Source organism: Agarivorans sp. OAG1 (assembly GCF_037076485.1).
Taxonomy (GTDB): Bacteria; Pseudomonadota; Gammaproteobacteria; order Enterobacterales; family Celerinatantimonadaceae; genus Agarivorans; species Agarivorans albus.
This window is the reverse complement of record NZ_AP028990.1, coordinates 4,344,714-4,402,384: the sequence shown is the minus strand read 5'-3', so window position 1 is coordinate 4,402,384 and position 57,671 is coordinate 4,344,714. Positions and strand designations below refer to the sequence as shown.

49 protein-coding genes (1 of these 49 only partly in view) are annotated in these 57,671 nt (G+C 45.5%); 20 read left to right on the top strand and 29 right to left on the bottom strand.

Annotation, left to right across the window (positions count from 1 at the left end; translation table 11 throughout):
* Positions 1-130: 130 nt before the first annotated feature.
* On the top strand, positions 131-493 hold the full coding sequence (locus tag OAG1_RS19970; protein ID WP_338622474.1) for a GFA family protein: 363 nt from the start codon (positions 131-133) through the stop codon (positions 491-493).
* Between the two features lie 57 nt (positions 494-550).
* Here the strand turns inward: OAG1_RS19970 and xylA are convergent, their stop codons facing one another.
* The 6 genes from xylA to xylB all read right to left on the bottom strand — a co-directional run bounded on the left by xylA (position 551) and on the right by xylB (position 9,455).
* A complete protein-coding gene (xylA, locus tag OAG1_RS19965) occupies positions 551-1,873 on the bottom strand; it encodes a xylose isomerase (RefSeq protein WP_016401994.1) in 1,323 nt (440 codons plus the stop codon).
* A gap of 373 nt (positions 1,874-2,246) precedes the next feature.
* Positions 2,247-2,996, bottom strand: coding sequence for a hypothetical protein (locus OAG1_RS19960; RefSeq protein WP_338622473.1), 750 nt, complete (start codon positions 2,994-2,996; stop codon positions 2,247-2,249).
* Between the two features lie 198 nt (positions 2,997-3,194).
* The gene (tkt, locus tag OAG1_RS19955; RefSeq protein ID WP_016401991.1) at positions 3,195-5,198 is read right to left on the bottom strand and encodes a transketolase; all 2,004 of its coding nucleotides are present in this window, start codon (positions 5,196-5,198) and stop codon (positions 3,195-3,197) included.
* 27 nt (positions 5,199-5,225) lie between these two features.
* On the bottom strand, positions 5,226-6,185 hold the full coding sequence (gene tal / locus OAG1_RS19950) for a transaldolase (protein WP_016401990.1): 960 nt from the start codon (positions 6,183-6,185) through the stop codon (positions 5,226-5,228).
* Positions 6,186-6,654: 469 nt separating this feature from the next.
* Positions 6,655-7,869 (bottom strand): XylR family transcriptional regulator, encoded by a 1,215-nt coding sequence (locus tag OAG1_RS19945; protein WP_016401989.1) that lies wholly within the window; start codon positions 7,867-7,869, stop codon positions 6,655-6,657.
* A 134-nt stretch (positions 7,870-8,003) separates the two neighbouring features.
* The gene (gene xylB / locus OAG1_RS19940) at positions 8,004-9,455 is read right to left on the bottom strand and encodes a xylulokinase (protein ID WP_338622472.1); all 1,452 of its coding nucleotides are present in this window, start codon (positions 9,453-9,455) and stop codon (positions 8,004-8,006) included.
* Between the two features lie 284 nt (positions 9,456-9,739).
* Here xylB and OAG1_RS19935 point away from each other — a divergent pair, with 284 nt between their 5' ends.
* Complete coding sequence (locus OAG1_RS19935; protein WP_016401987.1) at positions 9,740-10,918, top strand: DNA-binding transcriptional regulator; 1,179 nt, start codon at positions 9,740-9,742, stop codon at positions 10,916-10,918.
* A gap of 90 nt (positions 10,919-11,008) precedes the next feature.
* Positions 11,009-11,899 (top strand): aspartoacylase, encoded by an 891-nt coding sequence (locus OAG1_RS19930; protein WP_338622471.1) that lies wholly within the window; start codon positions 11,009-11,011, stop codon positions 11,897-11,899.
* Positions 11,900-11,934: 35 nt separating this feature from the next.
* On the opposite strand, the gene OAG1_RS19925 is transcribed toward OAG1_RS19930, so the two are convergent.
* Positions 11,935-12,483, bottom strand: a complete 549-nt coding sequence (locus tag OAG1_RS19925; protein WP_338622470.1) for a TetR/AcrR family transcriptional regulator — start codon at positions 12,481-12,483, stop codon at positions 11,935-11,937.
* Between the two features lie 139 nt (positions 12,484-12,622).
* Here OAG1_RS19925 and OAG1_RS19920 point away from each other — a divergent pair, with 139 nt between their 5' ends.
* From OAG1_RS19920 to OAG1_RS19905, 4 genes are all read left to right on the top strand, one after another.
* Positions 12,623-13,237, top strand: coding sequence for a hypothetical protein (locus OAG1_RS19920; protein ID WP_338622469.1), 615 nt, complete (start codon positions 12,623-12,625; stop codon positions 13,235-13,237).
* A 4-nt stretch (positions 13,238-13,241) separates the two neighbouring features.
* Entirely contained in the window at positions 13,242-14,123 is an 882-nt protein-coding gene (locus OAG1_RS19915) for an SDR family oxidoreductase (protein WP_338622468.1), read from the top strand.
* A 101-nt stretch (positions 14,124-14,224) separates the two neighbouring features.
* Positions 14,225-14,539 (top strand): DUF1840 domain-containing protein, encoded by a 315-nt coding sequence (locus tag OAG1_RS19910; protein WP_338622467.1) that lies wholly within the window; start codon positions 14,225-14,227, stop codon positions 14,537-14,539.
* A 340-nt stretch (positions 14,540-14,879) separates the two neighbouring features.
* The gene (locus tag OAG1_RS19905) at positions 14,880-15,824 is read left to right on the top strand and encodes a TerC/Alx family metal homeostasis membrane protein (protein WP_338622466.1); all 945 of its coding nucleotides are present in this window, start codon (positions 14,880-14,882) and stop codon (positions 15,822-15,824) included.
* 54 nt (positions 15,825-15,878) lie between these two features.
* Here the strand turns inward: OAG1_RS19905 and OAG1_RS19900 are convergent, their stop codons facing one another.
* The 8 genes from OAG1_RS19900 to maoP all read right to left on the bottom strand — a co-directional run bounded on the left by OAG1_RS19900 (position 15,879) and on the right by maoP (position 22,529).
* The gene (locus tag OAG1_RS19900; RefSeq protein WP_152783082.1) at positions 15,879-16,520 is read right to left on the bottom strand and encodes a PEP-CTERM sorting domain-containing protein; all 642 of its coding nucleotides are present in this window, start codon (positions 16,518-16,520) and stop codon (positions 15,879-15,881) included.
* Between the two features lie 215 nt (positions 16,521-16,735).
* The gene (locus OAG1_RS19895; protein WP_338622465.1) at positions 16,736-17,707 is read right to left on the bottom strand and encodes a magnesium transporter CorA family protein; all 972 of its coding nucleotides are present in this window, start codon (positions 17,705-17,707) and stop codon (positions 16,736-16,738) included.
* 42 nt (positions 17,708-17,749) lie between these two features.
* Positions 17,750-19,120: a magnesium transporter gene (locus tag OAG1_RS19890; RefSeq protein WP_338622464.1), complete on the bottom strand. Its 1,371-nt coding sequence runs from the start codon at positions 19,118-19,120 to the stop codon at positions 17,750-17,752.
* 69 nt (positions 19,121-19,189) lie between these two features.
* A complete protein-coding gene (locus OAG1_RS19885) occupies positions 19,190-19,615 on the bottom strand; it encodes a RimK/LysX family protein (protein ID WP_016401976.1) in 426 nt (141 codons plus the stop codon).
* Positions 19,608-20,162 (bottom strand): mechanosensitive ion channel domain-containing protein, encoded by a 555-nt coding sequence (locus tag OAG1_RS19880; protein WP_338622463.1) that lies wholly within the window; start codon positions 20,160-20,162, stop codon positions 19,608-19,610. Before OAG1_RS19880 ends, OAG1_RS19885 begins: the two co-directional genes overlap by 8 nt.
* 13 nt (positions 20,163-20,175) lie before the next feature.
* Positions 20,176-21,198: a succinylglutamate desuccinylase/aspartoacylase family protein gene (locus OAG1_RS19875; RefSeq protein ID WP_221075133.1), complete on the bottom strand. Its 1,023-nt coding sequence runs from the start codon at positions 21,196-21,198 to the stop codon at positions 20,176-20,178.
* Between the two features lie 32 nt (positions 21,199-21,230).
* Positions 21,231-22,136 (bottom strand): 30S ribosomal protein S6--L-glutamate ligase, encoded by a 906-nt coding sequence (rimK, locus tag OAG1_RS19870; RefSeq protein ID WP_016401972.1) that lies wholly within the window; start codon positions 22,134-22,136, stop codon positions 21,231-21,233.
* A gap of 36 nt (positions 22,137-22,172) precedes the next feature.
* Positions 22,173-22,529: a DUF413 domain-containing protein gene (gene maoP, locus OAG1_RS19865; protein WP_338622462.1), complete on the bottom strand. Its 357-nt coding sequence runs from the start codon at positions 22,527-22,529 to the stop codon at positions 22,173-22,175.
* A gap of 153 nt (positions 22,530-22,682) precedes the next feature.
* Here maoP and OAG1_RS19860 point away from each other — a divergent pair, with 153 nt between their 5' ends.
* Positions 22,683-23,576 (top strand): LysR family transcriptional regulator, encoded by an 894-nt coding sequence (locus OAG1_RS19860; protein WP_338622461.1) that lies wholly within the window; start codon positions 22,683-22,685, stop codon positions 23,574-23,576.
* A gap of 1 nt (position 23,577) precedes the next feature.
* Here the strand turns inward: OAG1_RS19860 and OAG1_RS19855 are convergent, their stop codons facing one another.
* Together OAG1_RS19855 and OAG1_RS19850 are read right to left on the bottom strand one after the other, a co-directional pair.
* Entirely contained in the window at positions 23,578-24,345 is a 768-nt protein-coding gene (locus tag OAG1_RS19855; protein WP_338622460.1) for a hypothetical protein, read from the bottom strand.
* A gap of 102 nt (positions 24,346-24,447) precedes the next feature.
* Entirely contained in the window at positions 24,448-25,341 is an 894-nt protein-coding gene (locus OAG1_RS19850; protein ID WP_338622459.1) for a LysR family transcriptional regulator, read from the bottom strand.
* A gap of 233 nt (positions 25,342-25,574) precedes the next feature.
* On the opposite strand from OAG1_RS19850, the gene OAG1_RS19845 reads away from it, so the two are divergent.
* On the top strand, positions 25,575-27,401 hold the full coding sequence (locus OAG1_RS19845) for an ABC transporter ATP-binding protein (protein WP_016401967.1): 1,827 nt from the start codon (positions 25,575-25,577) through the stop codon (positions 27,399-27,401).
* A 57-nt stretch (positions 27,402-27,458) separates the two neighbouring features.
* On the opposite strand, the gene OAG1_RS19840 is transcribed toward OAG1_RS19845, so the two are convergent.
* A complete protein-coding gene (locus tag OAG1_RS19840) occupies positions 27,459-28,097 on the bottom strand; it encodes a hypothetical protein (protein WP_338622458.1) in 639 nt (212 codons plus the stop codon).
* 137 nt (positions 28,098-28,234) lie between these two features.
* On the opposite strand from OAG1_RS19840, the gene OAG1_RS19835 reads away from it, so the two are divergent.
* Positions 28,235-29,491, top strand: a complete 1,257-nt coding sequence (locus OAG1_RS19835; protein WP_338622457.1) for a sensor domain-containing diguanylate cyclase — start codon at positions 28,235-28,237, stop codon at positions 29,489-29,491.
* A gap of 4 nt (positions 29,492-29,495) precedes the next feature.
* On the opposite strand, the gene yegD is transcribed toward OAG1_RS19835, so the two are convergent.
* The 4 genes from yegD to OAG1_RS19815 all read right to left on the bottom strand — a co-directional run bounded on the left by yegD (position 29,496) and on the right by OAG1_RS19815 (position 33,242).
* Complete coding sequence (gene yegD, locus OAG1_RS19830; RefSeq protein ID WP_338622456.1) at positions 29,496-30,863, bottom strand: molecular chaperone; 1,368 nt, start codon at positions 30,861-30,863, stop codon at positions 29,496-29,498.
* A 91-nt stretch (positions 30,864-30,954) separates the two neighbouring features.
* Positions 30,955-31,380, bottom strand: a complete 426-nt coding sequence (locus OAG1_RS19825; RefSeq protein WP_338622455.1) for a hypothetical protein — start codon at positions 31,378-31,380, stop codon at positions 30,955-30,957.
* A gap of 70 nt (positions 31,381-31,450) precedes the next feature.
* Entirely contained in the window at positions 31,451-32,350 is a 900-nt protein-coding gene (locus OAG1_RS19820; protein WP_338622454.1) for a transglutaminase-like domain-containing protein, read from the bottom strand.
* A gap of 16 nt (positions 32,351-32,366) precedes the next feature.
* Positions 32,367-33,242 carry an AraC family transcriptional regulator gene (locus OAG1_RS19815; RefSeq protein WP_338622453.1) on the bottom strand — a complete coding sequence of 292 codons (876 nt, stop codon included), beginning with the start codon at positions 33,240-33,242 and terminating at the stop codon, positions 32,367-32,369.
* Positions 33,243-33,429: 187 nt separating this feature from the next.
* On the opposite strand from OAG1_RS19815, the gene OAG1_RS19810 reads away from it, so the two are divergent.
* Together OAG1_RS19810 and OAG1_RS19805 are read left to right on the top strand one after the other, a co-directional pair.
* Positions 33,430-34,320 carry a DMT family transporter gene (locus OAG1_RS19810; RefSeq protein ID WP_338622452.1) on the top strand — a complete coding sequence of 297 codons (891 nt, stop codon included), beginning with the start codon at positions 33,430-33,432 and terminating at the stop codon, positions 34,318-34,320.
* Between the two features lie 91 nt (positions 34,321-34,411).
* Positions 34,412-34,699, top strand: a complete 288-nt coding sequence (locus tag OAG1_RS19805; RefSeq protein ID WP_016401959.1) for a DUF2498 family protein — start codon at positions 34,412-34,414, stop codon at positions 34,697-34,699.
* An 89-nt stretch (positions 34,700-34,788) separates the two neighbouring features.
* Here OAG1_RS19805 and OAG1_RS19800 read toward each other — a convergent pair whose 3' ends face one another.
* Positions 34,789-36,423, bottom strand: a complete 1,635-nt coding sequence (locus OAG1_RS19800; protein WP_338622451.1) for an alpha-glucosidase — start codon at positions 36,421-36,423, stop codon at positions 34,789-34,791.
* A 464-nt stretch (positions 36,424-36,887) separates the two neighbouring features.
* Between OAG1_RS19800 and OAG1_RS19795 the strand changes: the two genes are divergently transcribed.
* Positions 36,888-39,212 (top strand): starch-binding protein, encoded by a 2,325-nt coding sequence (locus OAG1_RS19795; protein ID WP_338622450.1) that lies wholly within the window; start codon positions 36,888-36,890, stop codon positions 39,210-39,212.
* A 68-nt stretch (positions 39,213-39,280) separates the two neighbouring features.
* Here OAG1_RS19795 and OAG1_RS19790 read toward each other — a convergent pair whose 3' ends face one another.
* Entirely contained in the window at positions 39,281-40,963 is a 1,683-nt protein-coding gene (locus tag OAG1_RS19790; protein ID WP_338622449.1) for an FAD-dependent oxidoreductase, read from the bottom strand.
* 232 nt (positions 40,964-41,195) lie between these two features.
* Here OAG1_RS19790 and OAG1_RS19785 point away from each other — a divergent pair, with 232 nt between their 5' ends.
* From OAG1_RS19785 to OAG1_RS19775, 3 genes are read left to right on the top strand one after another with little or no spacing between them, the layout of a single operon-like run.
* A complete protein-coding gene (locus OAG1_RS19785) occupies positions 41,196-41,492 on the top strand; it encodes a metalloregulator ArsR/SmtB family transcription factor (RefSeq protein WP_338622448.1) in 297 nt (98 codons plus the stop codon).
* Between the two features lie 19 nt (positions 41,493-41,511).
* The gene (locus tag OAG1_RS19780; protein WP_338622447.1) at positions 41,512-41,931 is read left to right on the top strand and encodes a YeeE/YedE family protein; all 420 of its coding nucleotides are present in this window, start codon (positions 41,512-41,514) and stop codon (positions 41,929-41,931) included.
* Entirely contained in the window at positions 41,924-42,343 is a 420-nt protein-coding gene (locus OAG1_RS19775) for a DUF6691 family protein (protein WP_338622446.1), read from the top strand. Before OAG1_RS19780 ends, OAG1_RS19775 begins: the two co-directional genes overlap by 8 nt.
* Positions 42,344-42,400: 57 nt before the next feature.
* On the opposite strand, the gene OAG1_RS19770 is transcribed toward OAG1_RS19775, so the two are convergent.
* Entirely contained in the window at positions 42,401-43,591 is a 1,191-nt protein-coding gene (locus tag OAG1_RS19770; RefSeq protein ID WP_338622445.1) for an ROK family transcriptional regulator, read from the bottom strand.
* A gap of 532 nt (positions 43,592-44,123) precedes the next feature.
* On the opposite strand from OAG1_RS19770, the gene OAG1_RS19765 reads away from it, so the two are divergent.
* Positions 44,124-44,810 (top strand): transporter substrate-binding domain-containing protein, encoded by a 687-nt coding sequence (locus OAG1_RS19765; RefSeq protein WP_338622444.1) that lies wholly within the window; start codon positions 44,124-44,126, stop codon positions 44,808-44,810.
* 85 nt (positions 44,811-44,895) lie between these two features.
* On the opposite strand, the gene OAG1_RS19760 is transcribed toward OAG1_RS19765, so the two are convergent.
* From OAG1_RS19760 to rep, 4 genes are all read right to left on the bottom strand, one after another.
* Positions 44,896-47,967 carry an alpha-amylase family glycosyl hydrolase gene (locus tag OAG1_RS19760; protein ID WP_338622443.1) on the bottom strand — a complete coding sequence of 1,024 codons (3,072 nt, stop codon included), beginning with the start codon at positions 47,965-47,967 and terminating at the stop codon, positions 44,896-44,898.
* 75 nt (positions 47,968-48,042) lie between these two features.
* The gene (locus OAG1_RS19755; protein WP_338622442.1) at positions 48,043-51,048 is read right to left on the bottom strand and encodes an alpha-amylase family glycosyl hydrolase; all 3,006 of its coding nucleotides are present in this window, start codon (positions 51,046-51,048) and stop codon (positions 48,043-48,045) included.
* Positions 51,049-51,323: 275 nt separating this feature from the next.
* Entirely contained in the window at positions 51,324-52,424 is a 1,101-nt protein-coding gene (locus OAG1_RS19750; RefSeq protein ID WP_016401948.1) for a hypothetical protein, read from the bottom strand.
* Between the two features lie 196 nt (positions 52,425-52,620).
* Positions 52,621-54,648, bottom strand: a complete 2,028-nt coding sequence (rep, locus tag OAG1_RS19745) for a DNA helicase Rep (protein ID WP_016401947.1) — start codon at positions 54,646-54,648, stop codon at positions 52,621-52,623.
* Between the two features lie 179 nt (positions 54,649-54,827).
* On the opposite strand from rep, the gene OAG1_RS19740 reads away from it, so the two are divergent.
* The 3 genes in view from OAG1_RS19740 to OAG1_RS19730 are tightly spaced (at most 15 nt apart) and all read left to right on the top strand, a layout consistent with a single transcriptional unit that may run on beyond the window.
* Positions 54,828-55,394 carry a TetR/AcrR family transcriptional regulator gene (locus OAG1_RS19740; protein ID WP_194164145.1) on the top strand — a complete coding sequence of 189 codons (567 nt, stop codon included), beginning with the start codon at positions 54,828-54,830 and terminating at the stop codon, positions 55,392-55,394.
* Positions 55,395-55,409: 15 nt separating this feature from the next.
* Positions 55,410-56,531: an efflux RND transporter periplasmic adaptor subunit gene (locus OAG1_RS19735; RefSeq protein ID WP_016401945.1), complete on the top strand. Its 1,122-nt coding sequence runs from the start codon at positions 55,410-55,412 to the stop codon at positions 56,529-56,531.
* An 11-nt stretch (positions 56,532-56,542) separates the two neighbouring features.
* Positions 56,543-57,671, top strand: partial view of an efflux RND transporter permease subunit gene (locus OAG1_RS19730; protein WP_016401944.1) — the start only. 1,943 nt of this gene lie beyond the right edge of the window; the window shows 1,129 of its 3,072 coding nt (coding positions 1-1,129); its start codon is at positions 56,543-56,545; its stop codon lies off the right edge, out of view.

Sequence of the window (57,671 nt, the reverse complement as noted above, 5' to 3'; positions counted from 1 at the left end):
TTATTAGCTAATTTGTTGCAACAATGAGCCATTGAGAAGTGTTTTGTAAAAAGCCTTCAGCTCAGGGCTCGATTGTGACTACGCCCAAACGCTTCGGTTTATGTTTGGCTTTAGTAGAAAGGAGAAGAAAATGGCTCAACATTATCAAGGCCAGTGCCACTGCGGTGCGGTTAAATTTAGCCTACGCACCAGTTTAGAGTCTGCACTGCGTTGTAATTGCAGTTTGTGTAAGCGTAAGGGAGCTGTGATGCTAACCGCGGAAGAAAACAGTTTTGAGCTGTTGCAAGGTGAGCAGGCCTTAAGCTTGTATCAGTGGAATACCCAAATAGCGAAGCATTACTTTTGTAAACACTGCGGCATTTATACTTTCCACAATCCTCGTTCTGCGCCAGAGCTTACTCGGGTAAATGCAGGTTGTTTGGAAGGTGTCGACCCATTGAGCTTAACGGTGAGTTTGGTAAAAGGTGCGGAGTTATCTACTGAGCCAAAATAAAAAAAGCCGACGCTAAGCGTCGGCTAACTTAATACAAATAAGGAATTGTACTAGGTGTTACTTGCTAAAAATGTGTTTGTTAACAATGTTTTCTAGCTCTTCTTGACGACCTGATACGTGTTTAGGATCAATGTTGTCGCCAATGGCTTGAGTTGCTAAAGACTCTAGGCTGTAATCGCCAGTCATAATGGCTTTACCTAGGTCACCGCTCCAACCAGCGTAGCGATCTGCAACGATGTTGCTGATTTCTTGGCTCTCAATTAGGCTAGCTGCTTTCTCAAGTGCTAATGCACAAGTGTCCATTCCGCCAATGTGGCCGTGGAAGAAGTCGGCTGGATCGATACTTTGACGACGTAGTTTAGTATCAAACATTAAACCACCATCTTTAAAGCCACCAGAGCGCAGAATGTCGTACATTACTGGCGTCCACTCTTCAACACTGTTAGGGAATTGGTCAGTATCCCAACCTAGTTGTGCATCACCGCGGTTAGCATCAATAGAACCAAATAGGCCTAGTGAAATAGCTGTCGCAATTTCGTGGTGGAAAGAGTGACCCGCTAGAGTTGCGTGGTTAACTTCGATGTTTACTTTCACTTCGTCTTCTAGACCGAACTGCTTCAAGAAGCCGTATACAGTAGCTGTGTCGTAGTCGTATTGGTGCTTAGTCGGCTCAGCTGGTTTTGGCTCAATTAAGATTGTGCCGGTAAAGCCAATTTTGTGTTTGTGCTCTACTACCATTTGGAACAAGCGGCCTAGCTGCTCGCGCTCTTGGCGTAGATCGGTATTTAGCAATGTTTCGTAACCTTCACGGCCGCCCCATAATACGTAGTTTTCACCACCTAGCATTTTGGTTGCGTTCATAGCAGTAAAGATTTGGCTCGCAGCGTAAGCAAATACTTCTGGGTTAGGGTTTGAGCCCGCGCCAGACATGTAACGTGCATTTGAGAATGCGTTTGCTGTACCCCAAAGAAGTTTCATGCCGGTTTCGTCTTGTTTCTGAGCAAGAACGTCCATCATTACTTTCATGTTTTCAGCGTACTCTTTAATAGAGTTACCTGCTGGAGCTACGTCTACGTCGTGGAACGAGTAGTAAGGCGTGCCTACTTTAGAGAAGAAGTCGAAGGCTACGTCAGCTTTCATCTTAGCCATTTCAAGCGCGTTGCCAGGCTTCTGCCAAGGACGGTCGAAAGTGCCAGTACCAAAGATATCAAAACCATCCCAGCAGAAGTTATGCCAGTAACAAGCACCAAAACGTAGGTGCTCTTCCATGGTTTTACCCATGATTACTTTTTTCGCGTCGTAGTGACGGAACGCTAGTGGGTTAGTGGACTCTGGTCCTTCGTATGCGATTTTTTCAAACTGGTCAAAATATTGAGCCATGGAACTACTCCTAAAAAAGAATGCGTTTTCATCGGAGAACCAATCTCCTTCTGTGAGCTTATTGTTAGCCTTGCTTAGCTTTCTCTCAATTATGAAAAATGCAGACTTTTTTCAGCTATTTACTTTTCGTGCGCTAACTCGCGTTTTAAACAGCGCTTTTTTAGGAATTTTCAAAAAATCTGCAATAACGTTGCGGGTGTGTGAAATTTCGTAATGCTATTTAGTGGTGTTTTAAGCGGTAAACACTGGATGAAAAGCTATTCATCTTATCTTGTATGGCATGAAACCCATGTTTGCCTAGCGGTAAATGCTGGTATGAGTTAATTGCAGCCATTCGTTGCGAGTGTTTGATTTATTGAGTGTATAGGGGCACTTAATCAGTGTTGCGCTTTAGTCCAGACAACGAGTAAGTATTGTCTAAGTATTTGTTTTGCACTTCGCTAATGGCTCGGTTGAGGTCTTGCATAAAGCCGGGATGTTGTTCCAAGTAAGCCTTAGAAATGTAGATACCAAAGGGGGCGGAACGCTGTACAACTTCAATATATTCACCACTTACTAGGTTGGGGTGAACATGGCTACTTTTAAATACATCGGCCGACAAAAATGCGGCGTCTATGCGTTTTAGGTCAAACAGCAGCTGCGCAAGTTTAGCGACATTTTTTTGCTTGCCAACCACTTTGAAGTGATGAGTATTAAGCCAGCGTAAGGTGTTGGTACCTTCAATTGAGGCTACTTTTACATCGGTTTTAAAGTTGTTGGCGTCTGGATCGAAATAGCTGTCATAGCGGAAAAACCAACTCCAATTGTTGTAAACAATGGGCTTAGAAAACTCGGCGATAGCATCGCGTTGGCTGTTCTGAGATGCAAAGAAAAAACCATCGGCTACGCCGTATTGCACATCGCTAAGCGCGCGTTTGTAGTTGGGTACCGGGGCCATTTTGTAGGGCTGTTCCAGCACTTGCATGATTTTGTCGACTAGAAAATTACCAGCAGCTGGTTGCTCGTCACTGGCATAAGTATAAGGAGGAAAATTTGGATAAACTAAACGTAAGGGATCCGCTTTTACTTGGCTAACAAGCAAGCTTACGATAAGCGCTATCATTACCCTTGAGAATAGCTGCAAAAACAGTCCTTTTTAGTTTTTTTCAAGCCCCAACAACAAGTATAGACAGCTGTTTAAGATCAGTGGTTTAGCTAGAGTAAATACTTTGGTTTGGTGAGTTGAGTCTTACTTTTTCGGCTTTGCTTGTCAATTAACATCATTTAAAGGTGAAAAAAAGGCGCTGAATCATCAGCGCCTTTAGCTCGATAGGTAAAAATCTTAGCTATTGAGCAAGCTTAAGCTTTGGTCTACTACGTTTTCTACAGTAAAGCCAAATAGTTTGAATAGCTCACCAGCAGGTGCCGATTCGCCAAAGCTTGTCATACCTACAGTTACGCCATCTAGGCCAACGTATTTGCCCCAGAAGTCGGCTTGTAGTGCTTCAACGGCTACACGAGCACGAACAGCTTTCGGCAGTACAGCTTCACGGTAAGCAGCATCTTGCTTGTCGAAACGCTCAGTACAAGGCATAGATACAACACGTACTTGCTTACCTTGCTCGCTTAACTTGGCTGCGGCTTCAACGGCCAGCTCTACTTCTGAGCCAGTGGCGATAAGAATAAGCTCTGGAGTGCCACTACAGTCTTTAAGAATGTAAGCACCGCGATTAATCAACTCTAGTTGCTCACCGCTACGTTTTTGTTGAGCAAGGTTTTGGCGAGAGAAGATTAACGAACTCGGGCCATCAATACGTTCTACTGCATTGATCCAAGCCGCTGCTGATTCAACTTGGTCACAAGGACGCCATGTTTCCATGTTTGGTGTTAAACGTAAGCTAGCCACTTGCTCAACCGGTTGGTGAGTAGGACCATCTTCGCCAAGACCAATAGAGTCGTGGGTGTAAACAAAAATAGAACGTTGCTTCATTAATGCTGCCATACGTACCGCGTTGCGGGCGTATTCCATAAACATTAAGAAGGTGGCTGAGTAAGGAACAAAACCGCCGTGCAAAGCAATACCATTTTGCATCGCCGACATACCAAATTCACGTACACCGTAGTGTAAGTAGTTACCTGAGGCATCTTCTGCGCTTACTGATTTAGAGCTAGCGTGGAAGGTTAGGTTTGATGGTGCAAGGTCGGCAGAACCACCTAGCAATTCAGGTAAGATTTTACCGATTACATCAAGGGTGTTTTTAGACGCCATGCGGCTAGCAATGTTTGCTGGTTCGTTTTGCAAGCGTTGCAATAAAGCTTGAGTTTCAGCTTTCCAGTTTTCTGGCAACTGGCCTTCTACGCGACGTGCGTATTCGGCAGCTAGCTCTGGGTAGGCTTTTTTGTAAGCGGCAAACTTGTCGTTCCAAGCGTTTTCTTGCTCGCTGCCTTTAGCTTTGTTATCCCAAGCTTGGTAAACATCTGCTGGGATTTCGAACGCGGCGTGTGGCCAGTTTAAGAATTCACGAGCCGCTTTAATTTCTTCATCACCTAGTGGTGCACCGTGACAATCATGCGAGCCAGACTTATTTGGTGAACCAAAACCAATAATGGTTTTAGTACAAATTAGCGTAGGTTTAGTAATGTCGGCTTTAGCGGCTGCGATTGCTGCGTTAATTTGTTCAGGATCGTGGCCATCAACATCGCGTACTACGTTCCAGCCGTAAGCTTCAAAACGTGCCGGAGTATCATCGCTAAACCAACCTTCAACGTGGCCGTCAATAGAAATGCCATTGTCATCCCAAAACGCAATTAGCTTACCTAAACCTAGGGTGCCGGCCAATGAACATACTTCGTGAGAAATACCTTCCATCAAACAACCGTCGCCCATAAAGGCATAAGTGAAGTGGTCAACAATGTCGTGACCGTCGCGGTTGAATTGCGCGGCTAACATTTTCTCTGCTAGTGCCATACCTACAGCATTAGCAATACCTTGGCCTAGTGGACCGGTAGTGGTTTCTACGCCCGGTGCGTAACCATATTCTGGGTGGCCCGGCGTTTTAGAGTGTAACTGACGGAAGTTTTTAAGCTCTTCAATTGGCAGTGCGTAACCGCTTAGGTGAAGTAGCGAGTACAACAACATAGAGCCATGGCCGTTAGACAAAATAAAGCGGTCGCGGTTGCTCCAGCTTGGGTTGCTAGGGTTATGCGCTAAATGGTCGCGCCATAGTACTTCGGCAATGTCTGCCATGCCCATAGGTGCGCCAGGGTGACCCGACTTAGCTTGTTGTACACCGTCCATGCTTAAAGCGCGGATTGCGTTAGCGTATTGTTGACGAGGGTGAGTCATCTTCTATTTCCTAATAATTAATAAATCTTAAGCTTCTAGCGCTTCAATTAGCATGTTGTCTAGCTTCACTTGGTCAACTGCAAAGGCACGAATACCTTCTGCCAGTTTTTCAGTTGCCATGGCATCTTCGTTATGCGCCCAGTAGAATTCTGCTTCGGTCATCGCGGCAGGACGGTTTTTGCTAACACCTTTATCTTGTAGGCGAACGTCTAGTTGTGCTTCGGTTTGGTCTAGCTCTTCAAGTAAGGCAGGGCCAATGGTTAGGCGGTCACAACCGGCAAGCTCTACGATTTCGCCAATGTTACGGAAGCTTGCGCCCATCACTACAGTGTTGTAGCCGTGGTCTTTGTAGTAGCTGTAGATTTCTGATACCGAGATAACACCCGGATCTTTAGCGCCAGCAAAGTCTGCGTTAGCGTCTTTAGCTTTGTACCAATCAAGAATACGGCCTACAAAAGGTGAGATAAGGAATACGCCAGCTTCGGCACAAGCGCGGGCTTGGGCAAATGAGAACAACAAAGTAAGGTTACAGTTAATGCCTTCCTTCTCTAGTTGCTCAGCGGCGCGAATACCTTGCCAAGTAGAGGCTAACTTAATCAATACACGTTCTTTGTTGATGCCGGCCGCTTCGTAAAGCTCAATTAAGCGGCGTGCTTTAGCAATGCTGGCTTCGGTGTCAAATGACAAACGTGCGTCTACTTCCGTAGAAATACGACCCGGTACTAACTCAAGTACCTTACAACCAATGGTTACTACCAGTTTGTCGGCAGCCATTTCGATTTGTTCGGCTTGGTCGTTTGATTGGGTTTTAGCCCAGTCGGCTACGTCTTTAAGTAGGCTTGAGTACTCAGGTAAACCTAAGGCCTTAACAATTAACGATGGGTTTGTGGTGGCATCTTCAGGTGAGAATTTGCGCATTGTGTCTAAGTCGCCGGTATCGGCAACAACCGTGGTGTATTGTTTTAGCTGTGTAAGTAGAGAACTCATAAGATGTATAGACCCTTGTAATGAAAACTAATTGTGCGGCTTGTTTGGCGAGCCTTCATTATTGGTTGAAGGTCATTGACCAAAGCTAAGCTTCATGTCCGTATTAAAGTGCCAGACTGGCAATTAAGCGCAATTACGCTTTTTTTAGCGCTAATGTTGAATTTTCGCAGCCCTGATCCAGATCACGCTTTATTAAGCGTTTTGTTGAATTGGGCCACGCAAGCTTCATGTTGCTGTCACACTCCCTTGCATGGTGCGCTGATTTGTTGAAAAAAGAAACGCATCACCACCGCAGAGTTTTAATAACAGTGATGATGTTTTTTTGATCTTCACCAGATCTGTTGGGTTGCGTTTTTACCAAACCCTCAGCTCTTGGTTGTGCTCTGGAATAGCGTAACTACTCAACAAGCTAGGCTATCACTGCGCTTACTCGCTTATAGTGGCAGCTAATTATGCCAGCTTGATGAAACTAGGCTTGCTCGATTAACTCTTCGGTATCTTCAATAAGTGGAGCTAGCTCTCGGTTTGTGACACCTTTTTGTTCGCGCAACATGCCTGGAGTCATGTTCCAGCGTTTCTTAATTGCACAAGACAAATATTGCGGGCTACTAAAGCCCACCACTTTAGCTATCTCACTTAAGGTTTGCTCGGTATCCACCAATAGCTCCAGCGCCAAATTAAGTTGGGTATCCAGCAAGTAGGCGTGCAGCGACATGCCTAGTTCTTCATGGAATTTGTTGTCGATTGCGCCACGAGAGCAGCCTAGTTCGGCCAGAATTTGTTTTACCTTAATATTGCCTTGGTTAATTCGAATAAGGCTTAACGCGCCCCGAACTAGGTTGTCTTTAAAATGGAAGAAGTCGGTAGAATCGCGGCCAATAACCCGTTCAGGTTGCACAAAGTGGTGGCGTTTAACTAAGTTTTTGCCATCCATTAGCGGCTGCAGTAGCGAGGCGGTTAAATACCCCATGGCACGGGTACCTTGGCGAACCGAAGTTAACGTAGGCAAGCTTAAGGTGCAGTTCAGTTCGTCATCGTCTATCCCCATGATAGAGACTTCTTCGGGGATGTTTATTTTAGCCTGCTGGCAGGCGTAGCTTAGTTGGCGAGCGCGAACATCGTTGGCAGCAATAATCCCTACTGGCTTAGGTAGGCGGCTAAGCCAATCAACTAAACACTGTAAGTCGCTGTCCCAGGTATCAATGTTGTCTTTAGCGCTAAACTGGCTATAGGCGCATTGGTTACGCTCACACCAATCGCGCAGCAGCTGCTCACGGTTGGCCGACCAGTCATTAAAGGGACGGTTGGGGTAACCACAAAATGCTAAATGGGTATAACGGCGCATTTTTAAGAAACGTGCCGCCATATTGATGATCTGTTTATTGTCAGACATCACCACCGGGTAATCTTGCATGGTATTCGCTACGGTTTCGCTACTGGCAATGCCCACTACTGGAATATTTCGAGACTTAATCGCATCGCGAATCTCTGGGTGGTCAAAGTCGGCAATTACGCCGTCACCTTGCCACTTACTAAAATCGTCTACCGAAAATAGATTTTGTTCTCCAATGAACAAACTCCAAGGAGCACCATTTTTCACAAATGATGATATGCCGGTAATGATGCCTCGGTCGTAAGCCATGTTAGCGTTCAAAAGAAGCGCTACGCGATAGTTCTTTGCCATAGTATTTGTCTTCCGTATTACTACGTTCAATGGGCCGGGGTGAGCACATGTGATAAATGCGGATTTATCAGATGTGTTCACTTAGCTGGCAGAACAGCCATAGCAAGGCTATGGCTGTTCGTTGGGTTTATTGCTTAAAAAAGTGGTGCTAGTTTTGGGTAAAGCGTTTGGTAAGTTTCGCGGCGTTTAGCGTAAACGGCATGGCGCTCGGCATTCACTTGGTGAACTTCAACTAACTCTGGCACTGGGCAAATGGCGGCTAGATCTGGGTTCTCGGTTACCCCAAGTTGGGCTAAACGTGCAGCACCTAGTGCTGGGCCTACTTCGCCGCCTAAGCGGTAACTGACTGGTTGGCCAAATACGTCGGCTAGCATTTGACGCCAAAACTGACTGCGCGCACCGCCACCAATTAAGGTGATTTCTTCTGGTTTTAAGCCCGTTGCATGCAATGCATCTAAGCCGTCGGCAAAGGCGTAAGCCACGCCTTCTAGGACCGCACGACATAAATCTAAGGGGCCAGTTGAATGGGTCATGCCAAAGAATACGCCCTTGGCTTCTGGGTTATTGTGCGGCGTACGCTCACCTGATAAGTAAGGTAAAAAGTACACTGGGTTATCACTTTCTGGTGCGGCTTCTACGGCGGCTAACATGCTTGGCACGTCTGCTTGGCCGGTTAAGTTAACTACCCAATCTAAACACGATGCGGCGCTAAGGATGACCGACATTTGATGCCAAGCACCAGGTAGTGCGTGACAGAAGCTATGTAAGGCTGATTCGGGGTTGCTTAGGTAACCATCACTTACTGCAAAGTAAACACCTGAGGTGCCTAAAGACAACATCGCCTGGCCAGGCTTAGTAATGCCTACACCTACAGCGCCAGCTGCGTTATCGCCACCACCTGCTACTAATGGCACGGCGGGCATGCCCCAGCGCTCGGCGAGTTCTGCTTTAAGGTTACCGGTAACCTCACTGCCTTCAAATAGTTCAGGCATGTGTTCACGGCTAAGGCCAGTGGCCGCTAGAATGTCATCACTCCAGTCGCGCTTGGCTACGTCTAACCACATGGTGCCGGCCGAATCTGACATATCAGAGGCAAAGTTGCCCGACAGCAAGTAACGCAAGTAATCTTTAGGCAGTAGTACTTTGTCGACCTTGGCAAAAATTTCCGGCTCGTTTTGCTTAACCCAAAGTAGTTTCGGCGCAGTAAAACCTGGCATCATCAGATTGCCAACAATATTGCGAGAATTAGGTACTACGCGCTCTATTTCTTCACACTGAGCCGCACTGCGGCCGTCGTTCCATAAAATGGCTGGGCGTAAAATTTCGCCTTGGGCATCCAGTAAGGTAGCGCCATGCATTTGGCCACTTAGGCCAATCGCTTTAACTTCTGCTAGCGAGTGCTGTTTGCTTAGCGCGCTAAGTGCATCTTGAGTGGCTTGCCACCAGTCTTGCGGAGCTTGCTCAGACCACAACGGTGCAGGGCGAGATACTGTTAAGCTTTCGGTGGCTTGGCTTAAAATGTCACCGTTTTCAGCCTGCAGCACAACTTTTACTCCAGAGGTGCCTAAATCAATACCGATATACATAGAAGTTCCTTATTGGACGCGAGCTGCTCGGCGAAACTACACTGTAATTAAGCGGCAGCAAAAGTGTTTTAAATATGAGCTCATCCTGCCGCGGATTGGAAACTTGGCTCAATTACGAAAATTACCAGAGGAATAGCGTTTTTCCATGGCGTGCCTGAGTTCACAGTTTCGTTTGAAATGTGCATGATCATAATCACATTACGATTTTTCACAGTAGCGTTCGGCCCCTTTTTTTTAGATATTAAATTAAATCTTGATTGGCACCGTGCTTTTAGGAGCCCCACATGTTTGATAAACGTTTCAAAATTACATTGTTATTTAATGCAAATAAGGTTTATGACCGTCAGATCATTAAAGGTATTGGCGATTACTTACAGGCATCACAATGTGATTGGGATATATTTCTAGAGGAAGATTTTCGCTGTCGGATCAGCAAACTACAACATTGGGTAGGCGATGGCATTATTGCCGACTTCGACGACCCAGAAATTGAAAAAGCCTTAACTGGGCTACGTGTGCCAGTAGTGGCTGTGGGCAGCTCTTACGAAAACCCAGAGCAATACCCGGATTTTCCTTACGTGGCCACCGATAACCGCGCCTTGGTTAATTCAGCCTATGAGCACTTAAAAGCCAAGGGTTTAGAGTACTTTGCTTACTACGGCATGCCGCCTAATGAGGGCAACCGCTGGGCGATGGAGCGTGAAGCTATTTTTCAGCAACTGGTAGCTGGTGATGGTTACGAGTGTGCGGTTTACCGCGGCATGGAAACTACGCCAGAGTCTTGGCAGTATGCGATGAACCGCCTAGCGGATTGGATTCAATCTATGCCTAAGCCGGTAGGCATTGTAGCGGTATCTGATGCGCGAGCGCGCCACTTACTGCAGGTGTGTGATCACTTGGGGATCATCGTGCCAGACAAAGTGTCAATTATTGGTATTGATGATGAAGACTTAACTCGCCATTTAAGCCGAGTATCTTTGAGTTCGGTGGCGCAAGGTTGTCGTAAAATGGGCTTCCAAGCGGCCAAGCTATTGCACCGCCAACTACAAGGGCAAGAGTTACGTAAAGTGCGTGAGCTGGTAGGCCCAGAGCAAGTGGTTGAGCGCCAATCTACCGATTACAAAGCGCTAAAAGACCCTTACGTTATTCAAGCGATGCACTTTATTCGCCATAACGCCTGTAAAGGCATTAAGGTTGAGCAAGTATTAGATTATGTAAAAGTATCGCGTTCAAACCTAGAAAAGCGCTTTAAAGATGATATTGGTCACTCGGTTCACCAAGAAATTCACTGCGCCAAGTTAGAACAAGCCATGAGTCTGTTGCGTAATACCGAGCTTTCCACCTCCGACATTGCGGAGCTATGTGGTTACCCTTCTTTGCAATACATGTATGCGGTATTTAAGAAAGACCTTGAGTTAACGCCTAAGGCTTACCGTATTAGTAAACAAGAGCAAGAAGAATAGTCAGCAGCAACGGCGCTTTGGCTTGAGTCAAAGCGCATTTCCTTTTAAGCTCAAGGCTGTTTGCTGGTTGGTATAAAAGGAGAGCTGCACTTGTCGAAGATTAATAATGTTGCCATTGTAGGTGGCACCCACGGTAATGAATTTAGTGGGGTGTACTTAATAAATAAATGGCAGCAGCATCCTCAGCTTATTGCCCGCCCTAGCCTCAAAATAGAAACTGTATTTGCCAACCCTAAAGCGCATGGTGAAAACAAACGCTACATTGATGCCGATTTAAATCGCCAATTTAGCGCCAGTAACTTGGCTGATTTTAGTTTGGCCAATTATGAGCAATCACGCGCTAAAGCGCTGCACCAGCAACTTGGCCCTAAATCAAAACCTAACATGGATTTGGTTATCGACTTGCACAATACCACCTCTAACATGGGACCTACCCTTATCTTGTTAGAGCAAACGCCTTTCTACAAACAACTTGCCGCTTACGTCACTATGCAGATGCCAGAAGCCGTAGTGTTTCTCGATGAACCAGAAGAGGATATGAGTAATCACCGCTTCCTCGCAAGCTGTGGTAAATATGGCGTTTTAATTGAAGTCGGGCCGCAGCCGCAATCGGTATTGCGCCAAGATGTGCTGGAGCAAATGGAGCAAATGACTGGGCATATTCTTGATTTTGTAGAGCTGCATAACCACCAAGATTTACCTGAGCTACCCAAACAAGTTGAGGCCTTTTTGTATCTCGATAGCATTAAACTACCGCTTAACGATAAGGGTGAACGACTAGCGATGGTGCACAGCAATGTGCAAGACAATGACTACCAGCCAATTAATACTGGTGACCCTATTTTTAGAACCTTTACGGGCGAAGACATTTGTTATCAAGGCGAGAAAACAGTATATCCAGCGTTTATTAACGAAGCGGCTTATTACGATAACGACTTAGCCATGTCCTTGCTGGATAAAGTGTATTTGGAGCTTGAGTAACACCACTTAACAAGAGCGCTAATTTGGCGCTCTTGTTAGTTGCTTAACTGCGCACTCACCATCTTTATTATGTAGCTGTTATCTAGTGGTTTTCCTGCCATTATTTGATGGTTTAGCAAACCCAGCATAAGCGTGTAAAGGCTATCTTTAGCTTCTTCTGATACATAGCTTGCCAGAAGCTCTAAGTAGTTTTGATTAGCCAGTTGCATGCATGGATCGCTGGCCACATTTTCCTCACCAATCACTTCAATATAGTCGGCAACAAGTTGCATTTCTTTGAAGAATCGCAGCGCCATTTGCCGAAAGATAATGACAAAGTTTTCTAAGCGCTGTTCAAGCTTGGCCTGGGGCGCTAGTGGGGCATCAATTAGCGCTGATGCATCAACACTTACAATGGCTTCGGTGGCTGCAATAAAAAGCTGATCTTTGCTTTTGTAGTAGTGATAGACAGCGCTTTTGCTCATGCCTAGCTGTTCACACAGTTGGCGCATTCCAATATTTTTGTAGCCATATTCGAGAAATATCTCTGTGGCTTTTAGCGCAATCTCCTTGCGCTTTTCATCGTGATTTATCAGCTTTGGCATTTGATTCTCTAGCTCTTTGTTACGTCTAGCACTATAACATGGGTTATTTTTTTAGACCACTCGGACAAAATAAAACTTTACCTTTGTGTGGATTGGTTTTATTTTAAAAAGACCGGTTGGTCTAAATAAGGTGAGAGTTATGAATATAGATTGGCAGCTGCCCGAATTGAGAGCAGGCGTGAAGGGGAAAGTTGATAGCTTTATTGGTCCCGGTGCTACTGATGCGGAGAAAGCTTTGCAACTGTATGTACCTTTTATATCGAGCGCAGCTCTGCTGTTGTGGGCATGGTACGGCGAGCTGGGATGGAGTGTATTTCAGTATGTTGTGGCGGGTATGCTTGCGGTTGATATTGTTGGCGGCATCATTACTAATGCTACTTCTAGTGCTAAACGCTGGTTTCATCGTGATGGACAAGGCTTTAAACAACATATGAGTTTTATAGCTTTGCATTTTGTGCAGTTAAGCCTATTCAGTTGGGCTTTTCTGCAGCTGGATGTGTGGTGGGTTTTGCTAACCGGTACTTATATGCTTTTCGCTTGTGCGTGGGTATTAAAAACGCCGCTGTATTTGCAGCGTCCGGTGGCCTTGATCTTGTATTCGTTTGCGCTAGTTCTTACCTTGGCTGTGTTTGATGCACCGCCGGGATTAGCGTGGTTTCTGCCTTTGTTTTATCTCAAACTACTCATTAGCCATATATTGCGAGAGGAGCCTTATCGCCCGGATTTAGAGACTAAACAAAAGGTGGAGAATTAAACCGATGGATAAGGAGCAAAAAGTATTGCTGGTTGGAGCCACTGGTTATTTAGGTCTGCACATTGTTGAGCAACTATTGGCCAACAACATAGATTTTAAAGCCGTTGCGAGAAACCGCACTAAGCTGCTGGATAAAGGTGTACCCGAGCAGCAAATTATTCAAACGCAAGTCACCGAGCCAAAAGCCATAAAAGGCATCTGCGACGATGTAGATGTGGTTATTTCCTGTTTGGGTATTACTCGACAACAAGATGGCCTGACTTATTTGGATGTGGATTACCAAGCCAACTTGAATCTTCTGTTAGAAGCAGAGCAAGCGGCGGTCAGTAAATTCATTTATGTCTCGGCTTTTAACGCTAAAAAATATCCGCAAGTGCGCTTGTTGGCGGCTAAAGAGAAGTTCGCCAAGCGCTTATTAAGCTCTTCATTGCTGCAAGGCTGTGTGCTTAGGCCAAATGGCTTTTTCTCCGATATGACAGAATTGTATCGTATGGCTGCAAGCGGAAAAGTGTACATGTTTGGCAATGGCGAGGTGAGAGCAAATCCAATTCATGGCAAAGATCTAGCAAGATTTTGCATCGATGCAATAGCTCGGAGTGAATCAGAATTAGACGTAGGCGGACCTGAAGTATTGTCGATGAACCAGATGACTCAATTGGCATTTCAAGCGCAAAACAAGCCGTCAAAATCGATTAAGCTTCCAGATTTCATCCGACGCGTTGCTCTAAGTATTGTTAAGCGACTCCCTGAGAAATGGGGCGGGCCAGCAGAGTTTTTTCTTACAGTGATGGGGCAAGATTCTATCGCACCCGCTTTTGGACAATATACTCTAGGTAATTATTATCGTGATGAGCTAAGTGCGAAAACAAAACCACAAAGGGTTTAATTTTAGTGCGTTAAGCAACAATGTCGTTTTGCTTAAAGAAAGCCTTGGCGATTCGTTTTATGCTGCTAGCCTTGTGTTGATTTATTAATAGGTAAATACCCATGTTAATTACATTCAGATGTAAAGCTTACGCAAATGTCACCATGTTTGGCGATATTGGTTTAGCGCTGTTAAAAATGATGGGACACAGTGGCAGTGTGCCGGGAGCGATACGGGCCGAAGATGTTGCCGAGGCATTAAGCCAGTTAAAAGCTGAGCTTGAGCTTGCTGCAAAAGCTCAGGCAGAACAACCTAACGCTGATGAGTCTGATGCTGAATTAGAACCTGTGATTAGCTTAAGTACTCGCGCTCAACCTTTAATTGAATTACTCAGCTCAGCGCTTAAAAAACAGTGCGACGTTATGTGGGATAGCTGATAGCTAAGTTTAGCGGCGCGAAAGCGCTCCTATTTAGTGATCTGATGTGCTGCAAGTTAATGAAAAATAAGTCTTAAATTGTAGTATTATTTTTGAGCAAAATAAGCCTAGCGCGAGGCAAATTTTAGGCGTAATATCGCGGCGTCTTGGGGAGTAGTTGATGAAAATTTGCATGTCGTCATCCCGTTAGGTGTCTTACCTATCCGGCATGCGAAGGTACCGAGAGGTATCTCGACGAGACCAACACAAAGGTGCTTAGCCAAAAGGTTAAGCGTGTTTGTTTGTGAAGGTCTAGGCATTATCCCATAAAGACTAGATCCTTTGCCCCTGAGGATCAGTAATGAACTCTATCACTTACTTTGTATTTGCACTCGCCACTTTGGTGTTGGTGCTAGTGGACGTTTGGCAAACTCGAAATGGCAATATCAGCTTTAAAAAAGCGGCTCTGTGGAGTGTGTTTTGGTTTGCGTTGGCTATGGCGTTTGCCCTTTCTATACTGTGGTGTTGGCAGTGGTATGCGCCAAACAGTGTATATCGTCCGCAACAGGCGGCAATTGCTTTTAGCACCGGTTACTTATTAGAAAAGTCGCTAAGCATAGATAATCTATTTGTATTCACTGTGATATTTTCCCAGTTCAAGGTACCCGCTGAGTTGCGCCCTCGTGCTTTGTTGTGGGGAGTGATTGGTGCACTGCTGTTACGCAGTGTGATGATTGCCGTTGGCAGCCAATTGTTAGCAAGCTTTCACTGGGTATTGTATGTATTTGCGGCCTTTTTAGTGTGGACAGGCATACAGCTAGCCCTGCCAGAAAAGCACTCCAATAACAAGGCTCAAACTAATAAGCTGCTGGCGAAGATATTGCCAGTGACCGACCAGTATCATGGCCATGCCTTGTGGGTGAAACGGGATAACAAACGCTGGTTTACTCCTATGGCCAGTGTGATTAGCGCCATTGCTATGATGGATGTGTTGTTTGCGCTGGACTCGATACCAGCCATTTTTGCGGTGACTCAAGAGCCATTTTTGGTATTAGCCGCTAACGTATTTGCCTTGTTGGGCCTGCGCTCCTTGTTTTTTGTATTGCAGGGTATGATAGATAAGTTTGTATATTTACGCCCAGCATTGGCAGTAATCATGGTGTTTATTGGGGTGAAAATGGCTTTAGTTGAAACGGTATGGGCGATCCCTACAGCAGTGTCTTTGGTCGTCGTTTTACTGGTGATGGCCAGTGCGGTATTGGCATCAATTCAGCGTAATAGGCGAGTAAGTGCTTCGTCAAACTAAATAACAAGAAACCCGCCTTGAAGCGGGTTTCTTGTTGGTGAATAGCGGTTATGTTTAGCGCTGTTTACGTCTAAACATTAGACCGGCAAAAGCTAAACCGAAAATAGCTAAAGTGCTAGGTTCTGGTACCGAAGTCACAGGAGAAAATGAGCTAACATCAAAGGCCACTTCGTTAATGTTACTTGAGTTACTGTGGATAGATAGATGTTCAATTCGGACGTAGCGGCCAATACCATCTAGCAAATCAAATACTTGACCAGTAGCTTGGTCAAAGTTGGCGGTGAAAGAGCCTAAATCAAGCGCGCTAGAAAACGCTGCGTTATCGTCAATTAACACTCTGAAATCTTTAACACCAAAGATGAAATTGGCATTCCATAGTGCAAAACGGTGAAGGTTATAAACTGCACCTAAGTCAAAATCGGTGTAGCCTAAGGTATCGGTTGCGCCCCACCACTGGTTCGGTGCGGTATTAATAACCGATTGGCTACTTGGATTGTAGGTATCAAAGTCAGTTACACCACTTACAAAGGTAGTATTAAGGCCCGATTGATCAATCGTATTGTTAATATCTCCAGCAAAGCGAGTGCCCATATTAGTACTAACATCTACTGCCGAAAGAATCACGCCAGCTTGCGCCGATAGGTTGGTAAGTAATCCAAATACTAAACTACATAGTATTAACTTAGCTTTTTTCAATTTCTTTATCCCTTGTTTGGCTAAAAATCACATCTTTAGATGTGATTTCGATAGCAATTTTTAAGCCAATAAAAAATCACTTTTATTTCATAATCTTATGCTATTTGACATATGATTGAGAAAAAAGATGTAAAGAAATCTGACGTGCTACTTTTGGGGTAAGTAGATGATTTGGATGCACATAAATAGATGGTAGCACTAAGGCTCACGGCAGCTTAAAACCAGCGCTTCCATTTAAATACGGCAATTAGTGATACTGCAATTAGCAGCATTGTGCCAAGCAAAATGAAGTAGCCATTTGGGTGATGAAGTTCGGGTATCACTTCAAAATTCATTCCGTAAATGCCGGCTAAAAAACTTAAAGGGACAAAGATGGCGGTAATTAAGGTTAATACTCGCATGGTGTTGTTAAGTTTGTGCGAACTTATCGATAAGTAACCATCCACTAAATCACCGCAAATGTCATAATACATGCTGCTAAGGCTATGCAAACGTTCGAAGCGCTCGTGTAAGTCTTGCAGCACCGGTTGGTCTATCGCTATGTTGTTTACACTTTGTTCTTGCTCGAGATGCAGTAGCTTTTTACTTAGGCTGAGGTGGTAACTAAAAATTCGGTTGAGTCGAAGAATGTCGGTTTTGTAGCGAGTAATTGTGCTGAGTAATTGGTCGTCTCCGTGACTACTTAATTGCTCTTCTAATTCACTTAGTTGGTCTTCAAACTCTAGCAACTGGTTTAAATACAAGGTTGAGGCACTGTGCATTATCCGGCTAGCTAAACTTAATGGGTGCTGTAAGTATTTATGAAAGGGCTGTTGTAATAGGTTTTCTATGCCCTGCGACTGACCATCGTGCAGAGTAATGAGATAGTTTTTGCCTACAAACATGGCCAGTTGCATATGCTCAAATTTTAAATCACCAATACAGTGCTGAATGCCTCGATAAAGCATGAATATTTGTTCGTCAAACAGCTCTATTTTCGGTGGGTGACGGGGGCGAAAAGTATCGATTATTGCTAAAGGGTGGCACGCAAAGCGCTTAAGTAATTGCTCGGCTTTGGCATGGCTAAAGCTGCGCAAGTCAATATCAATCCAGATAGTGCCTGCTTCTTGTTCTAACCATGGACCAATTTGCTGCTCGTCGCCCTGTAGCGGCGCTTCGCCTTTATGGCTTAACCAAGTTCTAATCATTGTGTGCCTTTTAGCTATTTAGTTGCATTTTTTGTGGGAGGTTTAGCCCATTAATAATAGTGAGGCTAGGCCAAGAAAAGCCACAAAACCTACGATGTCGGTCACGGTGGTTAAAATTACCGAGCCGGCAACGGCTGGGTCAATCTTCATTTTCTTAAGTATAAATGGAATCATTGTGGCAGATGCCGCTGCGGCCAGGCTATTGAGCACAATGGCCACAAAGATAACTGCACCTAAAGCGGCAGATTTAAACCACAGGCTAACCACTAGGGCGATAACCAGACCCAAGACTAAGCCGTTGAACGCGGCAATCTTTAACTCTTTGTTAAGTAGAAGCTTTAGGTTACTTTGCTGTAAGTGATTAAGCGCTATACCACGCAAGGCTACCGCCAAGGTTTGGCTGCCTGCAATACCGCCCATGCTGGCCACCACCGGCATTAATATCGCCAGTGCTACTAGCTGTTGGAGTGCTCCTTCAAACAAGCCAATTACCCATGAGGCTAAAAACGCTGTGGCTAAATTGGTGGTTAGCCAAATCGCCCGCATTTTGGCGGCGGTAGGCACTGGGGTAAACAGATCTTCTTCATCAGATGGTGTATCGATAATCGCAACATCTAAACTGCGCTCTTGTAGCCATTGCACTATGTTGGATAAGGCAATAGCCCCGACAATTTTTCCGTCTTTTTGTACTGGGTTCCAAGCATGGCCTGGCACCATATTCAATGATAAGGATACATCGGCCAGCATTTGCTGGTGGTCAAATACCTCAATGTTCTGGCTAAGTTCAGTAAGTTTAGTACTGTCGGCAGAGTTGGCGATGTCGGTCATGCTGCAAGCACCCTGAAACTGCCCTTGGGCATCCACCAAGTATACCGCCACATGCTTGTCGGTTTGGGCGCTCAATCGCTGCTTAATTCTGGCTACCGTTGAGTTGGGGCGTGCACGTAGAATGTGAGTATCAACATAACGGCCAATTTGTTCATCATCGTAACTTAGTGCATCTTGCAGCTGTGCCGCGCTAAGCTCGTCTTGTTGCTCAAGATAAGCCTCCACCATCGATTCGGGAAGAAAATCGGCAAACTCAACAATTTCGGTATCGCTTATGGTTTGCTGTAGCGCGTTTAGCTGTGATTGATTAAATAGCTCGAAGAAGTGTTTAACGGTTTCATATTGCATGAGATGCAATATGTCCCAGTAACGCTCGGTCGCTAGCTGAGGCCAGATATGTTGACGATAGTTATCGGGCAAAGACTCAAGTAAATTAGCCAATACCGCATTGTCGTATTGGCTTATAAAGCTGAGCTCGGCAGCGGGCTGCTCTTGTTCAAGAACGTCCAAAACGCGGCGAAGCGCCGCATCATGATGACCATCAAAGGTTTGTTGGTTGGAGCTTGCTAGGTTTTCGCTGGTCATTGGCTAAGTCCTTGTGTTTACGGCTTATTAAGTGCTGGTATTCCTTATTTTGGCGCTGGTTAGTTAATGTTAACTGTTTACCAGAAAGCTTTGAGCAGGGTCTACCAACACTTTATCGCCCATGCCTTGTCGACCTAACAACATTAAGTAGGTCATGTCTTGGCGGTTACTTAAGGTTATCTCAATGGGCCAAATATGTTCGCCCAGCTGAAAACGCGTTTGTATAACGTAACGTTGCTCCACGTCACCATTAGATGACTTGATTTTCCTAGTGTCGTAAATAGGTGCACTACAACGGCAAACTTGTTCCAGGTTATAGATGTCTGGGTGCAAATCAAAGCTAATGTGCGGTTTGCCGTTAACTTTAATTTGCTCCAGATTATCTACGTGTAAAGCCGAGGTTTTTGCGCCGGTATCAACTCTAACCGGTAAATCATTAATGCCTAAGTCTGGCAAGTTACAGGTTTCTAAGTTGCCAATTACCAGTTTATTCACCGCTTACTTCCTCTTCGTAACCTTGCGCTTTTGGTTTGGAATCTACAGCGCGAGTAGGTTGGTGCTCACCAATGACCACGGCTTTTTGAAAGACCATAGCATTTGGAAAGGTGAGCTTAGAGCCATTTTCAGCCAGCAAAATAACGTGGAACAAGGTGATTTCTTCTAAACGCCCTTCAACTGAGTTATCCCCATCTAGGATCTTAACTTGGTTACCAACCCGGTAAGGAAAAAAGAAAAACACAATAATGCTGGCGGTGACATTGCTTAAAATCGACCACTGAGCAAACAAGGCTACGCCAATAACGGCAAATACCGAGGACAAAAATACCCCAAAATCATTAAAGCCTAGATCGCTAATCAGGCTAACCACTAGTGCCAGTATTAATACTAGAGCACTACGCAGCACCCAACTAACATAGTGGATCCGTGTTTTATCAATATTGCGTGCTGCTCCGTAGTTAAGCACCAAAGTATTTACTTTGCTTTGCGCGACATAAAAAATCGCAAATGCTACAACGATTAGTAAAAAGGTATTAATACTCATTGTTTAGCTTCTCCTATTGAGGATGTTGAACAGCGTTGATAACAGGATTTATGGACTCTTGCCAGTTCTCGATCTGTTCGGCAACTTCATCTTGTTCTGCCCCAAAATAGGCAAGGTGATACATCGCATCGCCCTCTTGTACTAAGGGGATATTTTGCTTGCCGATCACAATGCCCGAGCGCTTTGCCTTCACTTTACTGATTAGCTCACCAAAGGGGCTATTTATTTCGGCCAAAATATCACCGGCTTCAACCAAATCGCCTAGCTGGGTCGTTTCACTGACTATGCCGCTGGCAGATGCGCGTAACCATGCACTGTTATAGGCTATGTACGGTGAGGTTTTTTTAGTGCTACGGCGTTTTTTTACCATGCCTAAATGTGACAGTACTTTTAATATGCCTTTCACGCCGCTTTGAATCGATAACTCATCAAAACGCAGTGCTTCACCAGCTTCGTAAAGCAGGATCTTGGTGTTGTTATCTACTGCCGCTTCACGCAATGAACCATCACGTAAATCGGCATTAAGTAATACCGGCACGCCAAAGGCCTCGGCCAATAACTTGGTTTCGGGGTCTTTCAGGTTGGCTCTAATTTGCGGCAAGTTAGAGCGATGAATCGCACCGGTGTGTAGATCTATCCCGTAGTCACAATGGGCAACAATTTCAGTTAAGAAAATATGCGCCAAACGCCCGGCCAACGAGCCCTTTTCTGAGCCAGGAAAGCAGCGATTTAAGTCGCGCCTGTCTGGCATATAACGGCTTTGATTAAGCACCCCATAAATATTCACCATTGGCACAGCAATTAAGCAGCCTTTGGTGATTTTAAAGCTTGGCGAGCGGGTTAAACGGCGAATTATCTCAATGCCATTTAGCTCATCACCATGCACTGCGGCGCTTACAAATACCGTTGGGCCTGGTCGTTTGGCACGGGTAATTAGCACTGGAATCGAAATATTCGTGTCGGTATATAACTTGGCCACTGGGATTTCGATATGTTTTTGCTCTCCCGGTTTTATTTCTGTTCCAGCGATAATCATGTTTTTTGCCTCATTGTTTGACGCTTGGCTTTTTAGCCTTTTCCACGAGTTTTAGTGGCGAAAGGTTTAGCGTTTTTTTCGATAAACTCAAATACCATACCGGCAACATCTTTGCCGGTGGCAGTTTCTATGCCTTCTAAGCCAGGGGAGGAGTTTACTTCCATCACCACTGGCCCGTTGTTTGACTGCAAAATGTCTACACCACATAAGTTTAAGCCCATAGCTTTAGCAGCATTTACCGCCGTGGCGCGTTCTTCTTTACTTAAACGCACTAGCTGAGCTGCGCCGCCTCGGTGTAAGTTTGAGCGAAACTCGCCTTCTGCAGCTTGGCGTTTCATTGCTGCGACTACCTTGCCGCCAACCACTAAACAACGAATGTCGGCACCGCCAGCTTCTTTAATAAACTCCTGAACCAAGATATTGGCTTTTAAACCCATAAACGCTTCGATCACGCTTTCGGCTGCCTTGTTGGTTTCGGCTAACACTACGCCGATACCTTGGGTGCCTTCTAGCAGTTTAATCACAAGCGGAGCACCGCCCACGTTTTTGATTAGATCCTGAATTTTGTCAGGTTTGCTAGCAAAACCAGTGCGCGGTAAGCCAATGCCCTTACGTGACAATAACTGTAGCGAACGCAGTTTGTCGCGCGAGCGGCTAATCGCCACTGACTCGTTAACGCAAAAGGTGCCCATCATTTCAAATTGACGTACTACCGCGGTGCCATAAAAGGTAATTGATGAGCCAATTCGCGGAATGACTGCATCATACTTGGGCAGCACTTCACCGTTATACCGTACCGTTGGTTTGCTACTGGTTATGTCCATATAGCAGTGCAAGGTATCGATAATGTCTACTTGGTGCCCACGAGCTTCACCGGCTTCTTTTAAGCGGCGGGTGGAGTAGAGGTTTTCGCCTCGAGATAAAATTGCTATACGCATTGTTCAGTCCTAATGGTTAAAAGTTCAGCCTGTTTGCTAATCATCTTCAGTGATAAATGTTTCATCTTCATTTTCAAAATTGTCAGTAGTTGATTTACAACGACTGTGTAAGGTGTGAAAACGTCGACGAGTTTGTGCCAGCTTTTTGTACTTCATCCAGATCTTCTCAAGCTTGCTTTCTGGCTCTAGCTGCTGGCTACATACCAATAAAAAGCGCTGTTCTTGGTTGCCTTCTGGCAGTAATTCTCCGGCATCTATGGCGCGCATGGTTTCGCCGTATAAGCTTAGTAACTCCGCTTCAAGCAAAGTAAAATCGCCTGATTTACGAAAGCCATGTTTAAAGCGTTTGTCGTCATAAAAACGTTTGTTGCCAAAGCGAAAATCGACAATCATGAGGTCACTCCAACTGAGAATTAAGGCTGTTTAAGCAGCGGGATAAGTTGGCTGCAAGGTAGTGATTATTGGCGAAACAAGAAAACGAATTGTTTTTGTCGTAACAACAAAATTTGTTTGTTAACCTCAGCTTAGCTGGGGAGGCGTAAGTAAATGGATGTAAAAGTATTCCGAACGTTCTTGGAAGTGGCCAAAGAAAAGCATTTTGGGCGGGCTTCAGAGAATTTGTATATTACCCAAGCGGCAGTGAGCGCCCGAATTAAGCAGTTAGAAAGCTATTTCGATACCCAGCTTTTTATTCGAGACCGCAATGCCATCAAACTCACCAGCTCCGGTGAGCGTTTAATTACTTACGCGGAAAATATGGTGCGAACCTTAGAGCAATCTAAAGCAGAGTTATTACTTAGCAAAGCTCATGCAATTCAACTTGCTTTAGCGGGGACGCCGAATAGCTGGGATGCCTTTTTGCAACATGGCTTAAGTGTGGTTACCGAGGTGTTTAGCGGCTATGCGTTTAGCGCAGAAACCATGGGGCGTGAGCAAATGCACCGCGCATTATTAGAGCGCACTTTAGATATTGGGGTGGGTTTTGACGCCCTAAAATCTGATGAACTGGCAAGCAGCCAAGTGGCCCAACTATCATTGTTGTTGGTATCCACCACACCGCAGTTGCAGCAGCAAGCGTTGGAAGAAGGCTATGTATATGTGGATTGGGGTAGCCGGTTTGCCTCTGAACATGCCTTGCGCCATGCCAATACGCCACCGCCTTTCTTACGCACTTCCACTGGCCGCATCGCTCTAGATTTTATTCTAGAAAAAGGTGGTGCTTGTTACTTGCCAGAGTCGATGGTGGCTCCGTTTATCGATAGCCAGCAGTTATGTTTGGTTGAAGACGCCGAGCCTTGGCTACGGCCTGTGTATCTAAGTTATCGCAAAGACTCTGCTGCGCTTGAGCAAATCAAGCAGGTGGAAACACTGTTGGATAACAGTGAGCCCACCAGTCCGTTTGTGTTGCAACAAGCCGGAGATACTCCTCCTGCCGAGTAACTTAACTCTGCATAGGCGCGGTTAAGGTGAAGTCGATTAAGCTGTCTTTAGGCAGCTCGATGTCATTGCCTTGAGTTATGACCGAAGCTCCTACACCTACTTTAGCACCATTTCTAGCGCCATCGCTGCCGTTAATTAAACCACCAATAGCTGCCGCTCGTGCGGTTTTTCCCACAGTATCTCCTGCGGTATTACTGCCACTTGAACTTAATACATCGGTTTGAATATCGTGCATTTGGTCGTTGATGCGAATATTGGTAAGGGTAATGCTCATACTGGCAGAACCTGCCAAACGACCCGCTTTTTTAACTTCACTTAATTGTCCATAAACGGTACTACCTCGTGGTGCTACTAAGGCATCTCCGGCCATTAAGTCGGCTTCTAATACCGCAGTAAAACGCTGGCCGGTTTCATGTTGGCGAGTATTTACGCCTTCGCTCATACGCACCGTTAGCATAGTGCCTGCAGGCACGGTTACAGGCTCTTGGTTAGCCTCGGTATTTACAGTTGCGCTAGTTTGGTTGGTTTCGGTAAAGCTACTAATGGTGGCGCCATCTTCTGGGGTATCACTAAAACTAATATTTTGCACCTGTTCGGTTGGCAGCTTTACTTCAATACCATGCATGTCTAAAACCAGCTCGTCGGCATTTTGCGACACAATGGCACCTTGGATGGAGCGACCATCTTTTAGCTGTACCGTAGCGGCATGAGCTGAACTTGAAATAAGGCCAGCGAAGATAAGTGCGTAAAGGGAAGCTTTAATTTTCATTGAGTGTTTCCTGCAATGGACTGGTTAAGTTGAGCCCATTGTAGGTAAGCTTAAGTGGCTTAAAAATCCACCAAGGTGAAATCCATTGTTTCACCAAATGGACTAATTAAGGTTGTTTTGCCAAAAGGCCTGCACTTTGTCGATAAACACTGCGACTTTGGCGGGAAGAAATTGCCGCGAATGATAAATAGCGTAAATGTAACCGCTAAGTTGTTGCGGCTGAGCATAGGCTTTAACTAAGCGCCCTTGTTTAATTAACTCTTTTGACAGAATATCTGGCACCAGTGCGATCCCCTTGTCTTGCAAGCATAAATCTAAACCTAGGTCGGGGTTTTGAACGCTAAAAAATGGCGAGACAGGCTGTGATATTAGTTCGTTGTTATGTTCAAATCGCCAGGAGTGAGTGGGTGCTTGTGACACTGAGTTAAAGATAATGCGGTGTTTATCTACGTCACTGGGTACTTGAAGTAGCCCATTTTTAGCAATGTAAGTGGGGCTGGCGTAGTAGTCATATTTTATGGTGGCTATTCGCCTCGCAATCAGTGAAGAGTCTTTAGGTTCATCCACATGAAACATAATGTCGTAGCGGGTTGAGGTTTGCTCTTCTTGGCGCCCTTCACTGCTGTATGCTTCAAACTTAAGCTCTGGGTATTGATTGATCATCTCAATCACTACCGGCCAAAAAATGCGTAACAGAGTATTGGGGATGAAGATGCTTAAAGTGCCACTGGGGTGCTGGTTTTGTTGTTGGGTGTTTTGTTCTAGCTGTTTAGCTTGGTTTAGCAATTCTTCACAGCCTTTTAGGTAATTAATACCTACTTCGGTCAAACTTAAGCTGCGGGTTGTACGGGCTAACAGCTTTACCCCAAGGTGTTTTTCTAGATTGGTGATACGTCGACTAATGGTTGATTTGGGGATGTTGGTAAAGTCTGCCGCCTTGGTAAAACTGCCTTGTTTTGCCAAGTTAACAAATAACTCCATGTCTTCTAAATTCATCGCTGCCTCCTTACCCTGCTGGTTGTTCCATTATATGCAACAGTGCGGTGAGTGCTTAGGTTTTTATTGGCTTTGTGCATGCCTTCCGTAAATAAATATTTGGTGTAAGCCTTGGTGCGTAACGATTTGTCGTTTATTGGTCAGTAAGGCTGCGCATATTTGACAAAGTACGCTACAGTACAAATGCGAGTTAATTCGTTGTAACACCAAGATTTATTACAAGGAATGTCTAGATGTTTAGTTTTTTTGAAGGGCTCACCGTTCCATTTCCAAAACAAGAGCCTAAACAACCACCTAAAGGTTTATATCAATTCTGTCGTCACTATTGTGCTGGCATGGGTAAGCCTTTGTTATTTATGTCGGTGGTATCGGCCTTAATTGCTATTTGCGAAGTTGCTTTGTTTGGTTTTATGGGGCAATTGGTTGATTGGCTGGGCACTAAAGATCCCGCTACCTTTTTCAGCGAAGAGGCAGCAACCTTATGGATGATGGGGCTCACTTTGTTGGTGGTAATGCCGCTGCTGATCTTGTTGGATTCTCTGTTGATTCACCAAGCCTTGTTGGGCAATTTCCCAATGGCGATTCGCTGGTCGGCTCACCGTTATTTGCTGCGCCAGAGCGTGTCATTTTTTGCTAATGACTTTGCCGGACGAGTAGCCACTAAAGTTATGCAAACCTCATTAGCTGTGCGCGAAACAGTGATGAAGTTGCTAGACCTGATGGTGTACATCTTGGTTTATTTTGCCGCCATGGTGGTGCTGGTGGCACAAGCCGATATTCGACTCATATGGCCGATGTTGCTATGGCTTTGTGCTTATATTGGGGTGCAGTTGTACTTTGTGCCTAAGCTAAAACGCATTTCAACCGAACAGGCTAATGCCCGCTCATTGATGAGTGGTCGAATTGTTGATAGCTACACCAACATTGCTACGGTAAAGCTGTTTTCGCATAGCCAACGTGAAGCCGATTATGCCCAAGAAGGGATGGATGCTTTTTTGGTTACCGTGCACAAACAAATGCGTTTGGTGACTGGCCTTAACTTTTCGGTGCAACTGTCTAATTACCTGCTTACCTTTGGTATTGCTGCGTTGTCTATTTACTTGTGGACCTTGGGTGATGTATCGGTGGGCGCTATTGCGGTAGCAATTGCCTTGGTATTGCGCCTTAATGGTATGGCGCAGTGGATTATGTGGGAAATAGGTTCTTTGTTTGAAAACATTGGCACCGTGGCCGATGGCATGACTACCTTAACCACCAAGCAAACTATTACCGATAAAAAAGATGCCAAGCCAATTAAGGTGACTGAAAGCCGCATTCATTATCGCGATATTCGCTTTCACTACGGTGAGCAAAGTGGCGTGATTGATAAGCTTAACTTGCAAATTAAAGCGGGTGAAAAGATTGGCCTAGTAGGGCGTTCGGGAGCCGGTAAAACCACCTTGGTTAATTTATTGCTGCGTTTTCATGATGTGGAAGGCGGCGCTATTTTGATCGACGATCAAGATATTAGCCAAGTGACCCAAGATAGCCTGCGGGCGCAAATTGGTATGGTGACGCAAGATACGTCCTTGCTGCATCGCTCGGTGCGCGACAATATTTTGTATGGGCGTCCCGACGCAAGCGAAGAGCAAATGATTGAGGCTGCCAAGCAAGCTAAAGCCCATGAGTTTATTTTAAGCCTTAGCGATCAAGACGGTCGTACTGGTTACGACGCCCATGTAGGCGAACGCGGGGTTAAGCTTTCGGGCGGTCAGCGCCAGCGAATTGCGATTACCCGAGTACTGCTAAAAGATGCGCCTATTTTAGTCTTAGACGAAGCGACTTCGGCGCTAGATTCTGAAGTAGAAGCGGCAATTCAAACCAGTTTGAATCAGTTGATGGAAGGTAAAACGGTGATCGCAATTGCTCACCGCTTATCAACGATTGCCGCCATGGACCGTTTAATTGTGCTAGATAAAGGCGAGATTGTAGAGCAAGGCAGCCATGCCGAGTTAATCAAAGGTGACGGTATTTATAGTCAGCTTTGGGCGCATCAAACTGGTGGTTTCTTGGGTGACTAATCCTGATAGCTAGTTTTGAAAAGCCAGCAGAGATGCTGGCTTTTTTGTTGTTCAGAGTTATTTAATAGCAGCTTTAGCCCGCTGGCGCTGACTAAATCGCTGTGGTGCTGGCTTTAAGTGCTCTAGCAAATGTTGATTTTGAGCGGCGGTTTTCTCAACTAATTCTGCCGTTGTTTTTAAGCTAGATGCCAGTTGGTTAAGTTGTCCGGTGGCGCTAAGCACTGCTCGGCTAGTTGGTGCCAGCACACTAAAGTAAATAGCCAACAAAGCGACAATAATGATTATCACCAAACTGATTAAGATGATCATTACCCAAAACTGCACTTCACTGGATAGCTTATCGGCTAAGTTCACAATGGGTTTGGTGCTTTGCGCGACGGTATCGGGCAGTTGCTTTAAGCTGCTATCTAGCTGTTGGCTTAGCTGCTCTACCGCGTTAAGGGTTTGCTGAAAGTGCTGTTGTTGCTCTGGGCTAAGTTCTGGATTGCTAGCAAGTTGATTAACGCTATCGGCAATGTCTCGCAAAGCTTGTGACGCCTGAGTCGCAGCTTTATCAATCCCTACCACTTCTACCTGTAATTGCATATTAAGTTGCGGAGAGTCTGATTCAAGCATGGCTGAAGACTCATTGGCATTGGCCAGGGTGAGATTACTTAGGCCGAGTATTAACAAGCAGGCTGTTAACAGGGTTCTCATTGGTTTTCCTCAGGTTTATCGCAAAGCTAGTAGCAATGTAACAGTACTATTAATTAAGTGGTAGTTAGTCACCGGTAGTTGAGTTCATCCTTGTGCCTGACTACGCTTAAATTACCTTAAGTAAAGTATGGTTAAGTATGGGCAAAGTTTCTGACATTAGTGCTTATTACGGAATAGTGATCCACCGGGACTTTGTACCGCTGTTCGCTGACGAACGCTATGCTCAGATGTTCGGCTACGATAGTGCTGAAGATATTATGGCCTTGCCTTCTTTACTGGAACTGATTGCTGAAGATGATCGCGACGAAGCGATTAGCGCTTACGAGGCAGTAATGAGTGGCCAAGCGCGGCCAAAAGTAAGGGTCTACGAAAACTATAATCGAGACGGTGAGCAATTCTCGGTGTTAACCATTGATCACCTCACCGAGTGGCAGGGCAAACCTGCTTTGCAAATTACTCTAGTGGATTTTTCACCACAAATTGCCGCGGAGAAAAAGCTACAGCAAAGTGAGCAACGTTATCGTTTGTTAACAGAATCTTCTTTGCAGGGAATTATGGTACACCGCTTTTTTGAACCGCTTTATTGCAACCAAGCGATGGCGAATATATTGGGTTATGACAGCCCAGAAGCAGTGCTTAAGTTGGACAGCCTATTGTCTATTATCCCCGAAGAAAACCAACAACAAGCTATTCAATTACATGAACGCTTGATTCAAGGTGAGGTGGATAGCAATAGTGTTGTCACTGAAAATGTTCGCCGTGATGGCACATCCGCTTGGTTGCACATTAGTGAAGCGGTGGTGAAGTGGAATGGCAAACCTGCTGTGCAGTCAGTGATGATGGATGTGACGCAGCAACATCATGATCAGCGACGTTTAGAGTTTCAGGCAAATCATGATCCGCTCACTGGATTAATGAATCGGCGCTCCATGAGTGAGACCCTTACGGAAGAGTTTGCCATTAGCAAACGCTCGCTACAGCCCTTATGTTGTATCTTGTTAGACATTGATAACTTTAAACAAATTAATGATCGATTTGGTCATTCTGCCGGTGATGAAGCCTTGCGGTTATTTGCCATAGAAAGCTTAAAGGTGCTGCGAAACGGTGATTATTTATGTCGTTGGGGCGGAGAGGAGTTTTTGTTATTGTTGCCTAATACAGTGCAAGAGCAGGCACTACTAATAGCCGATCGAGTCCGAGAGCATTTAGCCGAGCTTGAAGTGACTAAAGATGAGCATAAATTTAGCACCACCGTGAGTTTGGGGTTGGCTATGTTAACTAGCTATGATTCTAGCCCAGAAGCGCTGGTTGCTCGTGCCGACAGCGCTTTATATATTGCCAAAGAGCGCGGCAAAAACCGGGTGGAATTAGCGCCGCAAGTTTATGAGCTATAGGTATTTATTCAAAGATATGGTCGGCCCACAAGGTTAAGCCGCTGGTTACGCTACCAAAGTTATCCCCGCTAATTAAAGGTGCTTGATAGCGTTTGGCTAAAAAGTTTTTAACCATGGGTGAATTGGCGCTACCGCCAGTTAAGAATATCGCCTCGGGTTGGCAACCTGCTTGCGCGATAACATCGTCACTAAGTGCAGCAATACTGTTAAGCAGTCGTTCAGCTGCCTGCTGGTAAGCCTCTTGAGTGACGTTTACTTCTAGTTGCTCCAGTAAGTAAGACAAATCCACAGTGGTCGTACTCGCTTCGCTTAACGCAATTTTGGCTTGCTCTGCACAGGCACTTAGCTGGTAGGTTTGTCGCTCTGTGCTTAGGCGTAGCAAACCTTTAAGTGGGCTTAATTGCGGCTCTTTCAGTAAGCGCTGCAATAACAGGCGGGTATCTTTTTCGTAGAAACGGGTTTGCGCTGGGAAGTCATTAATTGCAGCTGCATCCCAAAAAGGCTTAATTGGCATTGGCTGGCCACTGGCTAAATTAAGCTTGGCGCCTAGGCTGGGCATTAGGGTTTCAAAATTTAAAGCTATGTCGAAGTCATTACCGCCAATGCGCTCGCCGTTGTAACCTAGCACCAAGTCTTGATGATCTCGCTCGGCAAGGTAGTTTGGCCCCATAATTAGCATCGATACATCGCTGGTTCCACCGCCAATATCAATCACTAATACACGTTGTTCTTGCTGTAATTGCTGTTGATAGCTTAAACCAGCAGCCATCGGCTCATACAAAAACTCTACCTGCTTAAAGCCTACAAAACGGGCTGCATTGCTAAGAATAGTGATGGCTTGTTGGTTGCTTACTTCGCTGTTTAAACCTTGGAAGTTAACTGGGCGACCGATTACCACTTTGGCCAGTTCGGCTTGACCACTTTGTTTCACTTGCTGGCTTATGTGCCACATCATGGCGGCGGCAATATCTTCAAACTGTTGCTGTTGACGCTCGCGAATACCGCTAGCACCCAAAAATGACTTGGGGGAACGCACGTAATAACAATCGGCGGGGTCGACGAGGTACTCTTTTAGCGCTTGTTGGCCAAAGCTTAGGTGCTCGTCGTAGCCGTCAAGTTTGAGTTCTTTTAAGGCGCGTAAACTGGCACTTAGTTGGTTACCACGTGCTTGCTGATAAGCCTGGGCCTTACCTTGAGCGTCTAATTGCTGATATAACCACGCACAAATCATCTCTGATTGGGGGGCAAATAAGGTAGAGGGCATATAATTGCCGTGCTCGGGAAGCCTGACTAGTTGCGCTTGTTTACCTTGTATTACACCAACCGCACAGTTGGACGTTCCAAAATCGAAACCCGCAATTGAATGATTCATAACCAAGGCCTTATACCTGCAAAAAAGGTCGCGCAGAGTAGCAAAATTACCGTCCTGAGTATAGCGTTTCAGAGCTTCAGTTTTAGCGAATTTACCAGTTTAAATCGGCGTCAATAATCGTCAGTACATAGTTTTCTTGATTGCTGTCGCTGCGCTGCAATTGCCAGTGCTCGTCATCGATTTTTTGATAAACCAGCTGTTCACCGTGGCCAGAGTCAGCATATAGCTGTAGCTGTTTAAAACTACTTGAAGGGGGATTAGTGGCTTGGCTAAGGTCAAAGAAAGCCAGTATTTGTTTGCGTTCTCCCGAGACGACTTGGCCTTTGAGCAATTGCTTGTCTACCGCCTCTATTTGCGAGCTTAACTCACTGCTGAAGTTGAGATTGTAGTTACTTTGGTTATCTAGGGTATAGCGGCTATAGAGGGTGTAGTCTTCGCCCGTAAGCGGCTTATTGCTGTTACAAGCGTTAAGGCTAAACAACAGTACTAGGCCAAGAGCTTTGCGGTGGTGGAGCATTATTGCAGTTACTTTGTATTCTATTAATAGCGCGAAATATAGCTTAATAGTGTTGTTTGTCAATGAGAGTTTAGTCGGTCTCCACAGCACTGTTGTGCTGTTGCAACAAGTCTTCAATGTTGGGAGCAAGCTGCCATTGCCAGTTAGCGGGAAAAGCCAGCTCTTGGCCTTTCGATTGTGCTAAGGCTTGCTCGGCTAAGGACTTAGCGCTTAGCTCTGCCAGTTTATCGAGTAGCTGTAAATCTTGCCTAGCTTGGCTGTATTCAAAATAGTGTTTGTTGAGTCCCCAGCCGCTGTCCCAGGCGAGCAACTCGATTTTACTTAGGGCAAATATGTCGCGCAATAAGTTGCCTTGTAGCAATGGCCAGCCAGTGATGCTCAAAATGCCAAACTGCTGGGCGAGTTCTGGTTCTCGCCGGCAAAGTTGCCAGGCAGAGCCTGCATAAATAAATTGCTCATTTGGCAAGTCTAGTGGATCAAACGTAATGTTCAATAGCGCTTGTTGCTTGGTATCAAGCTGAGCGTCTACTTTTATCCAACGTTGTTGTTGCTTGTGCCAATATTCACATATCCAATGGTCTTCGTAAGGGTGCATGCCGAGGTAGGCGGCAAAACCACAGCGTAAGCGCGCTGCAATGCCTTGAGCGCGTAATAATGTGCAGAGCAGCAAGGCAAAATCTCGGCAATTTCCAAGCATTCTTTGGTTAGCTGGTTTGTCCGCAAGCAGCGGCCGCTCGGTATTACTTAAGCGCTTTAGCTTTTGCTGCACGCTGCGAGTTTGCATTTCGTCTAGGCGCTGGGTGAAATCTGGGTCGAGCTGGTAGTGTTGTAACCAATAGGGATGAACCAAGTTGTTTTGCACGCACTTAACCAGTTTTGCAATATCCGCTTGGCAATCTGGCAGTTGCGACAAATAGTTTTTGGGGTCACTAAACTCACTAAAACTGGCGTAATTAATTGAAGAGGTCATGGGTGCTTGCCTTTGGCTAGTTAATGGGCAGTAGAAGGTCTGTTATTAGGGCTTGTTCCGAGACGCTATCAGCTGTTTTATTGTGGTAGATCTCTAAGCAATTGGCGTCTCGAAGCTGATAGCTTGACTGTGGCAGCCAGTCGCGCAGCAGCACTTGATAGCTGTTGGGTATGCTGGCGTAGCCTCCGTGGTGGCGCAGCTTGGCGAACTTACCGCCTGCTAAGGAGAGTTGTTGAATGCTCAGCTCGGCAAGTTGTGAAGTGCAGGGCAAGCGGGCGTGGTTTGTTTGCTCCATTGGCAAACTTAGGCACGCATCAAAACGCACTTGCTCCGGATGAGTAACTTTAGGATCATCGTAGGAGACACCGATCATAGTGCTTTGCTGAGTATCTAAACCCACTTTATTGCAAGCGCTAAATAGCTGGCGCCAGGCTTTGGGGGCCGCTTGGGCATAAGGGCCTCGTTCTCGTGAACATAATACCGCTTGTGGTGCGAGATCTATTACCTCAACTTGGCAGACAGCTTGAGGGGTAAAGTTGTTAGATTTTGCCGAAGAAGGCGGAAGCCAGCCCTGATTTCTTACTTGAAGTGGTGTTTGCTCAAACTGTTGTTTAAACGCTTTGTTAAAGGATGCTTGGTTTTGATAGCCGCTTTGACTGGCGATATCGACCAAGGGTTGTTGACTAAACCTGAGGTGATTTAACGAACGCTCTAGCAACAAACGCTTGCGATAAGCATAAATGCTTTCGCCTACATAGGCTTGAAATAGCCGACAAAAATGAAAGCGTGAAACACAGGCTAGAGCAGCCAGTTGATCAATATCCAGCTGGCTATCAAGAGTTTGCTCTACTTGTCTTTTGACCGTATTGATTCGCTGTTGTTGGCTTGCCATGTTGGACTCAATGACTTGACTTCAAATCAGTTTAGCCAGTTTGTGAGTTATTTTCTTTTCCATTCTTGCGCATCGCTTAAGCTTAATTCTTCAAGCACTTCGCCGCACACGTTGAAACTTTAAAGGCTTGTTCTAGCCAGTTATGCCGAATACACTGAGCCCCTTGGTCGGAAATAGTAAAGTAATAATGAATACACAAACTAAAGCCTATGCATTTGGCATAAGTGCAGTGTTAATGTGGTCTACGGTGGCCACTGCTTTTAAGTTAGCGCTGCAGTGGTTAAGCCCCATTCAATTGGTATTGCTGGCTTCAGTAACTTCAATTTTGCTGTTAAGTGGTGTGTTGTTATGGCAACGCAAACTGCCATTAGCGTTAAGCTACGCTATGCAGCGGCCCGGCTTCTTTTTGCTGGTAGGTGCTATAAATCCCTTCCTTTATTATTTAGTACTGTTCAAAGCCTATGACTTATTGCCGGCTCAGCAAGCTCAGTCACTTAATTATACCTGGGCAATTACCTTGGCTTTGCTGGCGGTCCCCTTTTTAAAGCAGCAATTGCGTAAGCAAGATCTGCTTGCCATGGCTTTAGGCTATTTTGGGGTGTTGGTGATTGCGACGCGAGGTGATTTGCTCAGCATGCAATTTGACAGTGTGCTAGGCGTTCTGTTGGCACTGTTTAGCACCTTGTTGTGGGCAGGCTATTGGATTATTAATACCCGTAACTCTGGCGATCCGGTGGCGAGTTTGCTGGTGGCCTTTTGTTTTAGCCTGCCAATGGTACTAGCTTACTGTTGGTGGAGTGATGGCTTACCCAGCTTTAACGCTAAAGCTTGGTTAGGCGCGGCTTATGTAGGTTTGTTTGAAATGGGCATTGCCTTTGTGTGCTGGGTATTAGCATTAAAATTTACTAACAACACTGCGCGTATTAGTAACCTTATTTTTATTTCCCCGTTTTTGTCGCTGTTTTTTATCAGCTATTTTTTGAACGAAGTGATAGAACCTGCAACATACTTGGGTTTAGTGTTAATTATTAGTGGCTTATTGATACAGCAATGGCGTGGTAAGAAAAAGGCAACTTAGTTGCTTGGCTTATTGCGTTTTATCTCAGTTTTTTAAGCTGAGAAAAGCGCCACAAGTTTTGATCTTGACGCTAGGGTAAGTGGCTACATCTGTGTATGCTAAAATTCATATTTACCCAATTACTCATGGTGTGATGACTAAACAAGCAATAAGCCAACAAGATTTGATTGATCTGGCCAATCAGCTACTGCGCGAGCACGAAGACTATATTCCTGGAATAGAAGTTCGCGAAGTATCACAACAGCGTGATGTGCTTACCTTTAAGGGTGAAGCCTTTTTAGACGATGACTTATTACCTACAAGTAATAGCCCAAAAGCTTTTAACTTGTACAAATGGCTGTGTCATCGCCTATCCGAGCAATACACCCTTAGCGAATAAGCTTGTAGCTACTTAGCGCATAGATTACCGCCTAGTAAGGCGCTAAGTATTGTTAAGGCAATCGCTTAGCTGGTTTTTTGTATCGCTAATTAATCCGCTAGCAAATAGATAATGGCTTGGTAGGGCGCTAAGTTAAGCTGAGCTAAATCTACTTCTGATTCATCCTCTGGCTGAAGGTTATCCAGCACCACTTCTGCAAGCTTATAATCTAAACTCAAGGTTTGAGTTTGTTGGCTGACATTGGCAACAATTAGCAACCTTTGCTCCTTATATTGGCGAATATAAGCGAATATATGAGGGTGCTCTTCCATTAATAATTGGTAACTGCCATAGACCAAGGTATCGCCAAATTTGCTGGATTTTCGCAGTGCGATTAAGCGTTGGTAGTGATAAAACACCGAGTGTTGATTGGCAAGCGCATTTGCAACATTTATTTGCTGATAGTTGGGATTAAGCTTGAGCCACGGCTGCCCACAACTAAAGCCAGCGTTGTCAGAGTTATCCCACTGCATGGGAGTTCGGGCATTATCACGGGCGCTTTGATACACACCTTGCATAAATTGCTGATGACTTAAGCTTTGCTGCTCTACCACTTTTTCTTGGTAACTGTTTTTAATTTCTATGTCATCGTAATCACTTAGCTCGGCAAATTGTACGTTGGTCATGGCGATTTCTTCGCCCTGGTAGATGTACGGTGTGCCTTGCATTCCATGCAGCAGCGTTGCAAACAATTTGGCGCTGGCTTCGCGGTATTCGCCATCATTACCCCAGCGGCTAACAATGCGTGGTAAGTCGTGATTGTTCCAGAATAGGGCGTTCCAGCCATCGCCATCAAAGGCGGTTTGCCATTTGCTAAGCACCTTTTTTAAGGCAACTAAATCAAAATCTTGTACTTGCCACTTTCCATGTTCTGGGTGCCAGTCTAAGGCGGCGTGTTCGAACTGAAATACCATCGACAGCTCTTCACGACGCGGATCGGAATACAACTTGGCTATCTCGGGGGTGGCTCCCCAAGTTTCGCCCACGGTCACCAGCTTTTTACCTTTGAAACAAGCTTGATGCATTTGCTGCAACAGCGGGTGTAAACGCGGACCATTCTCGGTAATACCTTGGTCAATTTGTTTGCCAATTAAATCAATCACATCTAAACGGAAGCCTGCCACGCCTTGCTCTACCCACCAAGAAATCATTTGATGAATTTCTTTTGCTACTGCTGGATTTTCCCAGTTGAGATCGGGTTGAGCATCGGCAAACAGGTGGAAGTAATACTGGCTAGTGACGGGATCATACTGCCAGGCAGGGCCACTAAAAATGGAGCGGATCTGATTAGTTTGGTCTCGCCAAATATAATAATCGCGGTAGGGGTTATCTCGGCTTTGTTTTGCTTGCTTAAACCAATGATGCTGGTCGGAGGTATGGTTAAGTACCAAGTCCATCATTATGCCGATGTTACGCTGTTTAGCTTGATGGATTAACTGGCGCATGTCGTTCATGTTACCAAAGCGCGGATCTATGGTCTGATAGTCGGCAATGTCGTAACCATTGTCTTTCATTGGAGAAAGGTAAACAGGCGATAGCCAAATAAGATCAATGCCCAGCTTTTCCAGATAATCTAGCTTGCTAATAATGCCTTTTAAATCACCGTTGCCATCACCGCTACTATCACAAAAACTACGCGGGTAAACCTGATAAACAACTGCCGAATGCCACCATTGTTGGTTCATGATTAAATTCTTTTACTGCTATGAATTAAGGCCATTGTAATAGCTCTTTGGTGCTTAGAGTAGTTAGTAATTACTGTCATGAAATTTTACAAACCCTACTGTTTATAGGCCTTTCAGGGCTGTTTTAACAGAAACTGGAACTTAAAGTTTGCAGTTAAATAATTTGTGTTTGGAGTTTATCGGCTTAAATATTAGGGTATTTGTTCGAATTTTGATCGCTGTCAAACATCATCAACCAAAAGCAAAGATCTTTGTGAGCTAATGCTCAATAAGTGAGCGCTTGTCTTCATCGTTCAAATATTAAGCGTAGATTAGAAAGGCGGTAAATTAACTATGGATAGTTAAGGTTGTGTTTTACTTGTGGCTCTTTCCAGTGGTTAGTCTGCCCCTCATCGCAAAACACCAAAGAGTGGTGATGAGTTGAGTCTTAAAGAGACGCTCTAAGATTACATGGGAAAGTAACAATGAGAAAATTTAGCAAACTCGCCACTAGCGCTCTGCTAGCTGGTGCGGCGTTGGGCTATGCGTCCAGCGTCACGGCGGCTCCAAGAACCGCCTTTGTACACCTCTTCGAATGGAAATGGGAAGACATTGCACAAGAGTGTGAAACCTTTCTAGGACCTAAAGGATTTGCCGCCGTGCAAGTCTCACCTCCAACTAAATCTCACAACGCTGGCGCGTGGTGGAGCCGCTACCAACCGGTTAGCTATTCCTTTGAAGGACGTAGTGGTAGCCGTGGTCAGTTCCAAGATATGGTACAGCGTTGTAAAAACGTTGGGGTAGATATCTACGTAGATGCCGTAATTAATCACATGGCAGCTTACGATAGAAACTTCCCTGAAGTACCTTACGGACCAAATGACTTTAACTCTTGTACCAGTGATATCGACTACGGAAATCGCTGGCAGGTACAAAACTGTGATTTGGTGGGCCTAAATGACCTTAAAACTGGCTCAGAGTATGTTCGCCAAAAAATCGCAGACTACATGAATGATGCGATAAGCATGGGTGTGGCAGGTTTCCGTATTGATGCAGCCAAGCACATTCCGGCAGGTGATATTGCTGCGATTAAAGGCAAGTTAAACGGTAATCCTTACATTTTCCAAGAAGTGATAGGGGCTCCTGGAGAACCAGTTCGTCCAACCGAATATACTTACATTGGTGATGTTACTGAGTTTGAATTTGCCCGTAAGTTAGGCCCTGCTTTTCGTGATAGCAATATCGCGTGGTTACGTGATTTAGGCAACCAAATGGAGCTATCTAGCGCCGATGCGGTGACCTTTGTGACCAACCACGATGAAGAACGGCATAATCCAGGTGGCCCAATCTGGCATGGTGTTCAAGGTGACGGCTACTTCTTAGCGAACGTTTTTGCGCTAGCCTACCCTTATGGTTACCCAAAAATTATGTCTGGTTACTACTTCAACGGTGACTTTGATGCAGGTCCACCTAGCAGCGGCGTTCATACTGGTAATGCCTGTGGTTTCGACGGTGGAAACTGGGTGTGTGAGCACAAGTGGCGCGGCATTGCTAACATGGTGGGTTTCCGTAACCATACTGCTGGCGAGTGGAGTATTACCAATTGGTGGCAGGGTGGTAACGACCAAATTGCCTTCGGCCGTGGCGGCTTAGGTTTTGTTGTTATCAACAAACGTTATGGTAGCTCAATTAATCAAAGCTTTGATACAGGCATGCCAGACGGGCAGTACTGTAACATTATTGAAGCTAACTTTGATGAGAGCACTGGTCAATGTAACGCTGCTGCTGATTCAAGTGGTCAATCGGTGATTACGGTGAGTGGTGGTCAAGCTAACTTTACTGTGGGCGGTGACCAAGCTGCAGCAATTCATGTTGGTGCAAAAATTGGTGATGTTTGTAGTGGTGCAGATTGCCCATGTACTTCTAACTGTGGAACTGACCCAGAACCAGCTACGCCAGTAGCGGCTAGCTCTATTTGTACATCAGAAAACCTACCTACTCTGTACTACTGGGGAGCACAGCCTGCTGGCAGCCTTGCCAATGCAACTTGGCCTGGTGTCGCCATGCAGAAGAATGGCGACTTCTATTGTCACGATCTAGGTGTCACGCTTACCAGTATCAATGCTATCTTCAGCAACAACGGTGCAAATAAAACGGCTGACTTAACTGCAGCGGGTGCCGGTTGTTACAAAGACGGTAGCTGGAGCAGTTTAGAGGCTTGTGGTTTTGAAATTAGCGGCACGAATCCAGACCCAGTTGGTGGCACAGAAGTTTGCTACGACAACCAAGCTGGCTTTAGCAATCCAACACTTTACTACTGGTCTGTTTCAGCTGAAACCTCGGTTGCCAATGCGCAATGGCCAGGTGTGGCAATGGTGCAAAAAGGTGGCTACTACTGCCACGACTTTGGCACTAAGCTAAGCAGCTTAAACATTATCTTTAATGATAGTGGCGCTAATCAAACGGCAGACCTAAATACTACGGGTGATGTATTGTGTTATGCCCAAGGTAGCTGGGTAGCTGCAACGAACTGTGTTGGTGGAAACCCTGACAACGGCGGCGACGAAGTATGGTACTTCCGCGGTACGCCAAATGCTTGGGGAACAACTCAACTTGATTACGATAGTGCTAGTGGCTTGTACTACACCGTTCAAAGCTTTAATGGTGAAGAAGCACCTGCGCGCTTTAAGATAGATAGTGGTAACTGGACAGAAGCGTATCCAAATGCGGATTACCAAGTGTCTGACAACACTACTTATCGCATCAACTTCAATAGCGCTACCAAAGATATTTCGGTAAACGCGCAGTAAATTGTTTTTATGCGTCTCAGCTTTTTGCCCGGTTTACACCGGGCTTTTTTGTACCTGCTGACTCGGTTTTATGCCTTGGCGGCTAGCCAGGTTTTATAGCCACCAGTAAGATTCTTCGCTTTAAAACCGTGATTAACCAATTGGCGATAAGCAACGTTGCCGCGCAAACCCACCATGCAATACACCAAGATCTCTTTATCTTTAGGCAGCTCGTTAATACGCTCTCTAAGTTGATCGACTGGAATATTAACCGCACCAGGAATTGCTCCTAGCTTTTCTAGCTCTCCAGGATTTCGTACATCAAGCACTAGCTGCTCTGCGCTTGGTTGGTTGATCTCGTCGCTGTGGCAAAGGCGAGTATCACCTTGAATGCTGTTGGCGGCGACAAACCCAGCTTGATTGACGACATCTTTGGCACTGCCAAACGGAGGAGCATAAGTGAGCTCTAAATCTTGCAAGTCAAATACTGTAAGACCGGCGCGCTGGGCCACTGCGATTACGTCGATGCGTTTATCTACGCCATCTTTACCTACTGCTTGTGCGCCCAAAATTGCACCACTAGTTGGATTGAATAGTAGCTTTAAATTGATGGGATGCGCGCCAGGGTAGTAGCCCGCGTGACTGGCTGCGTGTACATACACTTTTTCATAAGCTAAGCCTTTGCGCTTTAAGGTTTTCTCATTAAGGCCTGTAGAAGCCACAGCTAAATCAAAGATTTTACAAATGGCGGTACCTTGGCTGCGTTTATAATGCTCGCCTGCGCCAAAAATGTTGTTAGCCACCATGCGGCCTTGGCGGTTAGCTGGGCCTGCTAAAGGAATAAGTGCCGCATCACCTGTAACAAATTCTGGATCTTCAATGGCATCGCCCACTGCGTAGATATCGGGATCAGAGGTCTGCAGTTGGCTGTTTACCTGTATTCCACCTAACTCGCCGATGTTTAAGTTAGCTTGGCGGGCTAAGCTGGTTTCTGGTTTTACACCAATGGCCATAATCAGTAATTCTGTTTCTAATAGGTCGCCATTGCTCAAACGCAGTTCTAAACCTTGTTCGTCAATACTGGCTAGCTCATCGGCGGCTTGTTGTTGGCTAGGAAACACGGCTTCTAACGCTACTCCGAGGCGTAAATCTACTCCATGGTGTTGCATCTCTTGGTGAAGAGGCGCGGCCATTTCACTGTCTACCGGCGCCATCACTTGTTGTGATAACTCAACCAAACTGGTGTTAATGCCACGTTGAATAAGGGCTTCAGCCATTTCGATACCAATGAATCCACCGCCAACTACCGTGGCATGTTTTGGCTGATTATGTTCGATGCTGGCTATGATTTTATCCATATCAGGTATGTTACGCAGCGAGAACGTGCGTGAGTTTTGAATACCAGGAATTGGCGGAACGATGGGTGACGCGCCTGGGCTTAATACCAATTTGTCGTAACTTTCCTGGTAGTTTTCTTGAGTATTTAAATTGCGAATAGTGAGGGTTTTGTCTTGGCGGTTAATGCTTACCACTTCGTTCATTACTCGCACATCTACATTAAATCGTGCTTTAAAGCTCTCTGGAGTTTGCAGTAACAAAGCATCACGTTGCTCAATGTCGCCGCCAATATGGTAGGGCAAACCGCAGTTAGCAAAAGAGATGTAGGGACCTCTTTCAAACATAATGATTTCTGCGTCTTCACTTAAACGTCTTGCACGTGCTGCAGCCGAGGCACCGCCTGCTACTCCGCCTATGATCAAAATCTTTGTCATGCTTGTCTCCAGTATTAAAAACTCTTTTCTGTTAGAGAATGAGCAAAAGCTTAATCAAGTTCTCTCACTAAGCTATTGATGTGGATCGTTAGTGACAGATTTGCTCATTAGTCATTGGCTATTAATTTATATTAGATAAAACTAAATTGCAAATATCTAATTAAGCTTTACTTAAATTAGATTTGACTAATTCAACGGTGCTCGTATAATTCAGCCTATCGAGGAGGTGTGTATGCAAAGTCATGAAGTGTTGCATGAGCAAGCTAGTGTGGTTAGCGACTATCTCAAAACCATTGCTCATCCAGATCGTTTAGTTGTTTTGTGTTTATTGTGCGATGGGGAAATGAGTGTAGGGGAGCTATTGGCTCACAGTAACAAGAGTCAATCTGCTTTTTCTCAGCACTTAAAAGTGCTGCGAGAACAAGGCTTGGTAGCGGCGCGTAAACAGGCGCAAACGGTGTTTTATTCCTTGGCTGACACTCGAGTGAAAAGCTTGTTAGCTAGTTTGCAGCAGCAATTTTGTAATTGATTAAATAGTGGAGAGATTAATGACCGAATTTAGCCCTGGGAGCGCCTTAGTTGGCGGAATGTTGTTAGGCCTGTCGGTATCATTACTAATGCTACTTAGTGGCCGCACAGGTGGTATTAGCGGCATATTAGGCGGGATTTTTGGTGCATCGAAGAGTGAATGGCCATGGCGAGTCGCGTTTATTGCTGCGATGGCTGCGAGTTTATTGTTTAACCCCATACTGGGTTTAAGCGAAGCAGCCTTACCCAACTATTCATTAACTTGGCTGCTGGCTGGTGGTTTTGCGGTTGGCGTAGGTACCCAGCTAGCAAATGGCTGTACCAGTGGTCACGGCATTTGCGGGATTGGTCGTTTTTCGCTGCGCTCTATTGTGGCCACAATGGTATTCATGCTTAGCGCTGCGGCTGTGGTTTGGTTAGCAGGAGGTGCTTATGTTTAAAGTAGTGGTTGGCTTAATCACCGGTTTATTATTTGGTTTGGGCATGAATGTGTCGCAAATGGTTAACCCTTATAAAGTGCTTAACTTCTTAGATGTAAGCGGTAATTGGGATGCTAGCTTGGCCTTTGTTATAGGTGGTGCTTTATTGGTATTCGTACCTTTTTATCATTTGCTGATTAAACCAAGAAGCCATGCAGTAAATGGCGAGCCTATTCAATGCTCTACGCTTAAGACGATTAGTCCTAAACTGATCATTGGCTCGATTATCTTTGGCATAGGTTGGGGAATGGTAGGCATTTGCCCTGGGCCTGCGGTGGCCAGTTTGCTGCGTGGAGAAGTTGCTATTTATTGGTTTTTGTTGAGCATGTTATTGGGGCATTACTTAAGCAAACGTCTATTCTCTCGCGCTTAAACTAAGAGCCACTAAAACTAAAAGGGAGCCTAATGCTCCCTTTTTATTGGATGTTTCTTAGTCGGTATGTTGCTGCATGATGGTTATCATGCCAAGGCCCGCCATATCTTCGTCCCAATTGTGTTTTTCCACCACGTTCTCAGCTTGGTGGTAAGGCAACAAGTTGTCGTTTAAGGTGCGCAGCATCGACTCTTTCATGTGTTCGTATGCGCGAATTCCCGGACCCGATATAACAATTTTTTGTGGGTTAAATAGTGCCATTATGTTGGCTAAACCCATGCCTAACACGGTACCCGCTTGGGAGAAAATCTGCGCCATTGCTGGATTGTCTTGCTCGGTCAGTTGGTTTAAGTCGAGCATCTGTTTTTCTGAAGGGTGCAGCATGTCGGTGGGTGGCAAGTTGTAAATGGCACTGGCGTCGCGGTAAATCGCGTAATCACCTACATAGGCCTCGATACAACCTCGACCACCACAACGGCATTGCGGGCCATTTAAACTAAATTTGGTATGGCCAAATTCGGTAGTGGCTGCACTAGCATCTTGATAAAGCTCGCCGTTAACAATCAAGCCCATGCCAACCCCATAGCCGAGTTGGATAGCAACTAGATTATCCAGTTTGCTGTATTTAGGCAGTTGAGTTAAGGCAACGGCGAGGCAATTAGCGTCGTTGGCAATAAACACTGGCAGCTGACTTTTTAGCTGCAGTTGCTCAACCAGTTCCAGTTGCTTACCCTTGATGGCCGGGCTCCACAATATGCCCTTACCTTGTGTTTCTATAACCCCTTGCACTGCTAAGCCAAGGCCGCGCAGTTTACTGCGTTTAACCTCATAATGCTGAATAAACTCTTCGATGGCTTTAGACAGGGCATCAACCAGTTGTTCTTGGTTTAGCGTGACAGTTAACATTGCTTGAGTCGCTTGCGCAACGATGGTGCCAGAGGTATCTCCCAGCATAAAGCGCACTTCGTTAATCGATAGCTTTATGGCTAGATAGAAGGCTGCTTGGTTATTCAGTTGTAGTTTTACTTTTGGCCTACCGCGTCCACCGCTGGGATCTAACACTACATTCTGCTCAATAATTAAGCCTTGTTGAACCAGCTCAGAGGTGATTGAAGTGATGGTCGCGGGACTTAATTTGGTGTGGTCGCCAATTTCTACACGTGCCAGTTCACCATGGAGGCGCAGAGTTTGAATAATGTCTCGGCGATTGGCACTTCTAATTAGTTCGGTATCGGTGATTTTTTTCATACTGAATCGGCTAAGTAACTACTTCCATTTCAAAAATACGCGTTTTAAAGGGAATAAGAATCTCTTTCTTGGTGATTTGTTATTTCTGTCACGCTTATCTAAATTCCTTGTCAAAGGCTGAGTTAAGCGTCTCAAAGATGATAATGACAATATTGTAATTAAAGCGGTGCTTCAAGCAAAAAAATCCCGCCATAAAAGGCGGGTCTTGGTAATTCATCCAGAAAGGAAAGGAAAATGCTACTAGTAATGCATTGACACATTACTAGGCCTGAAGAGAACGGCGTTCACTTCTACCTTGAACATATCAGCCCTACAGCTCACATTTGCTGAAAAAATGTTCAAGATGCTTAAAGCTTATTCGTTAAATTTGTTATAAGAAATTATGAAACTTGGTTGTTCTATTAACAGATTTTTTAAGCGTGTCTGCGGTCACGTTCTGAAAAAAAGCCCTTGAGCTAAAAAAAAAGCCATAGGTGCTTACTTAAACGACTAATATTTAAGAGCTACCAACTGGATTTTGAAGGATGATTGTTTGGTTAAGTGCATAGGATGGTGTTGCTTAGGATTGTTGCTAGCTGGCTCTGCGTTAAGCCAAGCGGATACCCTGCGTTTGGCTACTCATCACTTGCCTCCCTATCAAGTGGTGAATGGTGATGCTTTAAGTGGCTCAACGATTGATGTGATGCAATGCAGTTTAATTGAATTGGGGCAGCCTTATCAGGTTGACGTTAGGCCGATTAATCGTGCGTTTAAGGAGCTGCAGGCGGGATTATTTGATGGTGTTTTTGTGTTAAACCGTACCGCAGAAAGAGACCAGCTTGCCATTGCCAGTGAGCCCTTGATTGTTACTTATCGCAGTCTTTTTAGTGTGAAAACTATTGATACCGAAGTGCACAGCCCTGAAATGAAAGGGCTGAAAATAGGTGTATTGCATGGCTCGGCGATGCACCGTTGGTTATCCAAGCACGAATACCCCAATATACATACCCGCTATGATTACCATATTTTATTTGAATTATTGCAGTTAGAACGTATCGACGCGATAGTGGCGCCCCATGAAATTTATGCCCATGAACAGAGCCACGGGCACGTAACTCGTAACATTGAAACCCGCCACCTAAGCCAAGCTAATCTATCGAGTTATTTCTCTGCCGAATGGCTAGAACAGCGGCCGGATTTTTTACAACGATTCAACGCTGCTTTAGATGTTTGTAGGTAGGTTGACTCGTTGTTTTACAAATAGTGTTGCAAGTAAAAAGCCCAAGTGAATCACTTGGGCTTTGAGTTATAAGGGCTAGTGTTACTTATTTAGCTTGAGTAAACATGGTAACTGCGGTGCCTTCTACCACGGTGCTACCAGACACGTTGCCAGCGTTAACTGCTCCATTGGCATCGGCTACCTTAGTCCAGTTGCCTGCAGGTAAACTTACCGTTTGGTTATTACCGCTGTTATATACAATAAACAGGTTATGGCTGTCGCTAGGATCGGTGATGTGGCCTGTTATCACCTGTCCACCAAATTGGTCTGGGCGGCTAACATTTAAGTACTGTGCAACTTCTTGGCTGGTATTCATGCGCAAGCCCGCATGTTTACGGCGCAACTCAATAAGTTGTTTAAAGTAGTTAAAGGTAGCGATGTTATCTGCTTTGTTAGACCAACGAATTGCATTGAAACTATCTGGTGCGTTGTAGGTATTATGTGTTCCGCCATGGGCGCCGTAGTTCCAAGCTGATGGGTTACTAATTTGCTGGTTATTGGTTTTGGTGCGCAGGAACTCGTCACCGGCATGCACAAAAGGTATGCCTTGGCTGGTAAGTATCATGCCCATGCCAAAATTAACCACTCGTTTAGGGTAGGTTAAATCGCTGGGTGGATTAAAGCTAATCACCTGATGTGAGCTATTTTGCTGCACATTACTTGAAGTACTTAAATACACCTTGTCCCACAGACCAAAGTTATCGTGGGCCGAAATGTAATTGATGCTTTGTTCTGGATCGGCCGCGTAATTACGGAACCAGGTGCTGTTACGACCATCGTTTGGATTGTAGGGCGAACCTTGAAAGCCATCGTAAATCGCCCAGCCAGATTCAGCAGCATCTACATTATTAAACATGTAACCAGTGCGAGTATCGTCATTCGAGCCTTTTAATGATTCACGGAAAGCGCCATTAAATACCCCAATGTTTTCATCGGCTAAGTGGTGAGTTGTGCCGTAACGAACTCGCTGACCTTCTAGAGGATCTGTTGCGTAACCGTTCCAAGGTTCGCCATAAATCAATAGCTTACGGTCTGCAAAAGTATCGTTTAAGTGGCGTCCCCATTTTTCAACTTCTTGATAAGAGAAAATACCAATTAAGTCGAAGCGGAAACCATCGATGCCGTATTCGTCTACCCAATACTCTAAGGAGTCTTGGATCATACGGCTTACCATTGGTACATCTGCATTGATCGAGTTACCGGTGCCAGATAAGTCGCTGGCGGTATAGTATTGACCAGAAATATTCTCAAACATTTCATCATCATAGGTGTGGTTGTATACCACATCCATGATGACTCGAATTCCAGCTTTGTGGAACTCGTTCACCATGGTTTTGAACTCACGCGCTCGCTCTTCATAGTTAGTTGGAACGGCCGAGTAGCGATCTTCTGGAATGTTAAAGTTGCGAGGGTCATAACCCCAGTTGTAACAAGGGTCGCTGTCTGGCAGCCCATCACAGGTGGCAAAGTCGTACACTGGCAATAGCTGTACGTGGGTAACGCCTAGCTCTTTTAGGTGGTCAATACCGGTTTTTACACCATTAATTGTGGTGCCCGTTTCAACCATGCCTAAGAACTTACCGTTGTTGCCAGCGCTTACCCCTGAGCTTGGGTCGATAGTAAAGTCACGAACATGCACTTCGTAAATTACGGCATCTTCACGCTCAACTAAGCTTGGGCGTGCTGCCCAACCGCCAACTGGCTCGGTGCGCGACATGTCCATCACAATGTTAATGGCTTCGTAATCGCCAGTACCAGGTTGTGACATCTTCCCGTATGGGTCACGAACCTGAACGCCATTGATAAGGAAGGTATAAGGTTTTAAGTGCAAGTCGCCTGCAACGGTTACTTGGTAAACTTGGCTGTAACCGGCAAAATCAGGTACTGCTTGCAGCGTGTGTTCAACCCCATCAACCACCACTTTTACATTGCTATGTTCTGGCGACCATATTGAAAAGGTGGTGCTTTCTGCGGAGTAAACCGCTCCTAAGGTTTCACTGTTGCTACCGCAGTTAGGCTCGCAGCCTTGTTTAACGGTGCTTACTGCTTTGGTGGTTGCGTTGAAACAGATTTGGTAAGTAGAGTTAGCGTCTACTAATACGTCTGCACTTGGGTAGTTTTCAGTCCAATCGCCAAAATGATCAATTTTGAAACGTGGATTGTTGCTGCCAAAGCTTTGCGTGGTGCAGTAGTTATTACCGTCGCTACTGGTCATTAGGGTGGTTTGCCAGCCATTGGGGGTTCCACGGAAGTACCATGTGTCGGCCGGTGCATCGCTAATGGTGTAGTCAAAGGTGCTTAAGGCAGAGTTGCCGCTGGCATCTATGGCGAATACCTTCAAGCTTAAATCTACCCCATCGCTTACTACGTCACTGGCGGTAAAGCTGGCATCGTTACAGGGGCTGGAAGCCGCTGTTGGTGTAGAGCCGTCGGTGGTGCAGTAAATGGCTGGTGAGCTGTCTTGATTATCACTCACACTCAAACTGATTTGCTGAGTCTCGGTGTAAGAGCCAGCTGCTGGGTTAGCAGTAACCACCGGTGCTTGAGTATCCGTAATATCGTCTGGCGTTACCGTAATCGCCTTTGAGCTAGCGTTAAAGCAAATTTGGTAGCTGGCATTGCCGGTAACGGTGTAATCTGCGCTTGGATAAGCTTCGTTCCAGTCACCGTAGTGGTCGATTTTGAAGCGAGGATCGTCGTTGGCAAAACTCTGAGTAGTACAGAAATTGACGTTATCAGTGCTGGTCATTTCTGTTGTTGCCCAGCCATTAGAAGTGCCGCGGTAGAACCAGCTATCTTTTGGTGGCTCAACATCTCCGCAAGTGGCCACTTCTGTGGTGGTGATGTTTTTGTTGTCGCTAAAGAAGCGAATTTCGTAGTTTTTATTGGCGTCTACCCGAACATCTGCGCTTGGGTAAGCTTCGTTCCAATCGCCAAAGCGATCAATTTTAAAGCGTGGGTCGTTAGCACCAAAGCTTTGACAAGTTCGGTATTCACTGCCCGAAACAAGCTCTAAAGCGCTAGTTGCCCAGCCGTTGCTGGTGCCTCGATAAAACCAATCAGCTTGAGCGGCAGAGCTTGCTGCCAATAAGCTGATGACTAATGCTGTCTTTTTCATGATATTAACTGTTCCATAGTTAATCCACCCAGCCATTCCGCACAGAGCAAAATGGCTAGGTGGGAATATTGAGATTTATAGTTTGTCTAAAATCACAAAGCTATTTGCTGGCACCGTTACTGAATGGCTGCCGCCGCTCACAGTAATGATTTGCTCGTTGTAGCTGGCGGCGTTGGTATTTGGCGTTATTAAACGATAGCTACCATTAGCCATGTTATTAAAGGTGTAGCTAAAGCCACTGCCTTTAGTGAGAGCTACGTAAGCTACAGCTGCCCCATTATCACGAGCAAATGCTGCATGATCGCCATCTAGCAATAGGTCGATTTGCTGACCTTTTTGAATGGCTTCAGAGGAGCTGCGCAGGCTATTTAGCATTTTTAAATGCTTATAGAGCGTTGGCTGGTTGGTTTTGGCGTAGTTAATTCCTTCTGAACCCAGCATCCAACGTGCTACTACATCATCTTTTTCAGTGGTGGTAATGTAGTGTGGCCAGCTTGAATACAGCACCTCGGTGCCGTAGAACACTACCGGCAGGCCACGGAACAAGTAGATAAAGTTTAAGTTATTGAGGTACTGCGTTTCACTCAATACACCGTTAGCTCGGGTAACATCGTGGTTATCTACAAAGGTAGCTAGATAGGTTGGGTCGTAAATGCCAGAGGCATCGCCATCGGCACCAGCAATACGGGCGTAGCCATTGCCGTCGTCAAACCCCGCTTCACCTCTAAAGGCTTTGCCCATCCAACCAGGGAAGTCCATGGAAGAACCATGTAAGTCCAACATGTGGAATTTTTTGCCTTGGCCGTTGTAGATTAGATCAACCGCCGACTTGCGATCACCTGTCCACGCTTCGCCCGCCATGTAGAAGTTGTCATTACCTAAACTACGAGCATGAGCATCCATTTCTAGGGTGAATCGTTCCCAGAAATCGGCAGTCATGTACGATACCGTATCAATACGGAAAGCATCTACGCCATGGTCGATAAAGCGCTTATACACGTTGATTAGATGTTTAGTCGCGTTTTGGTCATCGTCACCATGTTCGTTAAAATCGAGCAAGTCGATCAACCAGGTATTCCCAGTACTGGCGTAGCTAAAGAAGCCATTTTTAGCGCCATCCATGTAAGGGTCATTGGTTTTCCAATTCCAAGTTTGGCCATCCATTTTAATCTCTAGCGCTCGGTCGGCCCATTTACTCTTCGAGCCTACTACCGATTGGCCAGGCTGACCGTGGTTTACCACGATGTCGAGCATGATCTTCATGCCGCGCGAATGCAATGCATCCACTAAGGCGTCAAAATCTGCCCAGCCATCATTATCTTTACCTAAAGAGTGTAGATGTGGGTCGATTTTATCGAAGTCGTAACCCCAGTAACCGTGGAAAGCCGAAGCCTCGTAGTCGTCGTTGGCGTTAAAGCGGCGGCCTTCAGGCTGTTTAACCACTGGGGTAATCCAAATGGCGGTAAAGCCCATGTCTTGGATGTAATCGAGGTTGTCGATAATGCCTTGGAAATCACCACCATGGTAGTAAGACAAAGGACCGGTTTTGCTGGTATTCGTGTTGTACTTATCGGCTTCACCATTGGGTAAGTACTCGTCACCCCAAATGTTGTTGTTGCTCGTATCACCATCTGCAAAACGGTCGGTCATGATGAAGTAAACATTTTCTTCACGGAAGTCGCCGCTGCTGGTGATGTTAGGGTCGATGGTGTAGTTAAAGGTGGTTACGCCTTGATTACCACTGGCATCTACAGCCAATACTTTTAATACCAAATCAATCCCATCAACTAGGATATCTTCAGCGGTAAAGCTCTGTTGGTTGCATTGACTGAGTGCAGCAGTGGGTATGCTGCCGTCGGTGGTGCAATAAAGCTTAGGCGCTGGATCTTGGTTGTCGCTAACACTTAAGCTAATTTGTTGCGCGGTGGCGTAACGGCCGCCTGATGGAGATGCGCTAACCACAGGGGCTTTGGTGTCTTCACCTTCAATCTCTGTTGTGGTGATTTGTTTGCTGCTGGCATCAAAACAAATATCATAAGTGGTATCTGGATTAACCGTTACATCAGCGCTTGGATAATTTTCGGTCCAATCGCCAAAGTGATCCACTTTAAAGCGAGGGTTATTGCTGCCAAAACTTTGAGTGGTGCAATAGTTGTTGCCATCGCTTGTGGTCATTGCAGTGGTTTGCCAACCATTAGGTGTGCCGCGGAAGTACCAAGTATCTGCTGGGGCGTCGCTAATGGTGTAATCAAAACTACTCACTGCGGAGTTACCGCTTTCATCAACCGCAAGTACTTTTAGGCTTAAATCAACGCCGCTGGCCACGACATCGCTAGCAGTAAAGCTTGCATTGTTACATAGCGGTGAAGCTTGAGTAGGTATTGAGCCATCGGTAGTGCAGTAGATATTGGGCGCACTGTCTTGATTATCGCTAACAGTTAAGCTGATTTGCTGAGCTTGGGTGTAAGAACCCGCTGCAGGATTGGCGCTTACTGTAGGAGCTTGAGTATCTTCTGTGGTGGTTGGCGTTGCAGTGATTTGTTTTGAATCGGCGTTAAAACAAATCTGGTAGCTAGCATTGCCAGTTACTATAAAGTCTGCTGTTGGGTAAGCTTCGTTCCAATCGCCATAATGGTCGATTTTGAAACGTGGGTTATCGTTAGCAAAACTCTGGGTAGTACAAAAGTTTAGGTTATCGCTGCTGGTCATGGCTGTGGAAGCCCAACCATTGGAAGTACCGCGATAGAACCAGCTATCATCTGGTGGCTCTATCTCTCCACAGCTTGCAACTTCTGTAGTGCTTATATTTTTGCTGTCGCTAAAAAAACTAATGTTATAGCTTTTGTTAGCATCAACCCGCACATCGGCGCTAGGGTAGGCTTCGTTCCAGTCGCCAAAGCGATCGATTTTAAAGCGTGGGTCATTGCTACCAAAACTTTGGCAAGTGGTGTATTCGGTTCCTGAAACTACCGCAAGGGGAGTGGATTGCCATTGGTTTGGCGTACCCCTAAAGTTCCATTCGGCTGCCACAGGCGCAGACAGCAACGTCGCCCCCGCGAGAGCGATTGTTAACTTGTTCATGGATCCTTTCCTTATACTGTTTTTCTTGCTGTATTTTTAACCACCCGGTTATGGCGAAAATTTTGTAAATTCGCTCAACGCTAGTGGTTTTTATTCATTGTTATAGTTGTTCGACCACAGCGCAGATCATTCTGCTGGCCATGGCTATAGCAATGTTAGAGAAAAAACATAAAGGGAGGATAAAAAATGTACAGAAATGTGAGCCTGTCATCACAAAGGCATCAAGATAAGTTGATGCCTTTGTAAATAAAGCTTAACGGTTTGAATTGTAGGATTTATTTCTGTTGGTACTGGGCCGCTAGTTGACGGTAATCTTGGTATTTTTTGATTAGGTCGACCTGTTCGAGCTCTGCGTTGTCAAACAACAGCGCGCCGTTGTTTTGAAGCTGTAAATAAACAGTGGCAGCCATGGTGATGACTTTGTCGATGCGCTTTAAGGTCATTGGGGTGCAGCTCTTGCCACTAATGTCGTCAGCAATGTCTAAACAGTGGGAGCGGAAGCTTTCAGCAATAAATAGATTTTTCAGTGAACGCTCGTTGTCTAACGCATATTCCCAGCGTTCAATAATTTCTGTTTGCCATTGGATAATTGCAGGCTGAGCATAGTTTTGTTTTAGCCAAATGAGCTTTTGGGTATAAACATCTAAGGCAGCTTCTTTTAGCTCACGATAAATCGCGAGTTGGTCTGCAGCGGTCATTACGTCTTGATAGCGCAGCAGGTAACCAAATACATTGCGCGTTTCTAAGCGCTCTACTGCGTGAAAATCGGGTGCTGCTAAGCCATCACTATTAAAGTGCTCTAATGGATCGTAAGGATACATGTAACCAAAGTCGAACAAGTGGATTTGTCGGCCGTCGTAAATAATGTTGCCAGGAGATAAATCCCACTCCATTAAACCTGCTTGTTCTAGAGCAAATTGGGTGTCGAAGATCTGCCTAAAAATCTCGCGGCTAAAGCTACATAATGGTTTGCCTTCAATCCAAGGTGACAACATAAAACCAAGGCGATAGTTGGCATACAAGGTGGTTACGATATGTTGGTAGGCTTTAGCTGTGCTTGGTTTGTCTTTAAGCGCTTGGATATCTCGGCGGCGTTGTACTTCGTTGAGGAAAGAGGTTTCACCATCCACATTGTGCACTAAGGCTTGAGCGCGACGTTTCTTGAGGTTGTAATGGCGGCCATTAATACACAAATGATATACAACAGCGGTTAAACCACCTTCGAATACTTCTACTACGTAGGGAGAGTCTGCGTCTAGCGCAGCCAATTGTTCTGGCGGCAAGGGGCAGGCAGCGGCATCACCCACTATAATATTCTGCTCACCTTGTTGAAAATGCAGTTGAGCTTGTTGACGTTGTTCAACTAATGCATTCATCAGTACTCTCCATCCTTGATTACTTTTTTGTGAGTTTATTCTCATAAAACCTTGGAGTAAGGCGCTTTTATGGGATGAAAACCGTTTCGGTCACAAATATGTTGTGCCTTTAGAAGGTAATTAGCGCAGGATCACATTTAAGATCGTTGATCTTAAATATGACCAAATGATGTTAATTAACTAAGAATGGTGAAATTTAGCTGTTGTTTTTGTTGAGCGCGGCTCGCAACGCAGCAATGCCTTTGTTGCCTTTTTCTTGGCGTTCTTCAGCGGTTTCCTTTTTACGGCGTTGCTCCCACACTAAATCGTTTTGTGGCAGTTCGTATAAAAACCGGCTTGGTTCTGGTTTGATTAGCTCGCCAAACTGGCGACGCTCTTTAGTTAAGGTGAAAGTGAGTTCGCGCTGGGCCCGAGTAATCCCAACATAAGCCAGGCGACGTTCTTCTTCTACATTGTCTTCATCAATGCTGCTTTGGTGCGGCAATAAACCTTCTTCCATACCGATGAGGTAGACGTAAGGAAACTCCAAACCTTTTGATGCATGCAAGGTCATTAATTGAACCTGATCGCTTTCTTCGTCTTCTTCGCCACGTTCCATCATGTCGCGTAAAATCAGCCGATTAACCACTTGTGGCAAGGTCATTGGCTCGTTGTCGTTATCACCTTCGAGCATGCCACTTACCCAGCGAAATAGCTCTGAGACATTCTTCATGCGCATTTCTGCAGCTTTAGGGCTGGGGCTGGTTTCGTAAAGGAAGTCTTCGTAGTGAATATCACGGATCATGTCGCGTACAGCTTGCTGAGCATCTCCTCGCTCAACACGCTCGGCTAATGCCAATAACCACTGACTAAACTCATTCACTGCATTAAGTGCTCGGGTGGGCAAAATGCTGGTCATGGCTATGTGGGTAGTTGCTGCAAATAAGCTGATTTGTTGCTCGTTGGCGTAGGTACCCACTTTTTCTAAGGTAGTTGGGCCAATTTCGCGACGTGGCGTATTGATGATACGCAGTAAGGCGTTGTCATCGTCTTGGTTCACCAATACCCGTAGATAGGCCATGATGTCTTTGATTTCGGCACGGGCAAAAAACGAGGTGCCGCCACTAATTTTATAGGGAACACGGTTGTTCATTAAGGTTTTTTCGAGCAGCCGGGACTGGTGATTGCCGCGGTATAAAATGGCGTAGTCTTGGTAATTGGCGTTATTCATAAAGCGGTGACCAATTAACTCGGCCACTACGCGCTCAGATTCTTGTTCTTCGGTTTTCGCAAAGAGAATCTTAAGCGGTTCACCGTAGGCTAACTCGGAGAACAGAGATTTCTCGAAAATATGCTCATTGTTTTCGATAAGGATGTTGGCGCACTTTAATATCCGCTGGGTTGAGCGATAGTTTTGCTCTAGCATGATCACTTCTAAAGCAGGGAAATCTTTTTGCAGCTGCATCAGGTTTTTAGGCTGCGCTCCACGCCAAGAGTAAATGCTCTGGTCATCGTCACCAACCACGGTGAAGCAGGCGCGTTCCTGAGTAATTAATTTTACCAGCTGATACTGGCTGGTATTGGTATCTTGATACTCATCTACCAATAGGTATTGAATGGTATCTTGCCAACGTTTACGTACTGCTGCGTCGTGTGTGAGCAGTAGTGTAGGCATTAAAATTAGGTCATCAAAGTCTAGTGCGTTATAGGCGGTAAGCTGACGCTGATAGGCTTCGTACATGTGGGCAAACAATTGCTCTTGCTGGCTTTGGCCGGTTGCTCTTGCCACCGCTTGCGCCGGTAGCACCAGATCATTTTTCCAGTTAGAGATGCAGCTTAGTAGTTGCTTTAATAAGTCTTTGTCGCCTTCGAGTTGTTTTTCGGTGAGCTCTTTAAGCAAGGCCATTTGGTCTTGGTCATCAAATAACGAGAAGTTAGGTTTTAGCTTTAGGCTGCGGTATTCACGACGAATAATGTCTAAACCCAAGGTATGGAAGGTACATACCCGTAATCCCCGAGATTCTTTGCGCCCCATGGTTTGGCCGACACGTTCTTTCATCTCGCGGGCGGCTTTGTTGGTGAAGGTTACCGCGGCAATGTTTTTTGCCTTATAGCCACAGTTTTGAATCAAATGAGCAATTTTGTTGGTAATAACCCGTGTTTTACCACTGCCTGCGCCTGCTAATACTAAGCAGGGGCCAGATACATAACTAACGGCTTTATCTTGTGCGGGATTTAACTTCACGGAGCTTTCCTTCTAAACGGGCCGTGCATTTTAGCCGATCAGAGAGGGCTGATCTACGCCGCTTTAACGCTTTCATATTCTTTAACAAAGGTAAGAATTCGTAAAATGAACAATTATTCATTGATTGTTTTTTGATGAGGAATATAATCGCGAAAAATACTGAACAAATGTTCATTTTTATGATTTCCGATAAACGCGTACGTATATTGATGGCTGCTGAGGCGCTGATTAACAAATCAGGGCTTGAGGCTGTGTCTATTCACCGCGTGGCCAAGCAGGCAAAAGTAGCTACCGGTACCATCTATTTGTATTTTAAAGATAAAGACGAGTTGATGGCGGAGCTTCATGAGCGTAATTTGCGTTTGTTTGCCGAGGCCTTTTTGGCAGATGTCAATACGGCACAGAGCTTACAAGAGTGCCACAGTCGTTTGTGGCTAAATGCACTACACTACCATCAAGAAAATGTGAATGTGCAACGCTTGTGGGTCCATTTAGAGACCCTGCCTAAAAATGCTCGTCACAAAGCGCTTATCCAGGAATTATTTAAACCGGTAAAACTTTTTTTTAGCCGTGGTGTCGAACAAGGCTGCTTTAAACCTTTACCAGGCGAAATGTTATACGCCTTGGCCTTTGGCCAAATACTCGAAATTTGTCGCTTTTCTCAACTTCGAGAAGCGAATTTTACAAAGCAAGACATGGATGCCGCGCTTTTAGCTAGCTGGGATGCTATTACCATACACCCTTAGTGATTGGAGTGGGAAATGAAAAAATGGATGGCAATCATGCTAGTCATAACAGTGATTCTGTTTGGTAGCGTGTTTGGTTTTTACCTATTCAAACAAAAGATGATTGCCGAATTTATGGCTAATCGTCCGGTGCCAGAAATGCCTGTGGAAGTGGCTACAGCTAATGCAGAAGACTGGCAGCCAGCAATTGAATCAATTGGATTTATTGAGCCCTACCAAGGTGTGAATATTAGTAGCTCAGTGGCTGGATTGGTGACTAAAATTCACTTTACTTCGGGTGACACAGTAAAAGCGGGTGAACTATTGGTGAGCCTAGAAGCTGACGTTGAAAAAGCCAACCTGGCTAGTGCTAAGGCCAAGCTTCCAGCGGTTAAGCGCCAAATGGAGCGCAATAAAACCTTGCTGGATCGTGGTTCGGTTTCGCAAACCCAGTTTGACGACTCGGAAGCTAACTACCTTGCTTTGGTCAGTGATATTGAAGCACTTAAAGCCACTATTGAGCGCCGTGATATTCGCGCTCCGTTTAACGGTGTAATGGGCATTCGCCAAATCAACCTTGGTCAATACTTGCAAGCGGGTGACGACATTGCTCGTTTAGAGAACCTCGATCATATGTTGCTGCGCTTTATTGTGCCGCAAAAAGACATATCGCTAATCAATGTTGGTACCGAGATTGAACTTAACTCTGATGCTTATCCTGCGCAGTGGTTTAAAGGCAAAATCACTACCATTGAACCTACCGTTGACCCACAAAGTGGTGTAATTCAGGTACAGGCGACCATTCCTAATGCTGAAGGGCTTTTACGTTCTGGCATGTACGCCAGTGTACGTATTTGGCAAGCGGTGCAGCCTAATCAAATTGTGGTGCCACAGCAGGCTATTTCGTTTTCCTTATACGGTGAATCTATTTACGTGCTAGAAAGTGAAACCGCAGACGACGGCAGCGAAACCTTAATTGCTAAGCAACGTTCAGTAACGGTGGGTGAACGTCGCGGCGATGTTGCTGTAATCGATAAAGGCGTGAACGCCGGCGAGCAAGTTGTAGTTTCTGGTCAAGTGCGTTTACGTAACGGGGCTGTGGTTCGTATTGTTGAAGATAGCTTCGTACAACGCGACCAAAACTTGCCAAAAGATTAGGAGCGTAGGTCATGAGATTTACCGATATTTTTATTCGGCGACCGATATTAGCGCTGTCTTTAAGTTTGCTGCTGCTGATTATTGGTATTCAATCAGTATTTAAGCTGCAAATTCGCGAGTATCCAGAGCTAACCAACACGGTTATTACTGTGAGCACCGCTTATTATGGTGCGCCTGCAGAAGTTATTCAGGGTTTTATTACCCAGCCATTGCAGCAGTCGATTGCTGAGGCGGATAACTTAGATTTCTTGGAATCTAACTCTTCTATGGGCAGCAGTACCATTACTGCTTACATGAAAACAGGTGCCGACCCAGATGCCGCACTGTCGGAGATTATGGCTAAAGTAAACGCAGTACGTGCGCGGTTACCCAGTGAAGCCTTAGATCCCAACATTTCGCGCTCAACCGGTTCTAGTACTTCGATTATGTACATTGCCTTTAGCAGTGATGAGCTAAAAGCGGCGCAAATTGTGGATTATGTAAACCGTAACGTGCAGCCGCAAATGGTTACAGTAACGGGCGTTGCCAAGGCCAATGTTTACGGGCCTCAGTTGTCGATGCGTGTATGGTTAGACCCAGTAAAACTGGCGAACCATAAACTTACCGCTGCAGAAGTGGTTAACGCTCTGCAAAACAACAACTTTAGGTCGGCACCGGGTCAAGCTAAAAGCCGTTTCTTCCTCTACAACGTAGAAGCTGATACCGATCTTAAAACCCGTGCCGAGTTTGAGCAGTTGATTGTTGCGCGCAGCGAGAGTGGCATTGTGCGCTTAAACGATGTGGCTGAGCTGGAGCTGGATGCAGCACGTGAAACTGTGCGAGCGAAAGCCGATGCACAAACCGCGGTTGTGGTAGCCATTGACCCAACGCCTACTGCCAACCCGCTAACCGTTGCCAAGTTGATTACGGAAATGCTACCCGACTTGGAAGCTAACCTTCCAGATAGCATGGGCATGCAAGTACTTTATGATTCAACGGAATACATTGAATCATCGATTAATGAAGTACTTACCACCATTGTGGAAGCCACCATTATTGTTGTGGTTGTGATTTTCTTGTTCATGGGTAACTTGCGTGCAGTACTCATTCCAGTTATCGCGATTCCGCTATCACTGATTGGTGTGTGTTTGGCGATGCAAG

Excerpts from the sequence above, each read along its gene's own strand:
- OAG1_RS19880 (WP_338622463.1), bottom strand. The coding sequence starts at position 20,162 with ATGAGTATTAATACCTTTTTACTAATCGTTGTAGCATTTGCGATTTTT.
- OAG1_RS19850 (WP_338622459.1), bottom strand. The coding sequence starts at position 25,341 with ATGAATTTAGAAGACATGGAGTTATTTGTTAACTTGGCAAAACAAGGC.
- OAG1_RS19755 (WP_338622442.1), bottom strand. The coding sequence starts at position 51,048 with ATGAACAAGTTAACAATCGCTCTCGCGGGGGCGACGTTGCTGTCTGCG.
- rimK (WP_016401972.1), bottom strand. The coding sequence starts at position 22,136 with ATGCGTATAGCAATTTTATCTCGAGGCGAAAACCTCTACTCCACCCGC.
- OAG1_RS19795 (WP_338622450.1), top strand. The coding sequence starts at position 36,888 with ATGAGAAAATTTAGCAAACTCGCCACTAGCGCTCTGCTAGCTGGTGCG.
- OAG1_RS19775 (WP_338622446.1), top strand. The coding sequence starts at position 41,924 with ATGTTTAAAGTAGTGGTTGGCTTAATCACCGGTTTATTATTTGGTTTG.
- OAG1_RS19810 (WP_338622452.1), top strand. The coding sequence starts at position 33,430 with ATGAATACACAAACTAAAGCCTATGCATTTGGCATAAGTGCAGTGTTA.
- OAG1_RS19800 (WP_338622451.1), bottom strand. The coding sequence starts at position 36,423 with ATGAACCAACAATGGTGGCATTCGGCAGTTGTTTATCAGGTTTACCCG.
- OAG1_RS19895 (WP_338622465.1), bottom strand. The coding sequence starts at position 17,707 with ATGATTAGAACTTGGTTAAGCCATAAAGGCGAAGCGCCGCTACAGGGC.
- OAG1_RS19760 (WP_338622443.1), bottom strand. The coding sequence starts at position 47,967 with ATGAAAAAGACAGCATTAGTCATCAGCTTATTGGCAGCAAGCTCTGCC.
- xylB (WP_338622472.1), bottom strand. The coding sequence starts at position 9,455 with ATGTATATCGGTATTGATTTAGGCACCTCTGGAGTAAAAGTTGTGCTG.
- OAG1_RS19750 (WP_016401948.1), bottom strand. The coding sequence starts at position 52,424 with ATGAATGCATTAGTTGAACAACGTCAACAAGCTCAACTGCATTTTCAA.
- OAG1_RS19790 (WP_338622449.1), bottom strand. The coding sequence starts at position 40,963 with ATGACAAAGATTTTGATCATAGGCGGAGTAGCAGGCGGTGCCTCGGCT.
- OAG1_RS19735 (WP_016401945.1), top strand. The coding sequence starts at position 55,410 with ATGAAAAAATGGATGGCAATCATGCTAGTCATAACAGTGATTCTGTTT.
- tkt (WP_016401991.1), bottom strand. The coding sequence starts at position 5,198 with ATGACTCACCCTCGTCAACAATACGCTAACGCAATCCGCGCTTTAAGC.
- OAG1_RS19945 (WP_016401989.1), bottom strand. The coding sequence starts at position 7,869 with ATGGCAAAGAACTATCGCGTAGCGCTTCTTTTGAACGCTAACATGGCT.
- maoP (WP_338622462.1), bottom strand. The coding sequence starts at position 22,529 with ATGATTGTCGATTTTCGCTTTGGCAACAAACGTTTTTATGACGACAAA.
- OAG1_RS19890 (WP_338622464.1), bottom strand. The coding sequence starts at position 19,120 with ATGACCAGCGAAAACCTAGCAAGCTCCAACCAACAAACCTTTGATGGT.
- OAG1_RS19780 (WP_338622447.1), top strand. The coding sequence starts at position 41,512 with ATGACCGAATTTAGCCCTGGGAGCGCCTTAGTTGGCGGAATGTTGTTA.
- OAG1_RS19820 (WP_338622454.1), bottom strand. The coding sequence starts at position 32,350 with ATGACCTCTTCAATTAATTACGCCAGTTTTAGTGAGTTTAGTGACCCC.
- OAG1_RS19970 (WP_338622474.1), top strand. The coding sequence starts at position 131 with ATGGCTCAACATTATCAAGGCCAGTGCCACTGCGGTGCGGTTAAATTT.
- OAG1_RS19915 (WP_338622468.1), top strand. The coding sequence starts at position 13,242 with ATGGATAAGGAGCAAAAAGTATTGCTGGTTGGAGCCACTGGTTATTTA.
- OAG1_RS19920 (WP_338622469.1), top strand. The coding sequence starts at position 12,623 with ATGAATATAGATTGGCAGCTGCCCGAATTGAGAGCAGGCGTGAAGGGG.
- OAG1_RS19835 (WP_338622457.1), top strand. The coding sequence starts at position 28,235 with ATGGGCAAAGTTTCTGACATTAGTGCTTATTACGGAATAGTGATCCAC.
- OAG1_RS19785 (WP_338622448.1), top strand. The coding sequence starts at position 41,196 with ATGCAAAGTCATGAAGTGTTGCATGAGCAAGCTAGTGTGGTTAGCGAC.
- OAG1_RS19770 (WP_338622445.1), bottom strand. The coding sequence starts at position 43,591 with ATGAAAAAAATCACCGATACCGAACTAATTAGAAGTGCCAATCGCCGA.
- OAG1_RS19825 (WP_338622455.1), bottom strand. The coding sequence starts at position 31,380 with ATGCTCCACCACCGCAAAGCTCTTGGCCTAGTACTGTTGTTTAGCCTT.
- OAG1_RS19740 (WP_194164145.1), top strand. The coding sequence starts at position 54,828 with ATGATTTCCGATAAACGCGTACGTATATTGATGGCTGCTGAGGCGCTG.
- xylA (WP_016401994.1), bottom strand. The coding sequence starts at position 1,873 with ATGGCTCAATATTTTGACCAGTTTGAAAAAATCGCATACGAAGGACCA.
- OAG1_RS19840 (WP_338622458.1), bottom strand. The coding sequence starts at position 28,097 with ATGAGAACCCTGTTAACAGCCTGCTTGTTAATACTCGGCCTAAGTAAT.
- OAG1_RS19875 (WP_221075133.1), bottom strand. The coding sequence starts at position 21,198 with ATGATTATCGCTGGAACAGAAATAAAACCGGGAGAGCAAAAACATATC.
- OAG1_RS19925 (WP_338622470.1), bottom strand. The coding sequence starts at position 12,483 with ATGCCAAAGCTGATAAATCACGATGAAAAGCGCAAGGAGATTGCGCTA.
- OAG1_RS19910 (WP_338622467.1), top strand. The coding sequence starts at position 14,225 with ATGTTAATTACATTCAGATGTAAAGCTTACGCAAATGTCACCATGTTT.
- OAG1_RS19855 (WP_338622460.1), bottom strand. The coding sequence starts at position 24,345 with ATGAAAATTAAAGCTTCCCTTTACGCACTTATCTTCGCTGGCCTTATT.
- OAG1_RS19905 (WP_338622466.1), top strand. The coding sequence starts at position 14,880 with ATGAACTCTATCACTTACTTTGTATTTGCACTCGCCACTTTGGTGTTG.
- tal (WP_016401990.1), bottom strand. The coding sequence starts at position 6,185 with ATGAGTTCTCTACTTACACAGCTAAAACAATACACCACGGTTGTTGCC.
- OAG1_RS19815 (WP_338622453.1), bottom strand. The coding sequence starts at position 33,242 with ATGGCAAGCCAACAACAGCGAATCAATACGGTCAAAAGACAAGTAGAG.
- OAG1_RS19845 (WP_016401967.1), top strand. The coding sequence starts at position 25,575 with ATGTTTAGTTTTTTTGAAGGGCTCACCGTTCCATTTCCAAAACAAGAG.
- yegD (WP_338622456.1), bottom strand. The coding sequence starts at position 30,863 with ATGAATCATTCAATTGCGGGTTTCGATTTTGGAACGTCCAACTGTGCG.
- OAG1_RS19935 (WP_016401987.1), top strand. The coding sequence starts at position 9,740 with ATGTTTGATAAACGTTTCAAAATTACATTGTTATTTAATGCAAATAAG.
- OAG1_RS19860 (WP_338622461.1), top strand. The coding sequence starts at position 22,683 with ATGGATGTAAAAGTATTCCGAACGTTCTTGGAAGTGGCCAAAGAAAAG.